The sequence below is a fragment of the Comamonas sp. genome, assembly GCF_009360615.1.
Classification (GTDB): Bacteria; Pseudomonadota; Gammaproteobacteria; order Burkholderiales; family Burkholderiaceae_C; genus Comamonas.
In genome coordinates this window covers 1-47,112 of sequence record NZ_SPEY01000033.1, presented here as the reverse complement: position 1 = coordinate 47,112, position 47,112 = coordinate 1, and the positions used below count along the sequence as shown (strand labels likewise).

Below are 47,112 nucleotides of genomic sequence, written 5' to 3'. Positions count from 1 at the left end.
TAGCGACCGAAGGGGGTGCGGATGGCGTCGCAGATAAAGGCTTGGTTCTGGTTGCTCATGGCATGTCTCCGTTATGAAAATTGAGCTTCTGGTGCAGACGGATTGGCCTGAAGTTCAGGCCGCGATGGGCAGGCCCACGATGCGTTCGAGTTCGGCGTGCTCCAGGCCTTCGACCTTGTCGATCAGGCGCAGCCCCTCGGGTGTGCATGCCAGGGTGCACAGGTCGGTGTAGATGCGTTTGACGCAGCCCAGGCCGGTCAGCGGGTAGCTGCACTGGGCCACGACCTTGCTTTCGCCCTTCTTGGTGAGCAGGTCCATCATCACCCAGGTCTGCTTGGCGCCAATGGCCAGGTCCATGGCTCCGCCCACGGCGGGAATGGCACCGGGCTCGCCGGTGCTCCAGTTGGCCAGATCGCCCGTGGCCGAAACCTGGAAGGCGCCGAGCACGCAGATGTCCAGGTGGCCGCCGCGCATCATGGCGAAGCTGTCGGCGTGGTGGAAATAGCTGCCGCCGGGCAGCAGGGTCACGGGCTGCTTGCCGGCATTGGTCAGGTCGTAGTCTTCAGCGCCGGCTGCCGGTGCCGGGCCCATGCCCAGAATGCCGTTCTCGCTTTGCAGCACGATTTCACGTCCTGCAGGGATGTGGTTGGCCACCAGGGTCGGCTGGCCTATGCCCAGATTCACATAGGCACCGTCATGAATGTCCTGTGCCACACGCTGTGCCAGTTCATCCTTGCTTCGTTTTTGATAGCTCACGCTTGTATCTCCTTGATGGACCAGGGCGGACTCAGGCCGCCTTCTTGAAGCCGCCTGCCTGGGTGGCCACGCGCTCGATCTTCACCACCTGGCTCACATAGATGCCGGGGGTGACCACGGATTCGGGGTCGAGTTCGCCGAGTTCCACGATCTCATGCACCGTAGCCACGGTGAACTTGGCGGCCGAGGCCATCACGGGGCCGAAGTTGCGGGCCGACATGCGGTAGGTCAGATTGCCCCATCGGTCGCCTTTTTCAGCCTTGATCAGGGCCACGTCGCCATGGATCGGGTACTCCAGCACATAGTGCTTGCCATTGATCTCGCGCGTCTCCTTGCCTTTGGCCAGCTCGGTGCCGTAGGCCGTGGGGCAGAAGAAAGCGCCGATGCCGGCAGCGGCGGCGCGCATGCGTTCGGCCAGATTGCCCTGGGCCACCAGCTCGAGTTCGATCTTGCCGCTGCGATACAGATCATCGAACACCCAGCTGTCCACCTGGCGAGGGAAGCTGCAGATGATCTTGCGCACCTGTCCCGTCTTGAGCAGGGCGGCCAGGCCGGTGTCGCCATTGCCGGCATTGTTGTTGACCACGGTGAGCTCGCGTGCACCCTGCTCGATCAGGCCGTCGATCAGCTCGCCGGGAATGCCCGAGGTGCCGAAGCCGCCGATGAGCACGGTGGAGCCGTCTTGAATGCCGGACAGGGCCTGCGCGACCGAGTCGGCGATCTTGTTGATCATGGGGGTCTCCAATTTTCTCTACAAAGACTTGCGCCGTTGGCGCTAAAATGTTCGTATATAGAACATTTGTTCGCTAAAAGAATTGTAGAAAAGGATGGGGAAAATGGAGACTGTAAAAACCACATCAGGGAAAACCCCTGGCGAGGCCGAGGCGGCCCCGCTCAGGCCCGGCGACAGCTATGTGCAGTCCTTCGCGCGAGGACTGGAGGTCATTCGTTCGTTCAGCGCCAGGGCGCCGGAGCAGACACTCAGCGAGGTGGCTGCTGCCACGGGTCTGACGCGTGCGGGTGCAAGGCGCATCCTGCTGACGCTGCAGACGCTGGGCTATGTGCGCAGCGACGGCAAGTACTACGCGCTCACGCCGCGCATCCTGGACCTGGGCTTTGCCTATCTGAGCTCCACGCCGCTGTGGAATCTGGCCGAGCCGGCGATGGAGGCATTGGTGGACGAGGTCAAGGAGTCGTGCTCTGCCGCCGTGCTCGAAGGCCAGGATGTGGTCTATGTACTGCGCGTGCACACGCACAAGATCATGAGCACCAATCTGGGGGTGGGCTCTCGCCTTCCTGCCTTCTGGACCTCCATGGGGCGGGTGCTGCTGGCGGCGCTGCCTCCCGACGAGTTGCAGGCGCTGATGGCGCGGCGCGAGCGGCGCGCGTTCACGCGGCATACGCTGACCGGCGATGACGAGCTGCATGCCGAGATTGCCCGCGTTCGCGAACAGGGCTGGGCCCTGCTCAACCAGGAGCTGGAGGAAGGGCTGATCTCGATTGCCGCACCCATACGCAATGCGCGTGGCCAGACGGTGGCGGCGCTCAACATCAGCGGTCAGGCCAATCGCACCAGCGAACAGGTGATGCGCGAGCGGATGCTGCCGCAGTTGCTCACCGCCACGCGCCACATCAGCCAGTTGTTGAGTGCTTCCGGCCGCATGCACCTGTAGTGTCTGGCCCGCGAGGATGCATCGCTGCTGGTGCGACGCTTCATAATGAACGATACGCCTTCCCTGCCGCCCCTGCCCGAGTCCGTTCCATGGCCCGTCTTCCCCGTCTCACGCTGGCAAACATGCCGCACCACATCATCCAGCGTGGCAACAACCGCGGCGAGATCTTCGTGGACGCGCAGGACCGCCTGGTCATGCTGGATCTGCTGCGAGAGATGGCACGGCGCTTCGAAGTCGATGTGCACGCCTATGTGCTGATGCCCAATCACTTCCATCTACTGATGACGCCGAGGACGCAGCAGGGTGTGCCCCAGTTCATGCAGGCCGTGGGTCGCAGCTATGTGCGGTACTTCAACAACCGGCACGGACGCACCGGAACCCTGTGGGAGGGGCGCTACCGCTGCACCGTGCTGCAGGCCGAGCACTGGCTGATGGCCACCATGGTCTCCATGGATCTCAATCCCGTGCGTGACGGTCTGGTGCAGCGCGCGGTTGACTGGCCCTGGTCCAGCTATGCGCACAACGCAGGGCTGCGAAACGATGCCTTGATCACCCCGCATGCGCTTTTCTGGACACTGGGAAACACGCCGTTCGCCAGAGATGCTGCTTATGTCAGGGCCGTGGAGGCAGGTCTCGACCCGGATACCCAGGCGCAGATCAGCCATGCGGCACTGCGTGGCTGGGCGCTGGGCGAGCCTGAATTCATTGAAAATTTGCAACAAAAGACCGACAGACGCGTGAAGCGGCAGAAGGCCGGCAGGCCCGCGGCACGCACAGCTTCGGTGCACGAGGACTAGTGGGTTCCTCTAACCCTTTGTTTTTATGGAATTGGTCTGCTCCAATTTAATATGTCCCTAATTAAATTCAAACGAGAAAAGTTGGGGAATAATTGGAATCTGACCCCATTTAAAACTTATTGCATAACTCCATGTCATGTCGTAATCTTGCGTTCCCCGCGATTGATATAAGAGGATTCCCCATGACGACTGCTGCCGAGATCAAGTATCTCCAGGACCACGGTCTGTACTCCAAGAGCAACGAACACGATGCCTGCGGTCTGGGCTTTGTGGCCCATATCAAGGGCCAGAAGCGCCATGACATCGTGCTGGGGGCACTGAAGATCCTCGAAAACATCGACCATCGCGGTGCCGTGGGCGCCGACCCGCTGATGGGCGACGGTGCCGGTATCCTGATCCAGATTCCCGATCAGCTCTACCGCGAAGAAATGGCCAAGCAGGGCGTGGCATTGCCTCCTGCCGGCGAATATGGCGTGGGCATGATCTTCCTGCCCAAGGAGCATGCTTCGCGACTGGCTTGCGAGCAGGAGATGGAACGCGCCATCAAGGCCGAAGGCCAGGTGCTGCTGGGCTGGCGCGATGTGCCGGTGAACCGCGACATGCCCATGTCGCCGACCGTACAGGAAAAAGAGCCCATCCTGCGTCAGGTCTTCATCGGCCGGGGGGCCGATGTCATTGTGCAGGACGCCCTGGAGCGCAAGCTGTACGTGATCCGCAAGACGGCCTCGGCTGCCATCCAGAATCTGGGTCTCAAGCACAGCAAGGAATACTACGTTCCGAGCATGAGCAGCCGCACTGTGGTCTACAAGGGCCTGCTGCTGGCCGATCAGGTGGGCGTGTACTACCGTGACCTGGCCGACGAGCGCTGCGTCTCGGCCATCGGTCTGGTGCACCAGCGTTTCTCCACCAACACCTTCCCCGAGTGGCCCCTGGCCCACCCCTACCGCTATGTGGCCCACAACGGTGAAATCAACACCGTGCGCGGCAACTACAACTGGATGCTGGCGCGCGAAGGCGTGATGGCTTCTCCCGTCCTGGGCGAAGACCTGCAGAAGCTCTATCCCATCAGCTTTGCCGGTCAGTCCGACACGGCCACCTTCGACAACTGCCTGGAACTGCTGACCATGGCCGGCTACCCCATCAGCCAGGCCGTGATGATGATGATTCCCGAGCCCTGGGAGCAGCACGAGGCCATGGACGAGCGCCGCCGCGCCTTCTATGAATACCACGCCGCGATGATCGAGCCCTGGGACGGCCCCGCCTCCATCGTGTTCACCGATGGCCGCCAGATCGGCGCCACGCTGGACCGCAACGGCCTGCGTCCCTCGCGCTACTGCATCACCGATGACGATATGGTGATCCTGGCTTCCGAAGCCGGCGTGCTGCCCGTGCCCGATAGCAAGATCGTGCGCAAGTGGCGCCTGCAGCCCGGCAAGATGCTGCTGATCGACCTGGAGCAGGGTCGCATGATCGAAGACGAAGAGCTCAAGGCCAACGTCGTCAACACCAAGCCCTACAAGCAGTGGATCGAGAACCTGCGCATCAAGCTCGACGAGGTGGAAATTCCCGCCGACTTCAAGGCACCCGCAGCCAAGACCGAGCTGTCACTGCTGGACCGCCAGCAAGCCTTCGGCTTCACACAGGAAGACATCAAGTTCCTGCTGACACCCATGGCCGAAAAGGGCGAGGAAGGCATTGGCTCCATGGGCAACGACAGCCCGCTGGCCGTACTGTCCGACAAGAACAAGCCGCTCTACAACTATTTCCGCCAGATGTTCGCCCAGGTGACGAACCCGCCCATCGACCCGATCCGCGAAGCGATCGTGATGTCGCTGGTGTCGTTCGTGGGGCCCAAGCCCAACCTGCTGGACATCAACCAGGTCAACCCGCCCATGCGCCTGGAGCTGCAGCAGCCCGTGCTCGACTTCGAAGGCATGGCGCGGCTGCGCGATATCGAGAAGCACACCAACGGCAAGTTCAAGAGCTCGACGATCGACATCACCTACCCGCTGTCCTGGGGCAAGCAGGGTGTGGAAGCCAAGCTGGCCTCGCTGTGTGCCCACGCCGTGGACGAGATCAAGGGCGGTGCCAACATCCTGATCATCAGCGACCGCAACATGAGCGCCACGCAAGTGGCCATCCCTGCGCTGCTGGCCCTGTCTGCCATCCACCAGCATCTGGTGCGTGAAGGTCTGCGCACCACCGCCGGTCTGGTGGTGGAGACCGGCACGGCCCGCGAAGTGCACCACTTCGCCGTGCTGGCCGGCTACGGCGCGGAAGCCGTGCACCCCTACCTGGCGATGGAGACCCTGGTCGACATCTTCAGCCGCGAAGGTGCGCCCATCACTGCCGACAAGGCCATCTATCACTACGTGAAGGCCATCGGAAAGGGGCTGTCCAAGATCATGTCCAAGATGGGCGTGTCCACCTACATGTCCTACTGCGGTGCTCAGCTGTTCGAAGCCGTGGGCCTGAACAGCGAGACCGTGGACAAGTACTTCACGGGCACGGCCAGCCGCGTGGAAGGTATCGGCGTCTTCGAGATCGCCGAGGAAACCATCCGCAACCACGTGGCAGCCTTCAGCGACGACCCCGTGCTGGAAACCATGCTGGATGCCGGCGGCGAGTACGCCTGGCGTGCGCGTGGCGAAGAGCATATGTGGACACCTGACGTGATCGCCAAGCTGCAGCACTCCACGCGTGCCAACAACTTCAGCACCTACAAGGAATACGCCCAGCTGATCAACGACCAGACCAAGCGCCACATGACGCTGCGCGGCCTGTTCGAGTTCAAGTTCGATCCCGCCAAGGCAATTCCCGTGGACCAGGTCGAGTCGGCCAAGGAGATCGTGAAGCGCTTTGCCACCGGTGCCATGTCGCTGGGCTCCATCTCCACCGAAGCCCATGCCACCCTGGCCGTGGCCATGAACCGCATCGGCGGCAAGAGCAACACCGGCGAAGGCGGCGAGGATCCCAAGCGCTATCGCAACGAGCTCAAGGGCATTCCCATCAGCAAGGGTGAAACCCTGGCCTCCATCATCGGCAAGGACAAGGTCGAGTCGGACATTGAACTGCAGGCCGGCGACTCGCTGCGCTCCAAGATCAAGCAGGTCGCGTCCGGTCGTTTCGGGGTGACTGCCGAATACCTGGCGTCCTCGGACCAGATCCAGATCAAGATGGCCCAAGGCGCCAAGCCCGGCGAAGGCGGCCAGCTGCCCGGCGGCAAGGTCTCCGACTACATCGGTGCACTGCGTCACTCGGTGCCGGGTGTGGGTCTGATCTCGCCCCCTCCCCATCACGACATCTACTCGATCGAGGACCTGGCACAGCTGATCCACGATCTGAAGAACGTGGCTCCGCACGCCAGCATCAGCACCAAGCTGGTGTCCGAAGTCGGTGTGGGCACGATTGCTGCAGGCGTGACCAAGTGCAAGAGCGATCACCTGGTGATCGCAGGGCACGACGGCGGTACCGGCGCCTCGCCCTGGTCCTCCATCAAGCATGCGGGCGGTCCCTGGGAAATCGGTCTGGCCGAGACCCAGCAGACCCTGGTGCTGAACCGTCTGCGCGGCCGCGTGCGTGTGCAGGCCGACGGCCAGATGAAGACCGGCCGCGACGTGGTCATCGGTGCGCTGCTGGGTGCCGACGAGTTCGGCTTCGCCACGGCTCCGCTGGTGGTGGAGGGCTGCATCATGATGCGCAAGTGCCATCTCAACACCTGCCCCGTGGGCGTGGCCACCCAAGACCCCGTGCTGCGTGCCAAGTTCACCGGCAAGCCCGAGCATGTGGTGAACTATTTCTTCTTCATCGCCGAAGAAGTGCGCCAGATCATGGCCCAGCTGGGCATCGCCAAGTTCGATGACCTGATCGGCCGCTCCGACCTGCTCGACACCCGCAAGGGCATCGAACACTGGAAGGCTCAGGGCCTGGACTTCAGCCGTCTGTTTGCCCAGCCCGAAGTGCCTGCCGACGTGGCCCGCTATCACGTGGAAAGCCAGGATCACCTGCTGGACAAGGCGCTGGACGTCAAGCTCATCGAGCGTTGCAAGCCCGCCATCGAAAACGGCGAGAAGGTGCGCATCATGGAGGTGGCGCGCAACGTCAACCGCTCCGTCGGTGCCATGCTTTCGGGCGCGGTGACCAGGCAGCACGCCGAAGGCCTGCCGGACGACACCATCCGCATCCACTTCGAAGGTACGGGCGGCCAGTCCTTCGGTGCCTTCCTGTGCAACGGCATCACGCTGAACCTCAGCGGCGAAGCCAACGACTACACCGGCAAGGGCCTTTCGGGCGGCCGCGTGGTGGTGCATCCCAGTCATGAGTTCCGTGGTTCGACCACGACCAACACCATCGTGGGCAACACCGTGATGTTTGGCGCCACCAGCGGTGAAGCCTTCTTCAGCGGTGTGGCCGGCGAGCGCTTTGCCGTGCGTCTGTCCGGGGCCACGGCCGTGGTCGAAGGCGTGGGTGACCACGGCTGCGAATACATGACCGGCGGTACCGTGGTCGTGCTGGGCAAGACCGGCCGCAACTTCGCGGCCGGCATGAGCGGCGGCGTGGCCTATGTCTACGACGAGGACGGCAAGTTCGCCGAGCGCTGCAACACCGCTTCGGTGAAGCTGGAGAAGGTGCTGCCGCACGACGAGTTCGTCTCGCGTGTCGATCCCGGCATCTGGCACCGCGGCCAGAGCGACGATCAGCAGCTGCGCAATATGGTGGAGGCTCACAGCCGCTGGACGGGCTCCAAGCGTGCCCGTGATCTGCTGGACAACTGGGCCGCAGCGCGTGCCAAGTTCGTCAAGGTGTTCCCGACCGAGTACCAGCGTGCACTCGGCGAGATCTTTGAACGCAAACAGAAGGAAAAGCAAGCTGCGAAAGCGCCAGCAGCTCCTCAGAAAGAAGCAGTGGCCGCCAAGTAAGCACGGCTCGAAGCGGTGGCGGCCGGGCTGCCACCGCACTGCAAGCGAACACAGATTTCAAGGATTAAAGATCATGGGAAAGACCACCGGCTTCATGGAATACGAGCGCATCGAAGAGGGCTATGCCCCCGTTGCGGAACGTCTCAAGCACTACAAGGAATTCGTCATCGGGCTGACGACCGATCAGGCCAAGGTGCAGGCGGCACGCTGCATGGACTGCGGCACGCCGTTCTGCAACAACGGCTGCCCGGTCAACAACATCATCCCGGACTTCAACGACCTCGTGTACCAGGGTGACTGGAAGAACGCCATCACCACGCTGCACAGCACCAACAATTTCCCCGAGTTCACGGGCCGCATCTGCCCCGCTCCCTGCGAAGCGGCCTGTGTGGCCAATATCAATGGCGACGCCATCGGCATCAAATCCATCGAGCACTCCATCATTGATCGGGCCTGGAGCGAAGGCTGGGTCAAGCCCCTGCTGCCCAAGCACAAGACCGGCAAGAAGGTGGCCGTGGTCGGTGCCGGCCCTGCAGGCATGGCCGCTGCCCAGCAACTGGTGCGCGCCGGCCACGATGTGACCCTGTTCGAGAAGAACGACCGCGTGGGCGGTCTGCTGCGCTACGGCATTCCCGACTTCAAGCTGGACAAGAGCCTGATCGACCGCCGTGTCGAGCAGATGGTGGCCGAAGGCCTGAAGATCCGCACCGGCGTGCTGATTGCCGGCAAGGACGGTCTGGGCAAGGACTCCAAGGTCACCAACTGGGCCAAGGAAACCATCAGCCCCGAGCAGCTCAAGGCCGAGTTCGATGCCGTGCTGCTGACCGGCGGTTCCGAGCAGTCGCGTGACCTGCCCGTGCCCGGTCGCGACCTGGAAGGCGTGCACTTCGCGATGGAGTTCCTGCCCCAGCAGAACAAGGTCAACGCGGGCGACAAGCTCAAGGGGCAGATCCGTGCCGACGGCAAGCATGTCATCGTCATCGGCGGCGGTGACACCGGCTCCGACTGCGTGGGCACTTCCAACCGCCATGGCGCCAAGAGCGTGACCCAGTTCGAGGTCATGCCCATGCCGCCCGAGCAGGAGAACAAGCCCCTGGTCTGGCCATACTGGCCGATCAAGCTGCGTACCTCGTCCAGCCACGAAGAAGGCGTGGTGCGCGAGTTTGCCATTTCCACCAAGGAGTTCGGCGGCGAAAAGGGCAAGGTCAAGAGCCTGACCACCGTGCAGGTCGAGTTCAAGGACGGCAAGCTGAGCGAAGTGCCCGGCACGGAAAAGGTCTGGCCTGCCGATCTGGTGCTGCTGGCCATGGGCTTTGTGAACCCGGTTGCCACCGTGCTCGAAGCGTTTGGTGTCGACAAGGATGCACGCGGCAACGCCAAGGCCAGCACCGACTTCATCGGCGGCTATGCCACCAGCGTGCCCAAGGTGTTCGCCGCCGGCGACATCCGCCGCGGCCAGTCGCTGGTCGTGTGGGCGATTCGCGAGGGGCGGCAGGCCGCGCGTGCCGTGGACGAGTTCCTGATGGGTGCCAGCGAACTGCCTCGCTGATCGTTCACTGCGGCTCATCACACAAAAGGCATTCCCCGGAATGCCTTTTGTTTTTGATAGCTGCAAGCACTTGCCTGCAATGAAATTCAGATAGCTTTCAATAGGTTTTTGATTGCTGTAAAGCGCAATGTGCTATCAGAAAAGTCAGCGCAGCCACAGAAGCCGGGGGCGGGCGTCGGCATCGCTCCACAGCACGGCGTTCTGCTGCCAGTCCCGACCCCATTGCAGGGCCGTGTCGGCATCCATGCCCCAGATCAGCACGCTGTCCTCTGCGGGCCACCGGCCGCGGGGGTCCTGTCCCGATCCGTCCAGAAACCGCCAGCCTTGGCCGTGCAGCGCCCGGCGCAGGGCGCGCATGCGCTGCGCATTCAGCGCCGGCTCCAGGATCTCGCCCCAGGGATTGCAGGCAGTGAGAAAGCAGGCGGCCGGGATGGGGTGCTGTGCCAGTCGCTGCCCGAGCCAGTCACTGCGCTGGCCCACACGCAGCGTCTGAGCGACGCCTCCCTGGGCGGCATCGACGTGGTAGTGCGCGCGGCGATAGGCCTGCTGCAAGGCGGGAGGGAGTTGGCTGGTGCCGGGGGGCGGAGAGGGCATGGTGTGACTTTGGCAAGCTTGCACATGGTTTTGCGACCGTCGGGTGACGTTCTGCCCCGTCTGCGCGACAATAGCGGATTCGGCGCTGGCGGCAGCCCGGCTTCGGAGCGGCTGCGGTGGCCCCGGACGGGAGACAAAGCCTGCTGTCTCCGCTTTTTCCACTTCACATTTTGACGCCATGAAAAAACGTACCCTGCTGGCCTCGGTGGCCCTGACTGCAATTTTGGCTGCCTGCGGCAAGAACGAACCCGCAAGCAACACCGCTGCAGCTCCTGCGCCCGCTCCTGCGGCGGTTGCCGCCAAGCTGGTGGTGGGCCTGGACGACAACTTCCCGCCCATGGGTTTCCGTGACGAAAAGAACGAGCTGGTCGGTTTCGACATCGACATGGCCCGTGAAGTGGCCAAGCGCGCCAATATCGAAGTGCAGTTCAAGCCCATCGACTGGAATGCCAAGGAAGCCGAGCTGCTGGGCAAGCGCGTCGACGCCCTGTGGAACGGTCTGACCATCCTGGAAGAGCGCAAGGAAAAGATCCTGTTCTCCGATCCCTACATGGTGAACAAGCAGATCATCATCGTGAAGGCCGGCTCGCCCATCAAGAGCAAGGCTGACATGGTCGGCAAGGTCGTGGGTGCCCAGGAAGGCTCCAGCGCCGTGACCGCCCTGACCAAGGACAAGGAACTGTCGGACAAGTTCAAGGAAACCAAGCTCTTCGGCGACAACATCGCTGCCATGATGGACCTGGAAGCCGGCCGTCTGGACGTGGTGGTGGTGGATGAGGTGGTGGGTCGCTACTACGTCAACAAGAAGCCCGACAACTACGTGGTGCTGGCCGAGGACTTCGGTACCGAAGACTACGGTGTGGGCTTCCGCAAGGACGACGAAGCCACTCGCAACAAGGTCAACGACGTGCTGACCGAAATGAAGAAGGACGGCAAGGCTGCTGAAATCGCCCAGAAGTGGTTCGGCGCCGACGTCATCAAGCACTAATCCCTTTTTGACGTACTGCACCGGCAATGCCTGGCATTGCCGGTTTTTTTTGCGACGACAATGCGTGCAAACACTTCCTCCTGCGCACGCCCGTGCCTGTGGCGGGCTTTCGATAGCTGCAGCGCCACACTGAAGGCCATTTGATGGACTATGTAATCTCGCTCCTGGGGCCCATGTCGGCTGGTGCCCTTGTCACACTCAAGCTGTTCTTCATCACGCTGGCGCTGTCCATTCCCATGGGCCTGGCGCTGGCGCTGATGCGCATCTCCAGCATCAAGCCGCTGAGCAGCGCCGTGGGCGCCTATATCTGGCTGATGCGCGGCACGCCGCTGATGCTGCAGCTGCTGTTCGTGTACTTCGCGCTGCCCTTTGTGCCCTACATCGGTGTGCGCCTGCCCGACTTTCCTGCTGCCGTGGTGGCGTTTGCGCTGAATTACGCGGCCTACTTCGCGGAGATCTTCCGCGCCGGCATCAAGTCCGTTGACCGCGGCCAGTACGAAGGTGCCAAGGTGCTGGGCATGACTTATGCACAGACCATGCGCCGCATCGTGCTGCCCCAGATGTGGGCCCGCATCCTGCCGCCCGTCAGCAACGAGACCATTACCCTGGTCAAGGACACTTCGCTGATCTATGTGCTGGCACTCAACGATCTGCTGCGCGTGGCGCGCGGCGTGGTGCAGCGCGACTTCAGCTTCACGCCCTTCATCGTGGCTGCGGCCTTCTATCTCATCATGACCCTGGTGCTGACCTGGGGCTTCCAATATCTTGAGAAAAAATATGCCAAGTACGACGCCTGACGTGATGATTTCCGCCCAGGGCATCCACAAGGCCTTTGGCAACAATGAAGTGTTGCGCGGGGTCTCGCTGGATTTGCTGCGCGGCGAGGTGGTGGCCGTGATCGGTCCGTCCGGCTCGGGCAAGAGTACCTTCCTGCGCTGCCTCAACCATCTTGAGACGATTGACCGCGGCACCATTCGCATCGAAGGTGCGGTGCTGGCGCAATCCGAGGGTGAGGCCAGGGCTCGCTACGTGAGCGAGGCCGAAATCCGTCAGATCGGCCGCAAGATGGGCATGGTGTTCCAGTCTTTCAATCTGTTTCCCCACCTCACGGTGCTGGAAAACATCATCGAGGCCCCCGTCATCGTCAAGGGCATGAAGCGCGAAGACATCATCCCCAAGGCCGAGGCGCTGCTCGCCAAGGTGGGCCTGTCGGCCAAGCGCGATGCCTACCCCAACCACCTCTCCGGGGGGCAGAAGCAGCGCGTGGCGATTGCGCGGGCGCTGGCCATGGAGCCGGACATCCTGCTGTTCGACGAGCCCACCTCGGCGCTGGACCCCGAGCTGACCGGCGAAGTGCTGCGCACCATGCGTGAACTGGCCGAGGAGCACATGACCATGCTGGTCGTGACCCACGAGATGGGTTTTGCGCGTGAGGTGGCCAACCGTGTCATCTTCATGGACGGCGGCCATATCGTCGAGCAAGGCCCGTCCGAGGCATTTTTTGCGGCGCCCCGGCACGAGCGTACCAAAGCGTTTCTGCAGAATATGTTGTAAATAAGTTGCAGTTGTCCGTGCGGTTTTCTGTCGCTGAAAAGGCAGTTTGCGCATATGCAACAAGCGCTGGCCGCTCCTGAAGCAGGAGTGACGGCTCAATGATCCATCCCAAGTCCTTCAGAAACATTCACGAATGTATGTTTACTTGGGGCTAACCCGAGCTTTTTGCTGCGCTTGTCGGCACAATACCGGTTTGCTTTCTCTTGAGCGGCGATTCACGCATGACACCCAACGCACCCTTTGTGGAACTGCGCAATGTCACCTTTGGCTACGGTGACCGCGTCATCCTGCGCGATCTGTCCCTGCAGGTGCCGCGCGGCAAGGTCACGGCGCTGATGGGCGCGTCGGGCGGCGGCAAGACCACGGTGCTGCGCCTGATCGGTGGGCAGAACCGCGCCCAGCAGGGCCAGGTGCTGTTCGACGGCCAGGATGTGACCACCATGGATGCGCAGCAGCTCTATGCCGCGCGTCGCCGCATGGGCATGCTGTTTCAGTTCGGTGCGCTTTTCACCGACATGAGCGTGTTCGACAATGTGGCTTTTCCGCTGCGCGAGCACACGGATCTGCCCGAAGAGCTGATTCGCGACATCGTGCTCATGAAGTTGCATGCCGTGGGCCTGCGCGGGGCGCGGGATCTGATGCCTTCCCAGGTCTCGGGGGGCATGGCCCGCCGGGTGGCGCTGGCCCGCGCGATTGCCCTGGACCCCGAACTCATCATGTATGACGAGCCTTTTGCAGGGCTGGATCCGATTTCGCTGGGGACCTCGGCGCAGCTGATCCGCCAGCTCAACGACGCCATGGGCCTGACGTCGATTCTGGTCTCCCACGATCTGGAAGAAACCTTCCGCGTGGCCGACCATGTGGTGATTCTGGGGGCCGGCTCGGTGGCGGCCCAGGGGACGCCCGATGAGGTGCGTGCCAGCAGCGACCCGCTGGTGCAGCAGTTCATCCATGCCAGACCTGCGGGGCCGGTGCCGTTTCATTATCCCGGCGTCAGTGCGGATGAGGACTTCGGCAGTGCCAGGAGGCGTGCATGAACTTTCTCGCACGCATTGGTCTGGCAGTGCGCTGCCAGCTGGTCAACATGGGCATTGGCGCGCGCCTGCTATGGCGCCTGCTGGGCTTGATGGGGCCGGCGCTCAGGCGTCCACGCCTGATCGGCGACCAGATTCATTTTCTCGGCAATTATTCCCTGGCCATCATTGGCGTGTCCGGCCTGTTCGTGGGCTTTGTGCTGGGCCTGCAGGGCTACTACATCCTGCAGCGCTATGGCTCCGCCGAGGCGCTGGGCATGATGGTGGCCCTGAGTCTGCTGCGCGAGCTGGGGCCTGTGGTCACGGCCCTGCTGTTCGCGGGGCGGGCCGGCACGGCCCTGACGGCCGAAATCGGACTGATGAAGGCCGGTGAGCAACTGTCGGCCATGGAGATGATGGCAGTCGATCCCGTCAGGCGCATTCTGGCGCCGCGCTTCTGGGCCGGCCTCATCACCATGCCGCTGCTGGCTGCGGTGTTCAGTGCCGTCGGCGTGCTCGGCGGCTGGCTGGTGGGCGTGGTGATGATCGGCGTCGACAGCGGTGCCTTCTGGGGCCAGATGCAGCAGGGCGTGGACTGGTGGAGCGATCTGGGCAACGGCGTGCTCAAGAGCTTTGTCTTTGGAGTGGCCGTGACCTTTGTGGCTCTGCTCGAAGGCTACGCCGCCAAACCTACGCCCGAAGGGGTTTCCCGTGCCACCACCCGTACCGTGGTCGTGGCCTCGTTGGCGGTGCTGGGGCTGGACTTCCTGCTCACGGCAACCATGTTCAGCATTTGAGGCTGCGCAGCAGATCAAAGGTAGAAAATCATGCAGCAAAAGAAAAGTGATGTCTGGGTTGGCCTGTTTGTGCTGATCGGTGCTCTGGCCCTGGTGTTCCTGGCCTTGCAGTCGGCCAATCTGCTGAGCCTGAATTTCCAGAAGACCTATGAGGTCACGGCGCGTTTTGACAACATCGGCGGGCTCAAGCCCAAGGCTGCGGTCAAGAGCGCCGGCGTGGTCGTGGGCCGTGTCGAGTCCATCACCTTCAACGACCAGACCTTCCAGGCCGATGTGGCCATGAGCATGGAAAACCGTTATGCCTTCCCCAAGGACAGTTCGCTGAAAATTCTGACAAGCGGTCTTCTGGGCGATCAGTACATTGGTATTGAAGCGGGCGCCAGCGAAGAGAACCTCAAGGCCGGCGACCGCGTGACCGCCACCCAGTCGGCCGTGGTGCTGGAGAACCTGATCGGTCAGTTCCTCTACAGCAAGGCCGAGCAGGGCGGTGATTCCGGCGGTGCCGCAGCCAACGGCGGAGCAAAAGAATGATGACGACAACAAGCCCACAAACGAAACTGGTGTCGGACAAGACCCGGGCGCTCAAGCATGCAGCGCTGACTGCTGGTGTCTGCGCAGCAGCGCTGCTGTCCGGCTGTGCCACCACCACCGGCTCCGGCAATCCGGCCGATCCGCTGGAGTCCATGAACCGCAGCATCTATTCCTTCAACGAAGGCGTGGACGAGGCGATCTTCAAGCCTGTTGCCACGGCCTATCAGAGCGTGACACCGCGCGTGGCGCGCCAGGGCGTGACCAACTTCTTCGACAACCTTGGCGATGCCTGGTCCTTCGTCAACAACGTGCTGCAGGGCCAGGGTCAGGATGCCTACAACTCCATGGTTCGCTTCAGCGTGAACACGGTGCTGGGCATTGGCGGTCTGTTCGATATCGCCAGCGAGGCCGGGATCGAGCGCCGCAAGCAGGACTTCGGCCAGACGCTGGGCCGTTGGGGCCTGCCCACGGGGCCCTATCTGGTGCTGCCCTTCTGGGGGCCATCCACGGTGCGTGACTCGGCCGGTCTGGCGGTCGACGCCTTCGGCTATCCCGCCAACACCCTGGACGACGTGCGCTGGCGCAACAGTCTGTTCGGTCTGCGCATGGTCAACAACCGTGCCAATCTGCTCAAGGCCGGCGATGTGCTGGATTCCGTCGCGCTCGATAAATACAGCCTGGTGCGCGATGTCTATCTGCGCTCACGCATCGGCGGCGCGGCGTCCGGCGGCGACGGTCGTCTCGAAAACTATGATGACGACAACGCCGGCAAGCTGCCCCCCGAAGGTCAGTGAGCCGGTAGAGCTTGGTTACAAACATGATGCACAGGCCGTGCGAGTGCGGTGACACTTGCGGGCCTAGGAGAAAAACGCAATGAAGATGAATCGTCGCATGTGGGGTATGGCAGCCGCCATGCTCGCTCTGAATCTGGCTCTGCCTGCCGCTCATGCGGCCGAGGAAGCCCCCGATGCCCTGGTCAAGCGCGTTTCTGCCGATGTGCTGGAGACCATCAAGAAAGATGCTTCGCTGCGCAACGGCGATACCAGCAAGATCAATGCGCTGGTCAACGAGAAAGTCATGCCCTATGTGGATTTTCGCCGCATGACATCGGCAGCCGTCGGTCCGGCCTGGCGCCAGGCCACGCCCGAACAGCGCCAGAAACTGCAGGACGAGTTCAAGGCCTTGTTGATCCGTACCTATGCGGGAGCCTTGTCCCAGGTCGGCGATCAGACCATCACCGTCAAGCCTGTGCGCATGGCCGCCGGTGACACCGATGTGCTGGTTCGCACCCAGGTCAACGGCCGTGGCGATCCCGTTCAGCTGGATTTCCGTCTGGAAAAGCAGGCAACGGGCTGGAAGCTCTACAACTTCAACGTGCTCGGCGTGTGGCTGGTGGAGACCTATCGCAACCAGTTTGCGCAGGAGATCAATGCCAACGGCATCGACGGTCTGATCAAGACGCTGGCCTCGCGCAGTTCCATGCCGGCCACGGCGACCAAGTAAGCAAAGCGCTTCAGACGCCATGGCCCGCTCCGCTAGCACTTCTTTGCAACTGCCCAAGGAACTGACCTATCGTCAGGGGCGCGACTGTCTGCTGCGCCTGCGCCCGCTGGTCACGGGCCATGCCGATGCCCGGGTGGTGGTGGATGCCAGCGCCGTCAAGGTGTTTGACTCGGCGGCCCTGGCCGTGCTGCTGGCTTGCCGGCGTGCTGCGCAGGAGGCGGGCAAGCAGTTCGTCGTCGAGGGGCTGCCCAAGGGGCTTCAGTCCATGGCCGCGCTGTACGGTGTGGACGGGCTGCTGATGCCCGCTCCCGTGCCCGATGCGGCGGCCGCCGCTCAGCAGGGCTAGGCTGACCCATCACCATGCCCGGCTAAGCCCCGCCAAGGCATAGGCGGTGGCCAAGGCCTAGAATCATGGGCTACATGTCCGCAGTCTCATTCCAATCCGTCTCCAAGACCTACCGCACCCCCAAGGGGGATTTCCAGGCCCTCAAATCGGTGAGCCTGGATATCGAGGAAGGTGAATTCTTCGGTCTGCTCGGCCCCAATGGGGCCGGCAAGACCACGATGATCAGCATCCTCGCCGGACTGGCGCAAGCCACGGGCGGGCGCGTGCTGGTGCAGGGCAGCGATGTGCAGGCCGATTACGCGGATGCACGTCGCAAGCTGGGCATCGTGCCGCAGGAGCTGGTGTTCGACCCCTTCTTCAATGTGCGCGAGGCCTTGAAGTTCCAGTCCGGGTATTTCGGAGTCAGGCACAACGACGACTGGATCGACGAACTGCTCGACAGCCTGGGCCTGACGGACAAGGCCCACAACAATATGCGCCAGCTCTCGGGCGGCATGAAGCGCCGCGTGCTGGTGGCCCAGGCCCTGGTGCACAAGCCGCCGATCATCGTGCTGGACGAGCCCACGGCCGGCGTGGACGTGGAGCTGCGCCAGACGCTGTGGCACTTCATCGCCAAGCTCAACAAGCAGGGCCATACGGTGCTGCTGACCACTCACTATCTGGAAGAGGCCGAGGCGCTGTGCAGCCGCGTGGCCATGCTCAAGCGCGGCGAGATCATCAAGCTCTCGCCCATGAGCGAGTTGCTCAAGTCGGCGTCCAGCAATGTGCTGCAGTTCAAGACCGATAGTGCATTGCCCGCTGCCGTGGCCGACAGGGCGCGGGTCACGGGTCGCATCGTACAGATTCCCGCCGCCCATGCCGGCGATGTGGAGCAACTGCTGGCGGCCTTGCGCGAGGCGGGGGTGACCCCCGAGGATGTGGAGATCCGCCGCGCGGATCTGGAGGATGTGTTCATCCACATCATGAATGAAGGTCCCAGGACACAGGCTGCTGCAGGAGGTGTCCAATGAACGGCTGGCAAACCCTGCTCAAGAAGGAAGTGCTGCGCTTCTGGAAGGTGAGCTTTCAGACCGTGGCGGCGCCGGTGCTCACGGCCGTGCTGTATCTGCTGGTTTTCGGTCATGTGCTCGAAGGCCGTGTCATGGTCTATGACCGCATCCCCTACACCGCATTCCTGATTCCCGGTCTGGTGATGATGAGCATGCTGCAGAACGCGTTTGCCAACAGCTCGTCCAGCCTGGTGCAGAGCAAGATCATGGGATCGCTGGTGTTTGTGCTGCTCACGCCGCTGTCACACTGGGCCTGGTTCAGCGCCTATGTGGGGGCGGCAATCCTGCGCGGCCTGCTGGTCGGGCTGGGCGTGTTCGTGGTCACCCTGTTCTTTGCCGTGCCAGACTTTGCCGCGCCACTGTGGATTCTGGTGTTCGGCTTTCTGGGTTGCGCCCTGATGGGTACGCTGGGCCTGATCGCCGGTCTCTGGGCCGAGAAGTTCGACCAGATGGCGGCCTTTCAGAACTTTCTGATCATGCCCCTGACCTTTCTGTCCGGCGTGTTCTATTCCGTGCACTCGCTGCCCGGCTTCTGGCAGACGGTCAGCCATGTCAACCCGTTCTTCTACATGATTGACGGCTTCCGCTACGGCTTCTTCGGCCAGAGCGATGTCTCGCCCTGGCTCAGCTTTGCCATCGTGGGCGCCGCCTGGCTGGCCGTGAGCACATTGGCCGTGCACCTGCTGCGCATCGGCTACAAGATTCGTAACTGATTTTTAGAATTGACGCAGGGCTGCTTGCGAGACAATGACCGGTTTCGCCAGCTTTTGCGCATAAAGGTTCCCCATGACTGCAGACCAACTCAAAGACCTGATCGCCGCCGGCCTGCCCTGCGAGCATATTGCGCTGGAAGGCGATGGCCGACACTGGTTTGCCACCATCGTGTCCGCGCAGTTCGAAGGCCAGCGCCTGCTGGGTCGTCAGCGCCTGGTCTATGCCACGCTGGGCAATCGCATGGCCACCGATGAAGTCCATGCGCTGTCCATGAAGACCTACACCCCGGCAGAATGGACGGCTGCCCAGGCCTGAGGCGGCTTGCAAAGCAAGATGGATAGCTGTCAGCGCCTGACACTGCGCGCTGAGGGTTCTTTTTTATAGATAAACATTCAAGGCTTGAAGCCATGGACAAACTCAAGATCCACGGTGGTCGTCCCCTCAAGGGCGAAGTGATCATTTCCGGCGCCAAGAACGCCGCTCTGCCTGAAATGTGTGCCGCACTGCTCACCGCCGAGCCCGTGCATCTGCACAATGTGCCACGTCTGCATGATGTGGCCACCATGCGCAAGCTGCTGGCCAACATGGGCGTGCAGACCGAAACCCATGGCGAGCGCGGCGGCATGAGCTTCGTGGCTCCCGACAGCCTGACGCCCGAAGCGCCTTACGAGCTGGTCAAGACCATGCGTGCCTCGGTGCTGGCCCTGGGCCCGCTGCTGGCCCGCTTCGGCCATGCCAAGGTGTCGCTGCCCGGCGGCTGCGCCATCGGCTCGCGCCCCGTGGATCAGCACATCAAGGGCCTGCAGGCCATGGGTGCCATCATCACCGTGGAAAACGGCTATATGCTTGCCAGCCTGCCCGAAGGCCGCAAGCGCCTGAAGGGCGCGCGCATCACCACCGACATGGTGACCGTGACCGGTACCGAGAACTTCCTGATGGCCGCCACGCTGGCCGAAGGCGAGACGGTGCTGGAAAATGCCGCCATGGAGCCCGAAATCACCGATCTGGCCGAGATGCTGATCAAGATGGGCGCCAGGATCACCGGCCACGGCACCAGCCACATCGTGATTCAGGGGGTGGACAAGCTGCATGGCTGCGAGCACCAGGTGGTGGCCGACCGCATCGAGGCCGGCACCTTCCTCTGCGCCGTGGCGGCCACCAGTGGCGAGGCCCTGCTGCACCATGCCCGCGCGGACCATCTGGGTGCCGTGATCGACAAGCTCAAGGATGCGGGCGTGAGCGTGGACTGCGTGGACGGCGGCCTGAAGGTGGCGTCCTCCGGCAAGCTCAAGGCCCAGGGTTTCCGCACCACCGAATACCCGGGCTTTCCCACCGATATGCAGGCCCAGTTCATGGCCCTGAACCTGGTGGCCGAAGGCACCAGCATGGTGACCGAGACCATCTTCGAGAACCGCTTCATGCATGTCAACGAGATGGTGCGCCTGGGCGCGCGCATCACCACGGACGGTCGCGTGGCGACCATCGAGGGCGGCAAGCGCCTGTCCGGCGCCACCGTGATGGCGACCGATCTGCGCGCTTCGGCCAGCCTGGTGATTGCCGGTCTGGTGGCCGAGGGCGAGACCATCGTCGATCGCATCTACCACCTGGATCGTGGCTACGACCGCATGGAAGACAAGCTGCGCGCCCTGGGCGCCGATATCGAGAGAATTTCCGCATGAGCACCGCAACGCCTGTGACCATTGCCCTGTCCAAGGGCCGCATTTTCGAAGAAACCGTGCCCCTGCTGGCCGCTGCCGGCATCGAGGTGACCGAGGATGTGGAAAAGTCGCGCAAGCTGATTTTCGACACCAACCGCTCCGATGTGCGCGTGGTGCTGGTGCGTGCTTCGGACGTGCCCGTCTATGTGCAATATGGTGGCGCAGACCTGGGCGTCTCGGGCCTGGACTCGCTGATCGAGCATGGCGGCCAGGGCCTGTACCAGCCGCTGGACCTGCAGATTGCCAAGTGCCGTGTCAGCGTGGCCGTGCGCAACGGCTTTGATTACCAGCTGGCCGTCAAGCAGGGTGCGCGTCTGCGCATTGCCACCAAGTACCCCGAGATCGCCCGCAACTTCTTTGCCAAGAAGGGCGTGCACGTGGACATGGTCAAGCTCTACGGCTCCATGGAGCTGGCGCCGCTGACCGGCATGGCCGATGCCATCGTCGATCTCGTGTCCACCGGCAACACGCTCAAGGCCAATGATCTGGTCGAAGTCGAGCCCATCATGGACATCAGCTCGCGTCTGGTCGTCAACCAGGCTTCGCTCAAGCTCAAGCAGGCCCCGCTGCGCCACATCATCGATGCGTTTGCGCAGGCCGTGGCCGCCAAGAACAACTGATTTTCTCCACTGGTGAATACTATGGAATTCGTAGCTGCCCCCGCCCGTCTGTCAACAGCCGATGCCCGGTTCGAGCATGATTTTGCGCAGCGCCTGCATTGGTCGGCGGACACGGATGCAGCCATCGAGCAGCGGGTGGCCGACATTCTGGCCGATGTCCAGGCCCGCGGTGATGCCGCCGTGCTGGAATACACGACGCGCTTTGATGGCCTGCAGGCCGATTCCATGGCGGCGCTGGAGCTGACCCAGCAGGAACTGAAGGCCGCCTTCGACAGCCTGCCCGCTGCCGAGCGCCAGGCGCTGGAGTCTGCAGCACGCCGTGTGCGCAGCTATCACGAGGCTCAGAAAAAGGCCAATGGCGAGAGCTGGAGCTATCGCGACGAAGACGGAACGCTGCTGGGCCAGAAGGTCACGCCGCTGGATCGCGTGGGCATCTATGTGCCCGGTGGCAAGGCGGCCTATCCGTCGAGCGTGCTGATGAACGCCATTCCCGCCCATGTGGCTGGCGTGCAGGACATCATCATGGTTGTGCCCACGCCGCAAGGTCAGAAGAATCCGCTGGTGCTGGCTGCGGCCTATGTGGCCGGCGTGCATCGTGCCTTCACCATCGGCGGTGCCCAGGCCGTGGCCGCCCTGGCCTACGGCACGGCCACCGTGCCCAAGGTGGACAAGATCACGGGTCCCGGCAACGCCTATGTGGCCAGCGCCAAGAAGCGCGTGTTCGGCATCGTGGGCATCGACATGATTGCCGGCCCTTCCGAAATCCTGGTGCTGGCCGACGGCACGACTCCGCCCGACTGGGTGGCCATGGATCTGTTCAGCCAGGCCGAGCATGACGAGCTGGCCCAGTCCATCCTGCTGTGCCCCGATGCGGCCTATATCGATGCCGTCCAGGCCGCGATCGACCGCCTGCTGCCCGAGATGCCGCGCAAGGCCATCATCGCCAAGAGCCTCAGCGACCGCGGTGCGCTGATTTTGACCCAGGACATGGAAGAGGCCTGTGCGATCAGCAACCGCATCGCACCCGAGCACCTGGAAGTCTCCAGCCGCGACCCGCACCGCTGGGAGCCTCTGCTCAGGCATGCCGGCGCCATCTTCCTGGGCGCCTATACCTCCGAGAGCCTGGGCGACTACTGCGCCGGCCCGAATCACGTGCTGCCCACCAGCGGCACGGCGCGCTTCTCCTCGCCCCTGGGGGTGTATGACTTCCAGAAGCGCAGCTCCATCATCGAAGTCAGCGAGGCCGGTGCCCAGGTCCTGGGCAAGACCGCTGCCGTGCTGGCCTATGGCGAAGGCCTGCAGGGCCATGCCCGTGCTGCCGAAATGCGCCTGAAGTAAACCGGCGAGCACTTGTCCCCTGAAGCCGTGGCCCGTCCACGGCTTTTTTCGTGGCCGGGCAGTTCCACATGTCCGTCGTCCGAGGGTAAATCGTCTCCATATGTTTCCTGGTGCGGGAAAGCGTGGATTTGCGGTGACACTCGGCGGGCTGCATGGCAGCGAAGCATTCAATGGCCAATGAGAACAAGGGAGCGTGATGATGAGCCCAGTCGTGAGTTTCTGGCGCGCAGGCAGTGGGATGTTGCTGGGCGTGCTGTTGCTGGTCGCAGGGCTGGCGGGTTGCGGTGCATTGCCTTCAACCCAGGATGCCATGCAGGCTGCACAGACCGGATCGGCAGTGCCGCGCACGCCCAGGGTCGAGTCCACGCTGGGAACGCAATGGGGGGAAGGGCGGGAGTCCGCCACCCGCACCGTGGAAGCCGCGCGTCTGCACCCCGATCGCCCGCGTGCCGTGGCGCAGCTGCGCTATTCCGACGAGGCCAGCATCCGGCGTGCGCTGGGGCGCAGCAGCGATCGCCAGCTCAGCATGCAGCTGGCCGAGGGCGATGTGGAGTGGTCGGTGCAGGACGGACAGGGCCGGCCGCTGCCCATTTTCAGCACACCCGGCGCTCAGGACCATCAGCTTGCCGGCCGCCATGGCGAGCGCTACGAACTGGTCTACACCAACCGCAGCCAGCGGCACTATGAGGTCGTGGCCACAGTGGATGGTCTGGATGTACTCACCGGCCAGAGCGGCAGCTTGCGCAATGCCGGTTATCTGCTGCGTCCCGACGAGACCTTGCGCATCGAGGGCTTTCGCAAGAGTCAGCGCGAAGTGGCCAGCTTTCGTTTCGCCAGCAAGGAGCGCGCGTATGCCGCCAATACGCCGGCGGGCGATGCCCGCAACGTGGGGGTGATTGGCGCGGCCCTGTTTGATGTGCGCGTCGCAGAGCCCGATCCGGACCGGTCTCGCCGCACAACGTCCGGGCAGGAGTCGGGCGATCCCGGGGGGCCCAGTGCCTTCCCGGCGGATGGCGGGCCGTTTGCGCCGCCGCCGCAGTACCGGCGCTGAACCTGTGTTCTGTCCTGCGGAAAGCCCGGCGCTGTCGGGCCTTCCGGTCGGAGACTTCAGGCCGCCGCCACGGTGGCTGACACCGCGGGGGCTGCCGCAGCGGCGGCAGAATCGGAACTGTGCGCGCAGACCAGGCTCCAGCACAGGGATGCGCTCTGCGAGCCTTGCGCGCCCAGATACACACGGGCGGGGCCGGCGAAGCACAGCGATTCGCCGGCGTGCAGGAAGTAGTCTCTTGGCTGCCCCTCGCAGGTCAGCCAGACAATGCCGCTCCGTGCCTGCACCCATAGGCGTTGGGTGGCGTTCAGGGGCACGGCCTGCACCGATGCGCTGGCTTGCAGGGACAGGGTTTTGCAGTCGTGGGGGGCGGTGGCTGAGTTCATGCCCCGACTTTGCAGGGCGAGGGTCTGTGCTGCCAGTCACAGCGGCAGCGTATCCGGAGGAGCACAGATGCCTGCCGCGCGGCATCTGTACTGCCCATGCTGCCATTCATCTGTGCTGTATGTGCGTGTCTGTGCCAGTACAGAATCCCTGCATGGAATTTGATGCGTCGACACCGCGTTATCTGCAGATAGCAGGGCAACTGAGCCAGGCCATACGCCAGGGTGCGCTGGCCCAGGGGCAAAGACTGCCCTCGGTGCGCGTGCTGGCGCGTCAGTACGGGGTAGCCCAGACCACGGTGGTGCAGGCCTATCACTGGCTGGAGGATGCCCGGCAGGTCACGGCGCGGCCGCGCTCGGGTTTTTTTGTAGCTCCGCGCGCCGTGCAACTGCCCGAGCCCAAGATTTCCCGACCCATGCGCCGACCCCGGGCCGTCTCACTGGACTGGCTGGGGCAGCGCGTGCTGGGACGGGATCAGCCTGAAGGCATGGTGTCATTCAGCAGCGGCACCCCGGGTATCGATCTTCTCAACCCTGATCGGGTGCGCCGCGCCCTGACCCGTGCCGTGCAAAAGCACCGCCATCTGCTGTGCACCTATCCGGGTTCGGACGGTCACGAAGAGGCGCGCCGTGCGCTGGCCCGCTATGCCGTGGGCCTGGGGTGCAGCCTGGACCCGGAGCGGATTCTCATCACCGGTGGCTGCATGGACAGCGTATCCCTGTGTCTGCGTGCCGTGACCCAGCCCGGTGATGTGGTGGCGCTGGAGTCACCCACGCATTTTTCGTTTCTGGAAGTGCTGCAGGCCCTGCAACTCAAGGCCCTGGAGATTCCCTGTCACCCCCGCCACGGCCTGTCGCTGGATGCGCTGCGGCTGGCGCTGGAGACCCAGCCTGTCAAGGCCTTGCTGCTGGTTCCCACGCTCAGCAATCCGCTGGGCAGCTGCATGCCCCAGGCCGAGCGCAAAAAGCTGGTGCAACTGGCGCAGGAGCATCAGCTGCCAGTGATCGAGGACGCCATCTATGCCGATCTGGCCGAAGGCGATGCAGCTCGGCGCAGTCTCAAGTCCTACGACGGCACGGGCCAGGTGATGCTGTGCCATTCCTTTTCCAAGACGCTGGCACCGGGCTTGCGCCTGGGATGGCTGGAGGCCGGGCGCTGGACGGACAGGGTGCGCCAGATCAAGGAGATGCAGGCGGGCGGTCAATCGGCGGTCCTGGAACTGGCTCTCGCGGATCTGATTTCGCAGGCCGGTCACCATGCCGCCATGCGCCAGTTGCGTGGCGCCATTGCGGCAAGGGTCGAGCAGGCCAGGCAGGTGATCGCGCAGAGCTTTCCTGCAGGCACGCGTGTCAGCGATCCACCGGGCGGGCTGCTGTTGTGGCTGGAGTTGCCGGCACCGCTGGATGCCGTGGCCCTGCATCAGGCCTGTCTGTCCCGAAAGATCCTGATTGCGCCCGGTGCCTTGTTCGGTGCTGCCGGCCGCTTCCGGCAGGGAATCCGTGTGGGCCTGGGGGGCGAGTGGACGCCGCAACATCTCCAGGCCCTTCGGCAGGTAGGCGCAATGGCCTGTTCCATGCAGCTGGCAGCGTGATCCTTGAGGTACACGAATTTCGTGTCACACGAAATTCGTGTACCATCCATGCCATGAAGAATGTCACCATCACTGTCGAAGACAGCGTGCTTGACTGGGCGCGGATCGAAGCGGCCCGGCGTGGCAGCAGCGTCTCGCGGATGCTGGGTGACTTCATGGCCGAGCTGATGCAGCGCGAGGATGCCTACGAGCGCGCCTACCTGGCCTGGCGCACCGATGAGCGCACCTGGCAAGCAGCCGTCCAGCCGGCTCAATCCCAGGTCCGCAGTGCCAGCAGCAAGCGCGCTGCCGTTCCCGCCGGTGCCGAAGCCGAGGTGGCCAAGTGAACCCCGTGTTTGTCGATACCTCGGTGCTGATCGCTGCGGAAGATGCGGCCGGCGGTGCGCTGTATGCGGCCACGCTGGAATGGCTGGACCTGCTGTGGCGCAGCCGCAGCGGCCGCACCAGCAATCAGGCCCTGGTGGAGTTTTATGACCAGGCGACCACGGCAGCCTTGCCCCTGCCCCAGGGAGACGCCCGCGCTGCCATCCGGCGCTACCAGACCTGGACGCCCTGGAAGACTGACGCCGCCACCCTGGAGACGGCGTGGGCCGTGCAGACCCGCCATGCGCTGGATTTTGGTGACTGCCTGGCGGTGGCCTGTGCCCAGCACAGCGGCTGCCATCAGATGCTGAGCCTGCACCTGCCTCACGGGGCGGAGTTCGGCGGGGTGACCGTGGTGCACCCGCTGCAGCAATCTGCCCGTGAGAATCTTGAGGCTTGAGCGCCGCGACCGTAGCGACCCCATCGACTGCATCGGCCAACGCAAGCCTCGTGTGAAGGAGTGAACCCATGACTGCCCAAGATATCCAGACCAGAGCCCTGCAACGCATCCGCGCCGATGTGCGCGCCATGCAGGGCTATCATGTGCAGCCCGCGCAGGGCCTGCTCAAGATGGACACGATGGAGAACCCCTACCGTCTGCCGCCCGAGCTGCAGCAGAAGCTGGGCGAGCATCTGGGGGCACTGGAAATCAACCGCTACCCTGGCGAGCGCCAGGAAGTGCTCAAGCAGATGCTGGCCGACTACGCCGGCGCCCCGGCTGGCACCTCGGTGCTGCTGGGCAATGGCTCGGACGAGATCATCACGTTGCTGGCGCTGGCCACGGCCCAGCCCTGCAACGACGAGCGCGCCAAGATGCTGGCGCCCATGCCGGGTTTTGTCATGTATCCGCTGTCTGCCAAGCTGCAGGGCCTGGATTTCGTGGCCGTGAACCTGACCAGCGACTTCGACCTCGATGTGCCGGCCATGCAGTCCGCCATCGCCGAGCATCAGCCCGCCATCACCTATATCGCCTATCCCAACAATCCCACGGCCACGCTGTGGGCCGAGGACAAGGTGCAGGCCGTGATCGACGCCGTGGCCGGGATCGGCGGCCTGGTCGTGATGGATGAGGCCTACCAGCCCTTTGCCAGCCGCAGCTGGATCACCCGCATGAAGGCCGATCCTGCGCGCAACGCCCATGTGTTGCTGATGCGCACGCTGTCCAAGTTCGGTCTGGCCGGCGCGCGCCTGGGCTATCTGATCGGCCCTTCGGCCATCGTCAACGAGATCGAGAAAGTGCGCCCGCCCTACAACATCAGCGTGCTCAACTGCGAGACGGCGATCTTCGCGCTGCAGCACGAGTCCCTGTATGCCGAGCAGGCCGCCGCCATCCGCGCCGAACGCCAGCCGCTGATCGATGCCCTGGCCCTGCTGGACGGCGTGCAGAAAGTATGGCCCTCGGAAGCCAATATGGTGCTGTTGCGCGTGCGCGATGCCGGCAAGGCCCAGATCGAAATGAAGCAGCGAGGCGTGCTGGTCAAGAATGTCTCGGCCATGCACCCCTTGCTGCACAACTGCCTGCGCCTGACCGTGGGCACCCGCGAAGAAAACGCCCAGATGCTGGCGGCACTGAAAGAAAGCCTATGAGCAATATCGTTCCCTCCGTTGCCCAGAACCTGCCGCGCATTGCCGAAGTGCAGCGCAACACGGCCGAGACCCGCGTCGCCGTGCGTGTCAACCTCGACGGCACGGGCAAGGCCAGCCTGAACTCCGGCATCGGCTTTCTCGACCACATGCTCGACCAGATCGCGCGTCACGGCCTGATCGACATGGACATCGAATGCGCGGGCGATCTGCATATCGACGGCCACCACACGGTGGAGGACATCGGCATCACCCTGGGCCAGGCCTTTTCCAAGGCCATTGGCGACAAGAAGGGCATCCGCCGCTATGGTCATGCCTATGTGCCGCTGGACGAAGCGTTGAGCCGCGTCGTGATCGACTTTTCGGGCCGTCCCGGCCTGCACATGGACGTGAAGTTCACGGCCGGCAGCATCGGCCAGCTCGATACGCAGCTGGTCTTCGAATTCTTCCAGGGCTTTGTCAATCACGCCGGCGTGACGCTGCACATTGACAACCTGAAAGGTGCCAATGCCCATCACCAGTGCGAAACCATCTTCAAGGCCTTTGCGCGTGCCATGCGTTTTGCACTGGAGCATGATGAACGCATGGCCGGTGTGATTCCCTCGACCAAGGGTGCTCTGTAATCAGGAGCTTCTTGCTCCTGTTCAAGCTGTATTTCAGAGCTTTTTGTATTTAAAAGCTAATCTCTACAAGCGATAGCTGCTATGAGTTTGAAGAACAACACCGTGGCCGTGGTCGATTACGGCATGGGCAATCTGCGCTCGGTCTCGCAGGCGGTGCGCACAGCCGCAGCCGATACCGGCTGGGAGGTGGTCGTCACGGCCGATCCCGAAGTGGTCCAGGGTGCTGACCGCGTGGTCCTGCCTGGTCAGGGAGCCATGCCCGATTGCATGCGCGAGCTGCGCGAATCCGGCTTGCAGCAGGCCGTGCTGGATGCGGCTGCCAACAAGCCGCTGTTCGGCGTCTGTGTGGGCATGCAGATGCTGCTCGACCATAGCGAAGAGGGCGATGTACCGGGCCTGGGGCTGATTCCCGGCAAGGTGCGCAAGTTCGATCTCGAAGGCAGGGCGCAGGCCGACGGCAGCCGTTTCAAGGTGCCGCAGATGGGCTGGAACCAGGTGCGTCAGACGCTGCAGGGCGGCAAGCCCCATGCGCTGTGGACTGGAATTCCCGACGGCAGCTTCTACTACTTTGTACACAGTTTTTATGCACAGGTGATACGAAGCGCGCACTGTGCGGCCGAGACCGACTATGGCGGCCTCTTTGCATGTGCCGTCGCACGCGATAATATTTTTGCGACCCAGTTCCACCCCGAGAAAAGCTCGGACCAGGGGCTGTCGCTGTTCCGCAACTTCCTGGGCTGGAAGCCCTGAAGTTTTCTTTGTGCACTGGCCATTTCTGACGGCCAAACTTGCTAGCAGATCACCATCATGTTGCTCATCCCCGCTATCGACCTCAAGGACGGCCACTGCGTTCGCCTGATTCAGGGTGATATGGACCAGTCCACCACTTTCGGTGAAGACCCCGCAGCCATGGCCGCCAAATGGCTGGATGCGGGGGCACGTCGCCTGCACCTGGTGGACCTGAACGGCGCCTTTGCGGGCCAGCCCAAGAACCTGTCGGCCATCAAGAGCATTCTCAAGGAAGTCGATGGCGAGATTCCCGTGCAGCTGGGCGGCGGCATCCGTGACCTGGACACCATCGAGCGCTACATCGATCTGGGTATCGAATACATGATCATCGGCACTGCGGCCGTGAAGAACCCCGGTTTTCTGCAGGATGCCTGCAGCGCCTTTCCCGGCCACATCATCGTGGGCCTGGACGCCAAGGACGGCAAGGTGGCCATCGATGGCTGGAGCAAGCTCACCGGCCAGGACGTGATCGAAACCGCCAAGCGCTTCGAGGACTGGGGTGTGGAGTCCATCATCTACACCGATATCGGTCGTGACGGCATGCTCAGCGGCATCAATATCGACGCCACCGTCAAGCTGGCCCAGTCGCTGAAGATTCCGGTCATCGCCTCGGGCGGTCTGGCCGGCATGGCCGACATCGAAGCGCTGTGCAAGGTGCAGGACGAAGGCGTGGAAGGCGTGATCTGCGGCCGCGCCATCTATACCGGCGATCTGGACTTCGCTGCAGGCCAGGAGCGTGCGGACGAGCTCACGGGTGAGTGATTTGACGTTTCAGGCCCTGGACTGGAAAGGCCTTCCCGCGATTGCCCTGAAGCTGGGCCAGGGCGACTCGGTGCTCATCTGCCTGCAGGGCGCCCAGGTGCTGTCCTGGGTCGGCCTGGGGCAGGAGCGCCTGTTCCTCAGTCCCCGCGCATCCCATGACGGCAGGAGCGCCATTCGCGGGGGCATTCCGGTCTGCTTTCCCCAGTTCAATCAACGCGGCCCGCTGGTCAAGCATGGCTTTGCGCGCATCAGCCACTGGCAGGCCGATGCTGCGCAGCCATCGGGCGAGGATGGTGCGCAGATCTCCCTGCGCCTGACGGACAGTGAAGCCACGCGCGCTGTCTGGCCGCATGCCTTTGAAGCCGTGCTCACGGTTGTGCTCAGGCCCGGCGTGTTGCGCGTGGAGCTGGCCGTGCACAACCGCGGCCGCGAAGACTTGTCCTTCACCGCTGCCTTGCATGGCTATCTGCGCGTTCAACAGGTGACGCAGGCCAGCTTGCACGGCCTCGACGGACTGCGCTACTGGGATGCGGCTGCGGCCTTGCCCGACACCCATGCCATCCAGGCCGGCCCGGTCGGCTTCGGCGTCGAGACCGATCGCGTCTACCCACGTGCCGCCGCCGACCTGCAGCTGCAAAGCGCGGGCCGCCCCTGGCTGCGGCTTGCCCAGGATGCGCCCTGGAGCGAAACCGTGGTCTGGAACCCCGGACCCGCAGTGTGCGCCGGGCTCCACGACATGGAAGCCGACAGCTGGCAGCAGATGCTGTGCGTGGAGGCGGCGGCCATCGATGCGCCGGTGGTTCTTGAAGCCGACCAGCGCTGGCAGGCGGCACAGACCTTCGAATGCTTTTGAAGCACTGAACGGGCAAGGGTGAGGCCACCCCGAGCCTGGATCGGTTCACGTGCGCAGACCTGCCGGTCCTGTCGCCGGCTCCATGGGCCCAAGCCGCGGAAGCAGGGCCGAAGGCGGCTCAGCGGGGCTTGCTGTCCAGGGCATCCGCCAGGGCATCGACCAGCGGCGGGTTCAGATAATGCGGGCCGTCGAAGGCGAAGACCGTCCAGCCCTGATAGGCCGCCAGTTGCGGCAGAAACTCCTCTGCCATGGCGCTGCGAAAGCCTCCCCCCGGCGCAGGCCGGAAGGCTTCGGCAATCACGCGCACACGCGCATGTCCCAGATGGGCCGTCAGCATTTGCAGATACTCGCGCGCCACGGAAGGCGTGCGCGCGTGCACGCCGACGCCGTCCTGGAAGAACACGCCCACGTCTTCCGGTATCCAGCGCATGATCCAGTCCACCAGCGCTTGAGGCCCCATATTGGCATTGTCATAGGCGCTGATCCACAGCGGACGCGGCAGCTTGTTGAGCACCTCGGTGAGCTGACTGGGCGCAGCCCAGGTCGGATCGACTTCGACCGGAAAGTACCAGCCGGCAACCCGCAGCGGCAGCGCTGCGATGGCCGCCTTCAAGGCATAGGACTGCATGGCCAGCTCCGCGAGGCTGGCACGCGCCCTGGTCTCGTCATGCATGCCGGCCAGGCCAAGAATCAGCTCCTGCGCCCAGGGTTCCGCCGCGATACGCTCCCAGTCCGGCAGGTTGCGGCCTATCGAGGCCAGATAGGTGCCGGGCACCAAGCTCAGATGGTCCACGGCCGTCCATTGCACCAGCAGGCGGCGAATGCCCAGGCGCTGCCATGCGCCACGAGGGCGCAGCGTGTCGGCACTGGGTTGCCAGACCATGCCGGGCAGGCGCAGGCCGGGCCGGGCCTGGGCTTCGGGCAGACCGCAGGCCAGCACCCAGGCCAGGCCCAGGGCCTCGCGTCGGCTGCAATGTTGCATCGTCATATCGAGGGGGTGGGGCGCTTTCTCCGTGCGGAGAAAGCGCTTTCCTTTCATGGCAGCTGACTGGGGACCGTCCAGGTGAAGCCCAGATTGGAGATGCCGCTGATCAGGCTCTTGAAGTCCGCCAGGCCAGGGGTCCCGACCTGCGGCTCCAGCCAGAACGGGTGGAAGAAGAACGAGGCATAGCCGTCACGCACCGTCTTCACATACTGGGCATTGGTGAGAATGTCCTGCCAGGTGTAGTTGTAGGAGGAGGTCGGATCGATCAGGTGGATGTCGTACTCGATGTTTCCCAGGCTTTCGGGCAGCACTTTCTGGCCGTAGTAATCGGTCTGGATGGGGTAGGGGAAGATCTGGCCCACGGCAAAGTCCTTCTCCACCGCCGCAGTCAGATTGGGCTTGTCCGCCGTGTAGTAGACGACGCGCTGATAGGTCTTGGGGAAGACCTGCGTGCTGGCCTTGGACGCCAGTGCCGAGCCCTGATAGTGCGGAGTCTCCCAGGCGGTGGGGCGGTAGCCGTTGAGGTTCAGCTCCAGCAGGCCGGCCCGGTAGCGTCCGAGGGCCCAGCTGGTCGAGTCTTCCGCCACGGGCTGGTTGTTGACGATGTCCCAGAACTCGTAGTCGTCGCCGCTCACGGCCGTATAGCGGTTGCGCACATTGCTGTATTGGTGCGTGTAGCCATGCATCACGATTTCGCCGCCGCGTACCAGCGCATAGTTGAGCGCGCGCTTCAGGTTCGTGGCCTGCGACATGGGCACCTGCATCGGCACTCCCGAGTTGTAGACGCCAAGAGGATCCTTGTAGTACGGAATGGTCGCAATCGAAAACGGTATCCGCAGCTGGTAGAGATAGTCGGTCAGCGATTTCATCGCCGTCACACTGACCAGCGCGCCCACGTCTTCAAGCCGGACCATGGCCTTGTGGCTTTCGGCATGGTTCACTCCCAGCATGTCGTGGAGGATGTCGGTGAGCACCAGATAGCGGTCGCGTGGCCCGATATAGCTGAACGGCAGATCCGCCACATACCAGAAGTTGCCTGACCTCACCACATAGGGAGCCTGCTCGCCGGTCTTGGGGTTGGACATGGAGACCAGGTTCTGCGCCTTGGTGGCATCGGTGATGGCCGTCAGCCCCACATCGGGGTCCGCATTCACGGCGCCGGTGCTGCTGTCGTAGGCGTAGTATTTGACAAAGGGCAGGCTCTTGTAGGTGATGGTGTCAAAGAACCCCGGCGTGGTGTTGCTGGAGGTCGGCGCGGCATTGAGGCCGCGCAGTGCCGTCAGGTTGAAGCCGTAGCGTGACTGGAAGCCGTAGGTCGGGTCCCAGGCGAACTGCCAGAGGTTGTACTTGAACCAGACGATGGTCTTGCTCGAGCTGGCGGCATCGGCCATGAAGGCGGCGGGAACCGGGTTGTCGTAGTACGAGCCCAGGTAGAAGGTGGCGTCGTAGCCGCTGAGCTGGCCTGCCGTGTAGTTCTGCACCGGGACCATATCGACCTTGCTGTCGAAATGTCCGAGCAGATTGCGCAGCATGATGGCGTAGCCGAATCCGAGCTTGGTGTAGGCCGTATTGGGCGGCGCGTCATAGAGGATCAGCGTGCGCGGGCCTGTCTGCGCAAAAGCGCCAGGGCTCGCAAAGAGCATAGCGAGCAGCCATGCCCCGAGAAGGCGTCCTAGGGTTTTCATGAGACTCTCCTGAGATCAATACAGGGATGGGGTCTATTGCTGCTGGCCACGGAAGGGGCCGCCCGGACCGGGCTTGTCCTTCGGTGGACTGCCGGGGGAAGAGTTGCCGGGCTTGGTCGGCAGCTCATCCAGCGAGTCATCCCGTGTGTAGTCCTTCTTGAAATGTCCTTTGTGGTGATGCGCACGCTCGTTGCGCTTGCGCTCTTCGGGGGCGGCGCCGACATCCATGCGGATCTGGGCGCTGCCAGGTGGCAAGGGGGGCGGCATGACGTTGGAGGCCTTGGAGAAGCTGGCCCCGCTCAGCAGCGCCAGCGCGAGCAGCGCGCGCATGACCTGCCTTTGATCGAGGGAGTGCATGAGAGTCTCCTTTCTGAGGCGCAGAAAGAAAAAGTGTCGAAGAACACCATCTCCACAAACTCTAGAAATGGCGATGGGTTCCGGCCTGGCAGGCGTGCCGTCTCAGAAGACCAGGGCAGCACGTAGGAACACGCCCTTCCCTCTGTCGTCCCCGGCAAGCCGGGCGCGATATTGCAGGGAGAGGTCGAGGTAGGAGCGAGGTGCATGGTCACGGTCCTCGCGGAACCAGAAACGCATGCTCACACCAACGCCAGCGCCCACCGAGCTTTGCTTGCCCGAGGCTGTGCGTTCAGAGTTGTAATCAGCGCCCAGGACCGCGTGCGGAAACAGCACCAGTCTCGAGTCGCCCCCCCCCATACGGAAACTGCGCCCTGCTTGGGCTTCGAAGGTCGCGTAGTTCTGCTTGCGATGAATGAATCGGCCCGCTTCGGCGTACACATTGACGGTGTTCCAGCTGGGCACGTCGACGCGCAGATCGGTGCCCATGCCGCCCGAATACCCCATGCGCAGCAACCAGTCGTTGCTGGACAGCGAACCGATGCGTACGCGCCGTTCGACCGCGAGTATGAGGTTGTGATCGCTCAGCGGCTTGGCTCGGATGCCGACAGCCCCCTGGGTGGTCTCGCTGCCCGTGGGGACCCCGTGGCGGCTGTAGACGGTTTGCGCAGCGCCGCCATAGAGCTCCCAGAAGCGGCCGTCGCCGAACTTCTGCGGGCGCCAGTACACCTCGCTGACGAGTTGGGCCACGTCGCCATAGAGGCCGGGCTGTGCACCGGCGGCACCCAGGGAAATGCCGCGATAGCCTAGCAGGGTGTTGACGCCCCAGGAGCGGTCGCGGTCGGCGACCTCGCGCCGGGTTTCATATTGCTGCTGCGGCGTCATGTCCAGCCTGCCCTCATGGGAGGCGCTGATCGCCTGCTTGAAGTAGGCGATGGACTGCTCGTTCTCGGCCAGCCGGCTTGCGGCATAGGCGCCGTCGCGCAGCGCCGTGTCCGGCATCCGGCCCTGGTCGCGTGCGCGGTTGAAGATGCTCAGGGCCTGGCGATCGTCTTTCACGCGGATCGCCAGATAGGCCAGATCGGGGTCGGCGCTTTGCTGCAGCTCCGGCTCGGAGACGGCCCGGGCAAAGCGTGCTGCCGCCTCGTCACGCCGCCCCAGTTGCAGCAGCAGATCCACCTCGCTGGACAGGGACAGGCCGCCTATCTGCAAGGCTGTCTGGGCATCGGCATTGGCCGCCTCGGTCATGCCCTGCTCGAGACGCAGACGGCTGCGCAGGGCCAGCACTTCGACGGCATCGGGCTGCAGCTGCAAGGTTTGATCGGCTTCGTCAAGCGCCTGCGCCTTCTGGCCTGCAGCCAGCAGGGCCTGCAGGCGCAGCTCGCGATAGGGCAGATGCCTGGGGTTGAGTTGTATGGCGGCAGCGGCCTTGTCTGCCGCCAGCGCATATTGACCGTCTCCGTAGGCCTGATAGGCCTCCTGTGCGACCCGGTAGGCAGGGTTCGGCGCTTCCTGTCCGGGCCATATCTCGCAACCGGGCACATCGCCGGCGCTGAAGCAGTTGACCAGGGGCAAGGGCAGTTCATAGCCGCGTGAAAGGGTCGAGGAGCGCAGGGCCTGGAGCCGTTCGCGGCGGCTTCCGAGAACGGCATTGCTGTCCGTTGCCAGTGCCTGCATCAGCCGCTGGGCGCGCTCGGTCTGACCGGCTGCCAGCGCCGCATCAAGGGCAATCAGACCGTAGTTCTGCCGCTCCGACCGCGACAGATGGGGCGCGGAAAGGGCTGCATCGAAGGCCTGCTCGGACGCCATGCCGCGACCTTGGACATGCAAGGCTACGCCCTGCAGCACCTGCAATGCCGGATCATGCTGCAGGGCCAGTCCCTGTTCCGCCACACGCTGTGCCTGGGCGGCCTGCCCGTCCTGGAGCAACAGGCCCAGCCATTGCAGCCGAGGCGCCAGTGCCTGCGGTGCCAGACGCACGCTGGATTCGGCATGGCGAAGGGCCCTGGCCATGTCGCCTTGCTCGCGGGCCTGCATGGCCTGCTCGAACGGACGCAGTGCCTGGCGCTGACGTATGGAGGTGCGCAGCATCTGCCAATCGGCGTCCGACTGCAGCTGCTTGACATTGTCCAGTCTTGCTGCGCGGGCTTCGGCCTCGTCGAAGCGTCCGTTCTCCACCAGCAGATAGACCAGCAGGCGCTGGTAGTCCAGACGCGCCGGGGCTGCCGCCACGGCTTGCCTGGCCAGAGGCAGTGCTGCGGCAAAGTCGCGTCGCTCGGCGGCGGCATAGGCCTGGCTGGCCTTGGCGTAACCCGCAGGCATGGCCGGTGGCGCCGGGCTCCTGCGCGGACGCGGCGGGGTGTCCGTTGCCGTTGGGGCAACCTTCGCGGGCTCCGCAGTTGTGGCTGTGGCAGGTGCAGTCACACTGGGTGCCTTGGGCGTTTCCTCGGCGGCCGGAGCCGGCACGGGCTGAGGCTCGGGCAGTCTGGCCGGAACCGCTCCCTGGTGCATATCGCGCAGGGCCTGGGCCAGACGCGCATCGCCCGGGTGACGCTGAAGCTGGGCTTTGAGCACGGCTTCGGCCTGCGCGGGCTGGCCAAAGCGGCGATGGGCCGCAGCCAGTTGCAGTGCGATCTCGGTGTTGTCCGGCGCCAGGCGTTGAGCCTGCTGCAGCTCGGAGATGGCGCGCTGTCCATCGCCGCGCGCCATGGCCTCATACGCCTTGTCGATGCGGGGGTAGACCTGAAAGCGCTGTCTGGGGCTGATATCCGGGCCCAGATCCACTACCTGCGCCACTCCATCGTAGGAGGTGGCGCATGCCAGGGAAAGAACCAGAATGGGGCGAGAAAGCTTCATAAATCGGTCCCTAGGCAGCAACGGAGACGATCGGGGCGGCATCAAGGCGGCGCAGCAACTGTGCCATGGTGACCTGCAACTGCTGCTGCAGGCGCAAAGCTTCGTCCAGGGTGGCCTGCGTCAATGCTCCCTGGTTCACCAGGAACAGACCCAGGCTGTCATCGCTTTGCTCATGCCTGAGCAGCAAGGCGTTCAGCACGGCCGTATCGATACGGCCCAGGGCTTGGAGCACCTCGCCCAGCATCAGCTGCCGCGATACATAGAATTTCCACAGCTCCTTCGCCTGCTCTGGGGAGACGCGCTTGCGTTCCACGGCCCAGGCAAGCAGTTCACGGGCTGGTTCCCCATGCTGTCTTGCGTACAGTCGCCGCAGCTCGACCGTGACCTCTCCCTTGGGGGCAACGAGGTAGCGCACAGGCCTCTCGAGCTTGCGCTCCAGAGCGGCGTGCGAGACCGGGTCAATGACCGACTCGCTGGCCAGGACCAGCGTCTTTCCTTCCTCGCGCAGCGGCACCACGCTGTAATGCAGTGCCAGATGTGCCGGCAGCAGCGCCGCGATCTCGTCCGGGATCAGGCGCTCGCCCAGAAACTCCCAGGAAACGCCGGCCTGCTGGGCAACCGCAGCGGCCAGCTGTGCGGTGCTGATCAGGTCCTTGTGCACCAGGGCACTGCCCAGGCGCAAACCCGGCGTGGGGCGCAGCAGTGCCTCCTGCAACTGGCTCTCGGTCAGGGCACCCTGTGCGATCAGTATCTGCCCCAGGGGCTGGCGCAGCCGGGGGCCCTCTCCCAGCATGGGGAAGTCGTGGTCGGTCTTGGCCCAGGCCATGCGCCGGATGTCCTTGGCCTGGAGCGCCTGGGCGATGGCCCGCCAGTTGGCCAGAAAGTTCACCAGATTGCCCCAAAGCAGGCGCGGAAGCGACATCAATCCCTGGACGATGCCGTAGTAGCTGGTGACGAAGAACATGCGCTGGGCAATGCGGTTGAGCATCAGCGCGAAGTTCGCGGCCAGCAGCGCATACAGCCACCAGTCGCCCTGGAAGATGGAAAGAAACCGGTAGCTGTCCGGTACCAGGCGCTGATAGAGCCAGATGGCAATCAGCTGCATCGCCAGCAGCATGGCCAGAAAGCTGGCGAAATTGGTGAGAGCTCCCTTGCGGTCACGCCAGAGGAAATAGTTCAGCACGCCGCTATTGGTCCAGCGCAGGGTCTTGAAACCCTGGATCACGATGCCGGTGATCCAGCGGGACTTCTGCCGTACCGCCGCATTCAGCGTATCGGGGAAGAACTCCCGCACGCAGATGACGCTGGCTTCCCGGGCGCTGCGCCCGCGCCGGCGTGGCTGGTCGGGATCGGTCGGCTGGTCCGCATCGTGCACGGGAAAGCGCACGAAGATCTCGCGCATGCCCAGCTGCTTGAGCCGGAAGCCGATGTCGTAGTCCTCGGTCAGGCTCTGGGTGTCGAAGGCCACGCCGTCGCCCATCTCCAGCAGCGCCGTGATGGCGCGGCGGCTGAAGCAGGTGCCGACGCCGGCGCTGGGCACCTGGCCCACCATGGCCTCGCGTACCACGATGTCCTTGGCATGCAGCTCGGCAAACTCGTCCAGGTAATGCCCGCCGGTGAATTCGCGCAGCGGTCGCTCCAGGGGGTAGACCGGCAGCTGGATCAGATCCTTGCGATCCACGAGGAAATTGAACAGCCTCAGCTCCAGCTTGGACAGCACGTCTTCCGAGTCATGCAGGATGAAGCCCGCAAACTCGATGCCCGAGCGCTGCTCGAACTGGAAGATGGCATCAAGCACATTGTTGAGGCAGTCGGCCTTGCTGGTCGGCCCGGGGCGGGCGCAGACCACGCTGTGCACATTCGGGAAATGGGCTCTGACCTGCTCCACATCGGCATGGGTCTGGGGATCGTTGGGGTAGGTGCCGATGAAGATGTGGTAGTTCTCATAGTCCAGCGTGGTAGCCGCCAGCTGCGCCATCTTGCCGATCACGCCATGCTCCTGCCAGGCGGGCACCATGATGGCCAGCGGCTTCTCGTCCACACCGAGCAAGGCCTTGTGATTCATCTGCTCATGGCGCGAATATACGGTCAGCGCGCGCCAGATGCGCCGCCCCCAGTAAAAGAGGTCGATGAACAGATCGTCCAGTCCGCTGATGAAGATCACCACCGCAATGACGATGGCGATGCTCTTGAGAACGTAGAGGTATCCGGTGAACAGGTCAAGCCAGGACATGGCGCGTCCTTTCTGCGGCTTTCTGTGCCAGGCCTGCGTGATCAGGCCTCAGCATCTGGTTCAGTCTTTTCTCGGTGCGTTGTGCTGCAGTCCCGTCGCCAAACGGGTTGCTGCTGGCCTGCATGCGGGCGTAGGCGGCCTCGTCATGCATCAACTGGCGCACGGACTGAGCGATCCTGCTTCTGTCGGCTCCGACCAAAGCGGCGCAGCCGGCTTCAAGCACTTCGGGACGCTCGGTCTCGTCGCGCAATACCAGCACCGGCACCTTGAAAGTGGGGGCCTCCTCCTGCAGCCCGCCGGAGTCGGTCAGCACCAGCCAGGCATCGGCCAGGGCCTGCTGCATGGCCAGATAGTCCAGAGGGTCTGTCAGACGGATGTTGGGCAGTCCGCCCAGCAGCCGATGGACGGGCTCCTTGACCACCGGATTGAGGTGGACCGGGAACAGCACCGGCACCCGGGGGAACTCGCGCGCGATATCGGCAATGGCTTCGCACACATGATCCACATCGGGGCCCCAGTTCTCACGCCTGTGCATGGTGACCAGAATATGGCCTCGGCCCTGGATGCGACGGTGGATGTGGTGCTGCCGGCTGGCCCATAGCTGGGCATCGACGACGGTGTTGCCCGTCAGTTCGATCATTTCCGGCGCCACGTTTTCGCGCTCCAGTGCCTGGCGGGCTCGCAGGGTGGGGGCCAGATGCAGGCTGGCAATGCGCCCTATCATCTGCCGCAGGCCTTCCTCCGGAAAGGGGCGGTGCAGGTTGTAGGTGCGCAGGCCGGCCTCGACATGGACGACCGGCACCTTGCGGTAGAAGCCGGCCAATGCCCCCTGGAAAGCGCTCTCGGTGTCGCCCTGCACGATCACGGCCTCGCAGGCGGTGTCCATCAGCACGGACTCCAGCTGGAGCCGGCAGCCGGTGGCGAATTCCAGCAGCGAACTGCCCTGTCTTTGCAGCACATGGTCGGGCTGGATATGGAAGCAGTCCAGCATCTGATCGGCCATATCGCCGTGCTGGCCGGTGTGCAGCCAGATGGGCCGGGCCCATTGCGACTGCTTCAAGGCGTGGTAGACGGGGGCCAGCTTGATGATTTCAGGCCTGGTCCCGGACACGATGAGCAACTGTGCGATATCTGGCTGTGCGCGAAGGGTCCCGGAGTCCTGATTCATGGCGTTCTCCCCTTGAGTCAATCGGTATCAGACGTTCTTCATTCGTACCTGCTCAAAAATCATCTGTCACGCGCTGCTTCGGGTATGTCAGCCAGCTCCTCGTGCTGGCCGCGCTCGGAGCCGGATTTCTCCATGGCATGGGTGCAGCCGCCGCCGGACTAACCGTCTCTGGCTGCGGAGACCAGCCGCTCGGCGCAGCGGCTGGCCTGATCGCCGTCCTGAGCCTCCACCATCACATGCAGGACCGGCTCCGTGCCGCTGTGCCGAACCAGCACCCGTCCGGTGGAGCCCAGCTCTGCCTCGACCTGCGCCTGCACGCTTGCCAGCAAGGTGTTGCTGCGCCAGTCCCGATCCGGCGGCAGGTGCACATTGAGCAGTGCCTGGGGATAGAGCTGTACCGGCAACAGCCATTGCGACAGCGTGCGGCCGGTGCGCACGCAGGCCTGCAATATCTGCAGCGCATTCACCAGGCCGTCGCCCGTGCTGTGCCGGTCAAGGATCAGCAGATGGCCCGAACCCTCGCCGCCGAAGGTCCAGCCTCGGCGGCTGAGTTCCTCGAGCACGTAGCGGTCACCGACCTGGGTGCGCATGAAATCCACATCCAGCAGCCCGAAGGCCTGCTCCACGGCCATATTGGTCATCAGCGTGCCGACAGCGCCCGCAATGCTCTCGTCATGCTCCAGGCGGTCCGCCACGATCAGGTACAGCAACTCGTCCCCGTTGTAGAGTCGCCCGGCCGCATCCACGACCAGCAGGCGATCGGCGTCGCCGTCCAGAGCGATGCCGAAATCTGCCCCACATCCCGAAACGGTGGTGGCCAGCAACTCCGGATGTGCGGCACCGGCACCCTGGTTGATATTCAGGCCGTCGGGAGCGCAGCCGATGGTCACCACGTCGGCACCGAGTTCATGGAAGACCATGGGCGCAATCTGATAGGCCGCTCCATGGCCTGCATCGACCACGATCTTCAGCCCGCGCAGGCTGAACGCATGGTCGCAGGTGCTCTTGCAAAACTCGACATAGCGGCCGGCTGCGTCATCGAGGACCTGCGTTTTCCCGAGCGCGATCGCCGAGACCCAATGCGGCTCGTCAGGCAGCATTTGCTCGACGGCCACCTCCCAGACATAGGGCAGCTTGGTGCCTTTGGCGCTGAAGAATTTGATGCCGTTGTCCTCGAAGGTGTTGTGGCTGGCGCTGATCACCACCCCCAGGCTGGCCCGCAAGGCCCGTGTGAGGTAGGCCACGCCCGGCGTGGGCAGCGTGCCGACCAGCACCACATTCACGCCTGCGGAATTGAAGCCCGACACCAACGCACTTTCGAGCATATGGCCCGAGATGCGAGTGTCCTTGCCGATCAGCACCGTCGGGTGCTCTTCACCACGGTGAAGCATCCGCCCGACCACATGGGCCAGATGCAGGGCGAAGTCCGGTGTGATCGGGAAGTACCCAGCCCGACCACGGATTCCGTCGGTACCGAAATATTGGCGTCTCATATCCATGATGATCACCTGCGCTGGAAGACAGTCGTCGAGCGGGATGGATTGCCGATTCCGCCCATGGATTCAGAGGAATAGGTGTCTGAAAATATTAAAACTATTGATTTATTTTTTTCATAGTTTCACTAATAAAAATAATTCAAACAAGAACGCCGTGTAAAAAATAACATCTTTTTACGTCATGAATATCTGGATGCCAATTTGGATTTTCATTCACACTATTCGGGGTATCCGGTTTCGGCCGGAAACGGCTTGCAATCAAGCCTGGCCTTGCTTGCCGAGGATCTGCCGCTTAGCCGTCGTCCATGGCTGTTGACAGGGTTTCTGTTTGCGTACAGCTCCTCGCGTGTCGCTGGGAAATGGACGATGCGCCATGCCGGGCATTTAATAGGGGATGGCATTTGGGTGCAGAAAAAACAAAATCGGCTCCAAATCATGAGTTCCGAAGCCAGCCCGGCGTTTTCTGTTATTCAATTGGAAGCAGAAGATATGGATGAATTCTCGGGCTGCGGGCCGGTTTCGGGATTGACGCACCGGCCGGTGCCGTGCCAATGACTGGCGATGGGCCGGCAATGCCACGGCGACGGCGCACCTGGCCGACCGGGTTGCATGCGGTGCAATGCAGACACGGCAGGGCCGCACAGGGGCATGGCCGGGGCAGCGGCGAGGCCGTGGTATCTTTGGCGCCCCTGTTCCTAGATATTCCGAGACTTGTCCATGCTTGCCAAACGCATCATTCCCTGCCTTGACGTGACCGGCGGCCGCGTGGTCAAGGGCGTCAATTTTCTGGAGCTGCGTGATGCGGGCGACCCGGTGGAGATTGCCGCGCGCTACAACGCCCAGGGTGCGGACGAGCTGACTTTCCTGGACATCACGGCCACCAGCGATGGCCGTGATCTGATTCTCCCCATTATCGAGGCGGTGGCTTCGCAGGTCTTCATTCCGCTGACCGTGGGCGGTGGCGTGCGCAGCGTGGAAGATGTGCGCCGCCTGCTCAATGCCGGAGCCGACAAGACCAGCTTCAACTCCGCCGCCATCGCCAACCCGGACACCATCAATGCCTGCAGCGACAAGTACGGCGCGCAATGTATCGTGGTGGCCATCGACGCCAAGCGCCGCACGCCCGAGGACGAGCAGCGCATCGGCCCCGGCGGCACGCCCATGGGGCCGGGCTGGGATGTATACAGCCATGGCGGGCGCAAGAATGTGGGGCTGGATGTGGTGCGCTGGGCCGAGGAGATGGCCAGGCGCGGTGCCGGCGAGATCCTGCTGACCAGCATGGACAAGGACGGCACCAAGAGCGGCTTCGATCTGAAGCTCACGCGTGCCGTGGCCGACGCCGTGGCCGTGCCCGTGATCGCCTCGGGCGGTGTCGGCAATCTGGAAGATCTGGCCGATGGCGTGACCATTGGCGGCGCCGATGCCGTGCTGGCCGCCAGCATCTTCCACTACGGCGAGTACACCGTGCAGCAGGCCAAGGAATGCATGCGCGCGCGCGGCATTCCCGTGCGTTTATAAGATTATTTTGAGAGCGGCTTGCGCAGGGTACAAGCGGCTTTCCATATGTTTTGTGGTTGAAATCGGCTGCTGGCCTGCGCTGGCAGCTATACAAAACAAAGGTCTGCAATGAGCTGGCTCGATCAGGTCAAATGGGATGCGCAGGGGCTGGTGCCCGTGATTGCGCAGGAGCAAAGCAGTGGCGACGTGGTCATGTTCGCCTGGATGAACCGTGTGGCACTGGAGAAGACCGCCGAACTCGGGCGGGCCGTGTACTTCAGCCGCTCGCGCAACAAGCTGTGGTTCAAGGGCGAGGAGTCCGGCCATGTGCAGACCGTGCACGAGATGCGCATCGACTGCGACAACGACGTGGTTTTGCTCAAGATCACGCAAGAGGGGCATGATCCCGGTATCGCCTGCCATACCGGTCGCCACTCCTGCTTCTACAGCGTGTTCAAGGACGGACAGTGGCTGGCTGTCGATCCGGTCTTGAAAGATCCTGCTTCCATCTATAAATAAAGTCATGTCTGAACAAAACACCGCGTCGGTCGAGGGCGCACTGGCCCGTCTGGCCGCCGTGATCGAAAGCCGCAAGGTCGCCAATGGTGGTGACCCCGAAAAAAGCTATGTCGCGCGCCTGCTGCACAAGGGGCCCGACGCCTTTCTGAAGAAGATCGGCGAAGAGGCCACCGAAGTCGTGATGGCCGCCAAGGATGTCGATCATGGCGCGGACAAGGGCAAGATCCTCTATGAAGTGGCTGATCTGTGGTTTCACTCCATGATTGCGCTGTCGCACTACGGCCTGACACCCGCAGAGGTGGTGGCCGAGCTGGAGCGCCGCGAGGGCACCAGCGGTCTGGAGGAAAAAGCCCTGCGCAAGGCCCAGGAACGCGCTGCTCAGGAAGGGGCGGCCAAGTAACAAGGAAGCACGAATGAATGACGATCGCGACATCATCGATGTAGGCCCCGGCGGCTCTGCCGAGGTCGAGGGCCTGAAGGCCTGGGGCTGGGTCAGCTATCTGCTCCACCTGATCGTGGCCGTGGCCGCGGTGCTGCCGGGCGCGCAGGTCAGCGTGCTGCTGTTGCTGATTGCGGTTGTCATCGATCTGGTCAAGCGCGACGATGCGCGCGGCACCTGGCAGGAGAGCCATTTTTCCTGGCGTCTGCGCAGCGTGCTCTGGGCCATCGTGCTCTATGCGGTGACCTTCCCGTTCTTCCTGCTGGGCCTCCTGATCTTCAACCCTGCCTGGGTGTTGATCTCCATCTGGTTCCTCTACCGCATCGTCAGCGGCATGATCGCCATGAACAAGAATCGCGCGATCCGCTCCTGAGCCGGTTTTGCCCGACATCGAAGCCCCCGCTTTACGGCCGGGGCTTTTTTGTTTTGGCAAGCGGTTTTGCTGCACTGCAACAGATTCGGGCCGGCAGGCTGACACGGGTGCCGGGCCTGTGCAATGCTCGCGGTGCTGGATAAGCTGCGGAAATTGCGCAGATTCGCTGGATATGTCCGCTGTGCGTTCGCAGCGACAGTTCCAAGCCCCTTACCTGGTTCCTCAACCTTCACAGGATCGTGCCATGGCTGCAGAGACTTCCCACACCCTCAACCTGGCCCTGCAGGGCGGGGGATCGCATGGCGCGCTGACCTGGGGCGTGCTGGATGCATTGCTCGACGATGACGGCCTGATCTTTGAAGGCATCAGCGGCACCAGTGCCGGTGCCATGAATGCCGTGGCGCTGGCCCATGGCTTCGCGCAGGCGGCTGCGCAGGAAAAGAATCTGGACGATGCCCGTTACCTCGGGCGTCAGCTGGCGCGCCAGTCTCTGCGCGAGCTGTGGGAGGGCGTGGGCACCATGGGCAGTGTGGGCAAGATGTTCTGGGCTGCACCGCTGCCGGGTAGCAAGCAGTTCATGGGGGTGCTCAACCAGTTTCTGTCGCCCTATCAGACCAATCCGCTCAATATCAACCCGCTGCGGCAGCTGCTCACACGGGTGGTGGATTTCGAGACGCTGGCCCATCCCGCTCATCCTGGCGTGGTGCCCAAGCTCTTCATCTGCGCCACCAATGTGCGCACGGGAGGAGGCAAGATCTTCAAGGGCGAGCAGGTGACGGCAGACGCCATCATGGCCTCGGCCTGCCTGCCGCAGCTGTTCAAGGCGGTGGAGATTGACGGAGAGTGCTACTGGGATGGTGGGTTCTCGGGAAATCCGGCCCTGTATCCGCTGATCTACGAGACCCGGAGCCGGGACATCCTGCTGGTGCAGATCAATCCCAAGGAGTCCGATGTCTCGCCCGATACGGCCCGCGAGATCATGGACCGCATGAACGAAATCACCTTCAACGCCAGCCTGCTGGCCGAGTTGCGGGCCATCGAGTTCGTGGTCAAGCTGCTGGAGCAAAAGCGTCTGGACCCCGAGCGCTACAAGCATGTGCTGATGCACCGCATCGACGGCGGCTCCGTGCTCAAGCCCTTTGGGGCGTCGAGCAAGGTGCGCGCAGACATGGGCATGGTGCGCAAGCTGTTCGATCTGGGGCGTGAGCGCGGCCAGCAGTGGCTGCAGCTCAACCGAGAGCACCTGGGTGTCAAGCAGACGCTGCGATTCAACGAGAATAGGGGATAGCCTCCATCGGGGGCGATGCCATTGCCTGCTTCCTGGCCTTCCTGGGCCATGGGGAGGGCAGGGCGACCGGAGTACTGAACCGTAGAGATACCAGAGACCATGCACGACCACGATTACGACGCCCATTGCATTTTCTGCCGCATCGCCAAGGGCGAGATTCCTTCGCGCAAGGTCTATGAGGACGAGGAGCTGTTCGCCTTCCATGACATCCACCCCGGTGCCCCCGTGCACTTTCTGGTGATTCCCAAAAAGCACATCCCCTCCATGGCCCAGGTCGGCGCCGAGGATGCGCCCCTGCTGGGGCGCATGATGGCGCTGGCCCCCAGGCTGGCACTGGAGCAGGGCTGCAACCCTTATCCCGATGGCGGCTTCCGCATCGTGGTCAATACCGGCAGCGAAGGCGGACAGGAGGTGCACCACCTGCACCTGCACGTCATGGGCGGCCCTCGGCCCTGGCTCAAGGGCTGACGGGCAGGGCGGGCCCTCACCCGGGGATAGAGCTGTGCGCTGCAGGCTTTTTGGGTGATTGATTCGTATCTGTCACAAGCCCCGTCTAAAATGGTTTGCAATTTCTAGGAGATTCTCATGGGCTCGTTTTCTATCTGGCACTGGGCGATCGTGCTGCTCATCGTGGTTCTGGTGTTCGGCACCAAGAAGCTCAAGAACATCGGCTCCGACCTGGGCGGCGCCGTCAAGGGCTTCAAGGACGGCATGAAGGATGGTGCGGCGGATGCCGACTCCAGCGCTGCAGCCGGCCAGGTGGCCAACCAGCAGGCTGCCGACAAGGCCACCATCGATGTGGAAGCCAAGCAAAAGAGCTGATCGCGGCAGGACCGACATTTAGATGTTTGATATTGGCCTGTCCAAAATGGCGCTGATCGGTGCCGTGGCCCTGGTGGTCATCGGCCCCGAGAAGCTGCCGCGCGTGGCTCGCATGGTGGGCACCTTGCTTGGCAGGGCGCAGCGCTATGTGTCCGACGTCAAGGCCGAGGTCAACCGCTCCATGGAGCTCGATGAGCTGCGCAAGATGAAGGACACGGTCGAGAGCGCGGCGCGGGACGTGGAGTCCAGCATGCGCAGTCAGGCCTCCGATCTTGAAAAGGACTGGAGCGATGCGACCAGGGACCTGCGCGACGACTCGAACATGACTTCGGCTTCGTCCTTCGGCTCCTATGACGCAGAAGGTGGCTACACCGGTCTGGATACGCACAGCAGCGTGGTGCCCAGCTACCGGCATCCGCGCAAGAACTGGCGTGTCAAGCGCGGTGCCGTGCCCCAGTGGTACAAGGCCCGTGCCGGGGTACGCAGCAAGGTCCAGTCGGGTGCTGCACGCGTGGCGCGCTTTCGCCCCAAGAAGTTCCATTGAACATGCAGCTCAGCAGCCTGCCGGCCGCAAGGTCGGCCATGGCCGGTCCCAGTGGGCCGGCCTGGCTGCCCGCATGTCGCTCTTTGCCCGTGATTCACGGGCGTTGTTGTTTCTCAAGCGTGTGGAGTCGATCGGGCTCCGACGCGGTTTTGCACCATGTCCGAACCCTCTAAAGAAGACGAACTCGCCGGCACGGAGCAGCCGTTTGTCCAGCACCTGATGGAGCTGCGTGACCGCCTGCTCTACAGCCTGTATGGCGTTTTGATCGGCGTCGGGCTGCTGATGTTCTGGCCGGGCCCTGACGGCCTGATCGACTTCATCGCCCTGCCCATCAAGGAGCACATGCCGCCCGGCGCCAAGCTGATTGCGGTGGGCGTTTTCTCGCCCTTCTTCGTGC

49 protein-coding genes are annotated in these 47,112 nt (G+C 63.4%); 38 read left to right on the top strand and 11 right to left on the bottom strand.

The annotated features are described in order from the left end of the window. Positions 1 to 114: 114 nt before the first annotated feature. The gene (locus tag E2583_RS11425) at positions 115 to 756 is read right to left on the bottom strand and encodes a 3-oxoacid CoA-transferase subunit B (RefSeq protein WP_291595856.1); all 642 of its coding nucleotides are present in this window, start codon (positions 754 to 756) and stop codon (positions 115 to 117) included. A 31-nt stretch (positions 757 to 787) separates the two neighbouring features. Next, positions 788 to 1,489, bottom strand: a complete 702-nt coding sequence (locus E2583_RS11420) for a 3-oxoacid CoA-transferase subunit A (protein ID WP_291595854.1) — start codon at positions 1,487 to 1,489, stop codon at positions 788 to 790. Between the two features lie 103 nt (positions 1,490 to 1,592). On the opposite strand from E2583_RS11420, the gene E2583_RS11415 reads away from it, so the two are divergent. The 4 genes from E2583_RS11415 (at position 1,593) to E2583_RS11400 (ending at position 9,694) form a co-directional block, all read left to right on the top strand. Continuing rightward, on the top strand, positions 1,593 to 2,429 hold the full coding sequence (locus E2583_RS11415; RefSeq protein WP_291595851.1) for an IclR family transcriptional regulator: 837 nt from the start codon (positions 1,593 to 1,595) through the stop codon (positions 2,427 to 2,429). 89 nt (positions 2,430 to 2,518) lie between these two features. Next, positions 2,519 to 3,226 carry a transposase gene (locus E2583_RS11410; RefSeq protein ID WP_291595848.1) on the top strand — a complete coding sequence of 236 codons (708 nt, stop codon included), beginning with the start codon at positions 2,519 to 2,521 and terminating at the stop codon, positions 3,224 to 3,226. A gap of 182 nt (positions 3,227 to 3,408) precedes the next feature. Next, the gene (locus E2583_RS11405) at positions 3,409 to 8,145 is read left to right on the top strand and encodes a glutamate synthase-related protein (protein ID WP_291595846.1); all 4,737 of its coding nucleotides are present in this window, start codon (positions 3,409 to 3,411) and stop codon (positions 8,143 to 8,145) included. A 73-nt stretch (positions 8,146 to 8,218) separates the two neighbouring features. Then, positions 8,219 to 9,694: a glutamate synthase subunit beta gene (locus E2583_RS11400; RefSeq protein WP_291595844.1), complete on the top strand. Its 1,476-nt coding sequence runs from the start codon at positions 8,219 to 8,221 to the stop codon at positions 9,692 to 9,694. A 144-nt stretch (positions 9,695 to 9,838) separates the two neighbouring features. On the opposite strand, the gene E2583_RS11395 is transcribed toward E2583_RS11400, so the two are convergent. Next, positions 9,839 to 10,288 carry a DUF3293 domain-containing protein gene (locus tag E2583_RS11395; protein ID WP_291595842.1) on the bottom strand — a complete coding sequence of 150 codons (450 nt, stop codon included), beginning with the start codon at positions 10,286 to 10,288 and terminating at the stop codon, positions 9,839 to 9,841. 178 nt (positions 10,289 to 10,466) lie between these two features. Between E2583_RS11395 and E2583_RS11390 the strand changes: the two genes are divergently transcribed. From E2583_RS11390 to E2583_RS11315, 16 genes are all read left to right on the top strand, one after another. Further along, positions 10,467 to 11,276 carry an amino acid ABC transporter substrate-binding protein gene (locus tag E2583_RS11390; RefSeq protein WP_291595840.1) on the top strand — a complete coding sequence of 270 codons (810 nt, stop codon included), beginning with the start codon at positions 10,467 to 10,469 and terminating at the stop codon, positions 11,274 to 11,276. Between the two features lie 143 nt (positions 11,277 to 11,419). After that, positions 11,420 to 12,073 carry an amino acid ABC transporter permease gene (locus E2583_RS11385; RefSeq protein ID WP_003058677.1) on the top strand — a complete coding sequence of 218 codons (654 nt, stop codon included), beginning with the start codon at positions 11,420 to 11,422 and terminating at the stop codon, positions 12,071 to 12,073. Beyond that, entirely contained in the window at positions 12,054 to 12,830 is a 777-nt protein-coding gene (locus E2583_RS11380) for an amino acid ABC transporter ATP-binding protein (RefSeq protein WP_291595837.1), read from the top strand. Before E2583_RS11385 ends, E2583_RS11380 begins: the two co-directional genes overlap by 20 nt. Positions 12,831 to 13,051: 221 nt before the next feature. Further along, entirely contained in the window at positions 13,052 to 13,867 is an 816-nt protein-coding gene (locus E2583_RS11375; protein ID WP_291595834.1) for an ABC transporter ATP-binding protein, read from the top strand. Further along, positions 13,864 to 14,640 (top strand): lipid asymmetry maintenance ABC transporter permease subunit MlaE, encoded by a 777-nt coding sequence (gene mlaE / locus E2583_RS11370; protein WP_291595833.1) that lies wholly within the window; start codon positions 13,864 to 13,866, stop codon positions 14,638 to 14,640. The genes E2583_RS11375 and mlaE overlap by 4 nt, the downstream gene beginning before the upstream one ends. A gap of 30 nt (positions 14,641 to 14,670) precedes the next feature. After that, positions 14,671 to 15,171, top strand: coding sequence for an outer membrane lipid asymmetry maintenance protein MlaD (mlaD, locus tag E2583_RS11365; protein ID WP_291595831.1), 501 nt, complete (start codon positions 14,671 to 14,673; stop codon positions 15,169 to 15,171). After that, on the top strand, positions 15,168 to 15,965 hold the full coding sequence (locus tag E2583_RS11360; protein WP_291595829.1) for a VacJ family lipoprotein: 798 nt from the start codon (positions 15,168 to 15,170) through the stop codon (positions 15,963 to 15,965). Before mlaD ends, E2583_RS11360 begins: the two co-directional genes overlap by 4 nt. A 79-nt stretch (positions 15,966 to 16,044) precedes the next feature. Beyond that, positions 16,045 to 16,674, top strand: a complete 630-nt coding sequence (locus E2583_RS11355) for a phospholipid-binding protein MlaC (protein ID WP_291595827.1) — start codon at positions 16,045 to 16,047, stop codon at positions 16,672 to 16,674. Positions 16,675 to 16,693: 19 nt separating this feature from the next. After that, a complete protein-coding gene (locus tag E2583_RS11350) occupies positions 16,694 to 17,020 on the top strand; it encodes an STAS domain-containing protein (protein ID WP_291595826.1) in 327 nt (108 codons plus the stop codon). A gap of 74 nt (positions 17,021 to 17,094) precedes the next feature. Continuing rightward, a complete protein-coding gene (locus E2583_RS11345) occupies positions 17,095 to 18,030 on the top strand; it encodes an ABC transporter ATP-binding protein (protein ID WP_291595825.1) in 936 nt (311 codons plus the stop codon). Next, positions 18,027 to 18,782 (top strand): ABC transporter permease, encoded by a 756-nt coding sequence (locus E2583_RS11340; RefSeq protein ID WP_291595823.1) that lies wholly within the window; start codon positions 18,027 to 18,029, stop codon positions 18,780 to 18,782. Before E2583_RS11345 ends, E2583_RS11340 begins: the two co-directional genes overlap by 4 nt. A 73-nt stretch (positions 18,783 to 18,855) precedes the next feature. Beyond that, positions 18,856 to 19,098, top strand: a complete 243-nt coding sequence (locus tag E2583_RS11335) for a BolA family protein (RefSeq protein WP_003058653.1) — start codon at positions 18,856 to 18,858, stop codon at positions 19,096 to 19,098. A gap of 92 nt (positions 19,099 to 19,190) precedes the next feature. Continuing rightward, on the top strand, positions 19,191 to 20,462 hold the full coding sequence (murA, locus tag E2583_RS11330; RefSeq protein ID WP_291595819.1) for a UDP-N-acetylglucosamine 1-carboxyvinyltransferase: 1,272 nt from the start codon (positions 19,191 to 19,193) through the stop codon (positions 20,460 to 20,462). After that, complete coding sequence (gene hisG, locus E2583_RS11325) at positions 20,459 to 21,121, top strand: ATP phosphoribosyltransferase (RefSeq protein WP_003058649.1); 663 nt, start codon at positions 20,459 to 20,461, stop codon at positions 21,119 to 21,121. Before murA ends, hisG begins: the two co-directional genes overlap by 4 nt. A 21-nt stretch (positions 21,122 to 21,142) precedes the next feature. Further along, on the top strand, positions 21,143 to 22,459 hold the full coding sequence (gene hisD / locus E2583_RS11320) for a histidinol dehydrogenase (RefSeq protein ID WP_291595815.1): 1,317 nt from the start codon (positions 21,143 to 21,145) through the stop codon (positions 22,457 to 22,459). Positions 22,460 to 22,670: 211 nt separating this feature from the next. Continuing rightward, complete coding sequence (locus E2583_RS11315; RefSeq protein ID WP_291595812.1) at positions 22,671 to 23,510, top strand: hypothetical protein; 840 nt, start codon at positions 22,671 to 22,673, stop codon at positions 23,508 to 23,510. A gap of 56 nt (positions 23,511 to 23,566) precedes the next feature. Here the strand turns inward: E2583_RS11315 and E2583_RS11310 are convergent, their stop codons facing one another. Further along, positions 23,567 to 23,893 (bottom strand): DUF2917 domain-containing protein, encoded by a 327-nt coding sequence (locus E2583_RS11310; RefSeq protein ID WP_291595810.1) that lies wholly within the window; start codon positions 23,891 to 23,893, stop codon positions 23,567 to 23,569. A 152-nt stretch (positions 23,894 to 24,045) separates the two neighbouring features. On the opposite strand from E2583_RS11310, the gene E2583_RS11305 reads away from it, so the two are divergent. From E2583_RS11305 to E2583_RS11270, 8 genes are all read left to right on the top strand, one after another. Beyond that, on the top strand, positions 24,046 to 25,482 hold the full coding sequence (locus tag E2583_RS11305; RefSeq protein WP_291595809.1) for a PLP-dependent aminotransferase family protein: 1,437 nt from the start codon (positions 24,046 to 24,048) through the stop codon (positions 25,480 to 25,482). Between the two features lie 53 nt (positions 25,483 to 25,535). Next, entirely contained in the window at positions 25,536 to 25,808 is a 273-nt protein-coding gene (locus E2583_RS11300) for a hypothetical protein (RefSeq protein ID WP_291595807.1), read from the top strand. Next, complete coding sequence (locus E2583_RS11295; RefSeq protein ID WP_291595805.1) at positions 25,805 to 26,245, top strand: PIN domain-containing protein; 441 nt, start codon at positions 25,805 to 25,807, stop codon at positions 26,243 to 26,245. Before E2583_RS11300 ends, E2583_RS11295 begins: the two co-directional genes overlap by 4 nt. Positions 26,246 to 26,313: 68 nt before the next feature. Beyond that, positions 26,314 to 27,432 carry a histidinol-phosphate transaminase gene (gene hisC, locus E2583_RS11290; protein WP_291595803.1) on the top strand — a complete coding sequence of 373 codons (1,119 nt, stop codon included), beginning with the start codon at positions 26,314 to 26,316 and terminating at the stop codon, positions 27,430 to 27,432. After that, positions 27,429 to 28,052 (top strand): imidazoleglycerol-phosphate dehydratase HisB, encoded by a 624-nt coding sequence (gene hisB / locus E2583_RS11285; protein ID WP_291595801.1) that lies wholly within the window; start codon positions 27,429 to 27,431, stop codon positions 28,050 to 28,052. Before hisC ends, hisB begins: the two co-directional genes overlap by 4 nt. 81 nt (positions 28,053 to 28,133) lie before the next feature. Beyond that, positions 28,134 to 28,802, top strand: a complete 669-nt coding sequence (gene hisH, locus E2583_RS11280; RefSeq protein WP_291595799.1) for an imidazole glycerol phosphate synthase subunit HisH — start codon at positions 28,134 to 28,136, stop codon at positions 28,800 to 28,802. Between the two features lie 57 nt (positions 28,803 to 28,859). Next, positions 28,860 to 29,603: a 1-(5-phosphoribosyl)-5-[(5-phosphoribosylamino)methylideneamino]imidazole-4-carboxamide isomerase gene (hisA, locus tag E2583_RS11275; RefSeq protein ID WP_291595797.1), complete on the top strand. Its 744-nt coding sequence runs from the start codon at positions 28,860 to 28,862 to the stop codon at positions 29,601 to 29,603. Beyond that, complete coding sequence (locus E2583_RS11270; protein ID WP_291595795.1) at positions 29,596 to 30,456, top strand: D-hexose-6-phosphate mutarotase; 861 nt, start codon at positions 29,596 to 29,598, stop codon at positions 30,454 to 30,456. Before hisA ends, E2583_RS11270 begins: the two co-directional genes overlap by 8 nt. A 118-nt stretch (positions 30,457 to 30,574) precedes the next feature. Here E2583_RS11270 and E2583_RS11265 read toward each other — a convergent pair whose 3' ends face one another. From E2583_RS11265 to glmM, 7 genes are all read right to left on the bottom strand, one after another. Then, a complete protein-coding gene (locus E2583_RS11265) occupies positions 30,575 to 31,444 on the bottom strand; it encodes a hypothetical protein (protein WP_291595793.1) in 870 nt (289 codons plus the stop codon). A gap of 47 nt (positions 31,445 to 31,491) precedes the next feature. Next, positions 31,492 to 33,126: a DUF2334 domain-containing protein gene (locus E2583_RS11260; protein ID WP_291595791.1), complete on the bottom strand. Its 1,635-nt coding sequence runs from the start codon at positions 33,124 to 33,126 to the stop codon at positions 31,492 to 31,494. A 33-nt stretch (positions 33,127 to 33,159) separates the two neighbouring features. Beyond that, a complete protein-coding gene (locus tag E2583_RS11255) occupies positions 33,160 to 33,483 on the bottom strand; it encodes a hypothetical protein (RefSeq protein ID WP_291595789.1) in 324 nt (107 codons plus the stop codon). A 102-nt stretch (positions 33,484 to 33,585) separates the two neighbouring features. After that, positions 33,586 to 36,336, bottom strand: coding sequence for a tetratricopeptide repeat protein (locus E2583_RS11250; protein WP_291595787.1), 2,751 nt, complete (start codon positions 36,334 to 36,336; stop codon positions 33,586 to 33,588). Positions 36,337 to 36,346: 10 nt separating this feature from the next. Beyond that, positions 36,347 to 38,569: a cyclic di-3',5'-guanylate-activated glycosyltransferase NrfB gene (gene nrfB, locus E2583_RS11245; protein WP_291595785.1), complete on the bottom strand. Its 2,223-nt coding sequence runs from the start codon at positions 38,567 to 38,569 to the stop codon at positions 36,347 to 36,349. After that, a complete protein-coding gene (gene wecB, locus E2583_RS11240) occupies positions 38,556 to 39,737 on the bottom strand; it encodes a non-hydrolyzing UDP-N-acetylglucosamine 2-epimerase (protein WP_291595784.1) in 1,182 nt (393 codons plus the stop codon). Before wecB ends, nrfB begins: the two co-directional genes overlap by 14 nt. 158 nt (positions 39,738 to 39,895) lie before the next feature. Continuing rightward, entirely contained in the window at positions 39,896 to 41,230 is a 1,335-nt protein-coding gene (gene glmM, locus E2583_RS11235) for a phosphoglucosamine mutase (protein ID WP_291595860.1), read from the bottom strand. 204 nt (positions 41,231 to 41,434) lie between these two features. On the opposite strand from glmM, the gene E2583_RS11230 reads away from it, so the two are divergent. From E2583_RS11230 to E2583_RS11185, 10 genes are all read left to right on the top strand, one after another. Further along, on the top strand, positions 41,435 to 41,788 hold the full coding sequence (locus E2583_RS11230; protein ID WP_291595782.1) for a hypothetical protein: 354 nt from the start codon (positions 41,435 to 41,437) through the stop codon (positions 41,786 to 41,788). Positions 41,789 to 41,950: 162 nt separating this feature from the next. Further along, the gene (gene hisF, locus E2583_RS11225; RefSeq protein WP_003058607.1) at positions 41,951 to 42,751 is read left to right on the top strand and encodes an imidazole glycerol phosphate synthase subunit HisF; all 801 of its coding nucleotides are present in this window, start codon (positions 41,951 to 41,953) and stop codon (positions 42,749 to 42,751) included. Positions 42,752 to 42,820: 69 nt separating this feature from the next. Then, entirely contained in the window at positions 42,821 to 43,249 is a 429-nt protein-coding gene (hisI, locus tag E2583_RS11220; RefSeq protein ID WP_291595858.1) for a phosphoribosyl-AMP cyclohydrolase, read from the top strand. Positions 43,250 to 43,253: 4 nt separating this feature from the next. Then, positions 43,254 to 43,649, top strand: a complete 396-nt coding sequence (locus E2583_RS11215; protein WP_003058603.1) for a phosphoribosyl-ATP diphosphatase — start codon at positions 43,254 to 43,256, stop codon at positions 43,647 to 43,649. 13 nt (positions 43,650 to 43,662) lie between these two features. Then, positions 43,663 to 44,061 carry a hypothetical protein gene (locus E2583_RS11210; protein ID WP_003058601.1) on the top strand — a complete coding sequence of 133 codons (399 nt, stop codon included), beginning with the start codon at positions 43,663 to 43,665 and terminating at the stop codon, positions 44,059 to 44,061. A 244-nt stretch (positions 44,062 to 44,305) separates the two neighbouring features. Next, positions 44,306 to 45,349, top strand: coding sequence for a patatin-like phospholipase family protein (locus E2583_RS11205; RefSeq protein WP_291595777.1), 1,044 nt, complete (start codon positions 44,306 to 44,308; stop codon positions 45,347 to 45,349). 99 nt (positions 45,350 to 45,448) lie between these two features. Next, on the top strand, positions 45,449 to 45,817 hold the full coding sequence (locus E2583_RS11200) for a histidine triad nucleotide-binding protein (RefSeq protein ID WP_291595775.1): 369 nt from the start codon (positions 45,449 to 45,451) through the stop codon (positions 45,815 to 45,817). A gap of 117 nt (positions 45,818 to 45,934) precedes the next feature. After that, the gene (gene tatA, locus E2583_RS11195) at positions 45,935 to 46,171 is read left to right on the top strand and encodes a Sec-independent protein translocase subunit TatA (protein WP_291595773.1); all 237 of its coding nucleotides are present in this window, start codon (positions 45,935 to 45,937) and stop codon (positions 46,169 to 46,171) included. Between the two features lie 22 nt (positions 46,172 to 46,193). Next, the gene (tatB, locus tag E2583_RS11190) at positions 46,194 to 46,715 is read left to right on the top strand and encodes a Sec-independent protein translocase protein TatB (protein ID WP_291595771.1); all 522 of its coding nucleotides are present in this window, start codon (positions 46,194 to 46,196) and stop codon (positions 46,713 to 46,715) included. A gap of 156 nt (positions 46,716 to 46,871) precedes the next feature. After that, a partial coding sequence (locus tag E2583_RS11185; protein WP_291595769.1) for a twin-arginine translocase subunit TatC occupies positions 46,872 to 47,112 on the top strand: 241 nt, incomplete at its 3' end.

What these genes read in the sequence shown, in the direction of transcription:
- E2583_RS11420 (WP_291595854.1), bottom strand. Translation starts at nt 1,489, where the DNA reads ATGATCAACAAGATCGCCGACTCGGTCGCGCAGGCCCTGTCCGGCATT.
- E2583_RS11415 (WP_291595851.1), top strand. Translation starts at nt 1,593, where the DNA reads ATGGAGACTGTAAAAACCACATCAGGGAAAACCCCTGGCGAGGCCGAG.
- E2583_RS11410 (WP_291595848.1), top strand. Translation starts at nt 2,519, where the DNA reads ATGGCCCGTCTTCCCCGTCTCACGCTGGCAAACATGCCGCACCACATC.
- E2583_RS11405 (WP_291595846.1), top strand. Translation starts at nt 3,409, where the DNA reads ATGACGACTGCTGCCGAGATCAAGTATCTCCAGGACCACGGTCTGTAC.
- E2583_RS11400 (WP_291595844.1), top strand. Translation starts at nt 8,219, where the DNA reads ATGGGAAAGACCACCGGCTTCATGGAATACGAGCGCATCGAAGAGGGC.
- E2583_RS11395 (WP_291595842.1), bottom strand. Translation starts at nt 10,288, where the DNA reads ATGCCCTCTCCGCCCCCCGGCACCAGCCAACTCCCTCCCGCCTTGCAG.
- E2583_RS11390 (WP_291595840.1), top strand. Translation starts at nt 10,467, where the DNA reads ATGAAAAAACGTACCCTGCTGGCCTCGGTGGCCCTGACTGCAATTTTG.
- E2583_RS11385 (WP_003058677.1), top strand. Translation starts at nt 11,420, where the DNA reads ATGGACTATGTAATCTCGCTCCTGGGGCCCATGTCGGCTGGTGCCCTT.
- E2583_RS11380 (WP_291595837.1), top strand. Translation starts at nt 12,054, where the DNA reads ATGCCAAGTACGACGCCTGACGTGATGATTTCCGCCCAGGGCATCCAC.
- E2583_RS11375 (WP_291595834.1), top strand. Translation starts at nt 13,052, where the DNA reads ATGACACCCAACGCACCCTTTGTGGAACTGCGCAATGTCACCTTTGGC.
- mlaE (WP_291595833.1), top strand. Translation starts at nt 13,864, where the DNA reads ATGAACTTTCTCGCACGCATTGGTCTGGCAGTGCGCTGCCAGCTGGTC.
- mlaD (WP_291595831.1), top strand. Translation starts at nt 14,671, where the DNA reads ATGCAGCAAAAGAAAAGTGATGTCTGGGTTGGCCTGTTTGTGCTGATC.
- E2583_RS11360 (WP_291595829.1), top strand. Translation starts at nt 15,168, where the DNA reads ATGATGACGACAACAAGCCCACAAACGAAACTGGTGTCGGACAAGACC.
- E2583_RS11355 (WP_291595827.1), top strand. Translation starts at nt 16,045, where the DNA reads ATGAAGATGAATCGTCGCATGTGGGGTATGGCAGCCGCCATGCTCGCT.
- E2583_RS11350 (WP_291595826.1), top strand. Translation starts at nt 16,694, where the DNA reads ATGGCCCGCTCCGCTAGCACTTCTTTGCAACTGCCCAAGGAACTGACC.
- E2583_RS11345 (WP_291595825.1), top strand. Translation starts at nt 17,095, where the DNA reads ATGTCCGCAGTCTCATTCCAATCCGTCTCCAAGACCTACCGCACCCCC.
- E2583_RS11340 (WP_291595823.1), top strand. Translation starts at nt 18,027, where the DNA reads ATGAACGGCTGGCAAACCCTGCTCAAGAAGGAAGTGCTGCGCTTCTGG.
- E2583_RS11335 (WP_003058653.1), top strand. Translation starts at nt 18,856, where the DNA reads ATGACTGCAGACCAACTCAAAGACCTGATCGCCGCCGGCCTGCCCTGC.
- murA (WP_291595819.1), top strand. Translation starts at nt 19,191, where the DNA reads ATGGACAAACTCAAGATCCACGGTGGTCGTCCCCTCAAGGGCGAAGTG.
- hisG (WP_003058649.1), top strand. Translation starts at nt 20,459, where the DNA reads ATGAGCACCGCAACGCCTGTGACCATTGCCCTGTCCAAGGGCCGCATT.
- hisD (WP_291595815.1), top strand. Translation starts at nt 21,143, where the DNA reads ATGGAATTCGTAGCTGCCCCCGCCCGTCTGTCAACAGCCGATGCCCGG.
- E2583_RS11310 (WP_291595810.1), bottom strand. Translation starts at nt 23,893, where the DNA reads ATGAACTCAGCCACCGCCCCCCACGACTGCAAAACCCTGTCCCTGCAA.
- E2583_RS11305 (WP_291595809.1), top strand. Translation starts at nt 24,046, where the DNA reads ATGGAATTTGATGCGTCGACACCGCGTTATCTGCAGATAGCAGGGCAA.
- E2583_RS11300 (WP_291595807.1), top strand. Translation starts at nt 25,536, where the DNA reads ATGAAGAATGTCACCATCACTGTCGAAGACAGCGTGCTTGACTGGGCG.
- hisC (WP_291595803.1), top strand. Translation starts at nt 26,314, where the DNA reads ATGACTGCCCAAGATATCCAGACCAGAGCCCTGCAACGCATCCGCGCC.
- hisB (WP_291595801.1), top strand. Translation starts at nt 27,429, where the DNA reads ATGAGCAATATCGTTCCCTCCGTTGCCCAGAACCTGCCGCGCATTGCC.
- hisH (WP_291595799.1), top strand. Translation starts at nt 28,134, where the DNA reads ATGAGTTTGAAGAACAACACCGTGGCCGTGGTCGATTACGGCATGGGC.
- hisA (WP_291595797.1), top strand. Translation starts at nt 28,860, where the DNA reads ATGTTGCTCATCCCCGCTATCGACCTCAAGGACGGCCACTGCGTTCGC.
- E2583_RS11265 (WP_291595793.1), bottom strand. Translation starts at nt 31,444, where the DNA reads ATGACGATGCAACATTGCAGCCGACGCGAGGCCCTGGGCCTGGCCTGG.
- E2583_RS11260 (WP_291595791.1), bottom strand. Translation starts at nt 33,126, where the DNA reads ATGAAAACCCTAGGACGCCTTCTCGGGGCATGGCTGCTCGCTATGCTC.
- E2583_RS11255 (WP_291595789.1), bottom strand. Translation starts at nt 33,483, where the DNA reads ATGCACTCCCTCGATCAAAGGCAGGTCATGCGCGCGCTGCTCGCGCTG.
- E2583_RS11250 (WP_291595787.1), bottom strand. Translation starts at nt 36,336, where the DNA reads ATGAAGCTTTCTCGCCCCATTCTGGTTCTTTCCCTGGCATGCGCCACC.
- nrfB (WP_291595785.1), bottom strand. Translation starts at nt 38,569, where the DNA reads ATGTCCTGGCTTGACCTGTTCACCGGATACCTCTACGTTCTCAAGAGC.
- wecB (WP_291595784.1), bottom strand. Translation starts at nt 39,737, where the DNA reads ATGAATCAGGACTCCGGGACCCTTCGCGCACAGCCAGATATCGCACAG.
- glmM (WP_291595860.1), bottom strand. Translation starts at nt 41,230, where the DNA reads ATGAGACGCCAATATTTCGGTACCGACGGAATCCGTGGTCGGGCTGGG.
- hisF (WP_003058607.1), top strand. Translation starts at nt 41,951, where the DNA reads ATGCTTGCCAAACGCATCATTCCCTGCCTTGACGTGACCGGCGGCCGC.
- E2583_RS11215 (WP_003058603.1), top strand. Translation starts at nt 43,254, where the DNA reads ATGTCTGAACAAAACACCGCGTCGGTCGAGGGCGCACTGGCCCGTCTG.
- E2583_RS11210 (WP_003058601.1), top strand. Translation starts at nt 43,663, where the DNA reads ATGAATGACGATCGCGACATCATCGATGTAGGCCCCGGCGGCTCTGCC.
- E2583_RS11205 (WP_291595777.1), top strand. Translation starts at nt 44,306, where the DNA reads ATGGCTGCAGAGACTTCCCACACCCTCAACCTGGCCCTGCAGGGCGGG.
- E2583_RS11200 (WP_291595775.1), top strand. Translation starts at nt 45,449, where the DNA reads ATGCACGACCACGATTACGACGCCCATTGCATTTTCTGCCGCATCGCC.
- tatA (WP_291595773.1), top strand. Translation starts at nt 45,935, where the DNA reads ATGGGCTCGTTTTCTATCTGGCACTGGGCGATCGTGCTGCTCATCGTG.
- tatB (WP_291595771.1), top strand. Translation starts at nt 46,194, where the DNA reads ATGTTTGATATTGGCCTGTCCAAAATGGCGCTGATCGGTGCCGTGGCC.